This window comes from Micromonospora coerulea, assembly GCF_016598485.1.
Classification (GTDB): Bacteria; Actinomycetota; Actinomycetes; order Mycobacteriales; family Micromonosporaceae; genus Micromonospora; species Micromonospora coerulea.
The window spans coordinates 1-56887 of sequence record NZ_JAEMUW010000026.1; the positions used below are offsets into that span (position 1 = coordinate 1).

Sequence of the window (56887 nt, forward strand, 5' to 3'; positions counted from 1 at the left end):
CTGCCGCAAGCCAAGTCCTGCCTGGCGCTCGCGTCCGTCGTTGTCCACCGACGTCCGGCTGCGTCCGGGCCGATCGTCACTCGGTTAGTCACCCAGCGGTGCTGTATTCAAGATCCAGGCCGGTGACCTCGTTGCCCTGAGGGTCGTAGATGACCAGGCCATGCCGCTCGGCCAATTGACACACAGCCTGCACGGCCTTAGTGCCCCGAGGCGAGTGGCTGATGCTCATGCTCACGTGATCTATGCCGACGGCGAGGGGTGCCGACATCCAGGGCGACTCCCGGTCGTAGGGCGGATGATCCGGGAAGCTCTCTTGCAGCTCCTCGTAGAAGCCAATGATCCGCGGATCAGGCTCGCCGTCCCGGTGCACCAGGCTGGCGCAGTGCACGATCATCCTTCGCATGTCGTCCAGAGAGGTGGCAGGTTCAACCGCGAGGACCACTAGGTCGAAGCTCACGGCGACATCGTCCTCTACCAGGTCGGTTCCGTCGATCCCCTGCGCCTCACCGTCAGTTCGGAAGGTGTGTTGATCGGCACCGATGACCCTTCCGGCAGCGCGGTCAACCAGGGGCAGCTGTAGACCTTCGCCGTCGGGGAGTCCGGCCGATGTTCCGTTGTTGACCCCTGCTGACCGACCCAGCGGGCATGCATCGGGCACGTGGTCGTCTCGCCCAGGCAGGTCTGATGCCCCCCGAACGCGGCTTGACAACCACATAGGCAAACTCCCGGCTCAGCGGTTGTCGCCGCTGCCACCCAGCACGCCACGGCCCTGGCGGCTGGCCAGCTTGGCCAGGTTGGCCGTCGCGATGTCGTTCAGCGAGAGGTCGAGGTAGTCGGCGAGCACCGCCATATACCAGAGCACATCACCGAGTTCCTTGGCGATGTCGGCCCGGTCGATCCGCGACTCCTCGCTGTCGAGGTCTCGGACCCACTTCTTGAACTTCTCGGCGATCTCACCCGACTCGCCGACCAGCCCGAGCACCAGGTGGAGCAGCTCGTTCCTCTTGTCACGTGGAGCGGCAGTACGGAGGGCGCCGCGCTGATACTCGTCCAGGTCCATGGCGGACCAGTATGGTCGTACCCCTCCCCACCGACCAGCCGCGTCTTACTACGACCGCAAGAGGGCGGCCGGCAAGAAGCACAACGCCGCGGTCATCTGCCTGGCCCGACGCCGCGTCGACGTCCTCCACGCCATGCCCCGCAAACCACACATCTACCCTTCCTTCCTGGGGCTCCGGCAACCTCATACGGATCGTTCGGCAACTCTCGGCCTGTGATGGCCTCTGGTCTTCGCGGGCTCTGGACTGTCGACACCGGCTGAGAGAATGTCCGCCTGGCCCTGGTCATCTCCCGGGCTGGTCACGGTCACCTCATGACCCGGGGGTAACGCGCGGGGCGGGGCGTGGGGTTCGGGCCTGCTCACTTTTCGCCCCGGCGCTGTGGCGCCGGGGCGGCGGCTCCGGCGGAGCCGTTTGCCGCGCCGCGGTCCGCGCCGCGCGGAGCGCCTTGATCTCAGTACAGGCCAATTCGGCAACAGATCACAGGATGCGCTCCGTGGCGACCAAGCGGGCACGACCACAACACCACCCCGGCCTTCGCCGTCCAGTAGTGCCTCGGTGACCGCGAGGACCCACCCGAGGCGTGACGGTGGCTGCCTTGTCCGCTCGGTTCGTGGTCGCCTGCCGCCCTTCTCCTTCATCGGCTTGCGGTTCCCTCCCGGCCTGTCCGCTCGGGCTTCCACCTCCCCCTTTCACACCACCTGCCATCGCCGAGTTAGAACGCTTGTACGATGACGACGTGGGCTGGGAGCTGGTGACGCGCTGGTGGAACAGCAGCTGGGGACGGCTGACCCGGCGTGACGTGTGGCTCGCCCGCGAAGTCCGGTGGCAAGTTGTCGCCAGAGCAGGCGACTCCGAGACAGGCAAGGTGCTCCGCTGAGAGTTCGACACTGAAGACGAAGCACGGCAGATGGTGAAGCGCCTCGTGCAAGCTGACGGCGGCCAGTGGCGCGAGATGGACACCGACACGAGGCCAGATTGAGTCTTCGCCATCTTCGAACATGCAGGTCGGAGGCTTTGGCGTGGCGCTCGCTCGGGATACTCATGCTGATCTCGGGCGGGCGTCCGCGAGGGTCGCAGCCAGGTCTCCGTAGTATGTAGTGTGCGGAAGTGACAAGAAGCGAGCGACTCGCGGACCAGCTGGACCGGCACTGGCACAAGAACCTGCGGCCGCGGCTGCACGGTCTTTCCGATGAGGAGTACTTCTGGGAGCCGGTGCGCGGCTGCTGGAGCATCCGCCCACGTGGCACGTCGGCCGCACCGATGTCGGCAGGTTCGGGGGAATGGACGATGGACTCCGCGTCCCCTGGCCCGGTGCCCGCGCCGGTGACCACGATTGCCTGGCGGCTGGCGCACATCATCGTCTCCTGCCTGGGCTATCGGGTCGGATGGCACTTCGGCGGCCAGGACGTCGACTCGCAGACATTCGCCTACGCGGGGACCGCTGACGAGGCGCTAAAACAGCTCGATGAGATGTATGGGAGATGGAACGCGGGGGTCCGCGAGCTCTCGGACGCTGACCTGGAGAATCCGCCCACGGTGGGTCCCGAGCGGTTTCCCATGGAGGGCATCGTCCTGCACGTCAACAGGGAGCTGATCCATCACGGCGCCGAGATTTCCCTGCTGCGCGACCTCTACCGCTGGCAGGACGGAGCCGTACCGCGCCGAATATGACTTTCCGATAACCGGCGATCGAGCTTCGGAAACCTACGTGGACTCGGTGTCCCCGGCATGCTTATTGGTTTTCGTCACCCAATTCCAACAGCCACCGGGGACACCTTGGTTACGCCCTGCCGTCCGTGCGGGCCGGTCACGGGCGGACGGTGATCTTCCCGTCGGGCCGTTGTGCAGCCAGCCGCGGTCGGCCAGCTACACCTCAGACTGCCGCCCACCACCAGCACGAGCACCCCGAACGACCCTCACGCCACCACCCTGATCAGCTACTTCAAGATGGCGCAGCTTCACTGATCGTCGCTGCATCGCCAGTGCCCCCGCGCCTCCCCCTCCCCCACTCCGACGCCCGAGGGTGCGGAACGATAAGGGCATGCTGCGGATGCCTCGCGCGCTCCTGCTGAACTTCGGTGGCGTCCTGGCCGATGCCCCGCGACAACCCCCCGCTCCCCCGGACCTCGTCCGTCGGCTGTCCCAACTGACCGGCGACTCGGTGCCGGCCGAGCGAATCGCTGCCGACCTGACCGAGGGCGCGCGCGCCTATGCGCGCTGGCGCGATGACGTCGGCCAGACCCGTGATCCGGTCGAGCTGACACACGCCCAGGTATGGGCGGACTTCGTCACCCCCACCTGGCCACAACCCGCCCGCGACGCCATCGAGCGCGAGGCAACCCCGCTGGCGTACGCCTGGACCTGGCGCTCGGAGTGGGGGGTCCGCCCCGGCATCCCCGAGGCGCTGCACGCCGCCGCCGACGCAGGCCTGCCGATGGCCGTGGTCAGCAACACCCTCTGCGGCGCCGCCCACCGGGACTTCCTCGCCGCCGCCGGCCTGTCGCACCTGTTCGCCGCCGAGTTCTACAGCGACGAAGCCGGACCCCGCAAACCCAACCCCCGCCTCGCCCAGCTGGCCGCCGACGCCATCGGCGTACCGATCGCAGAGTGCTGGTTCGTCGGAGACAGCCCGCACCGCGACATCGCCTGCGCCCGCCGTGCGGGCGCCGGCGCCGCGATCCTCATGCGCTCACCCCGCACGGACCGGGAACCACCCCACCCGGACCTGCGACCGGACGCCCGCATCGAGGACGGCCACGGGCTACTCGCCCTACTTCATCAGAGCAGGGGCACGGCTGAGGGCTCATCGGCCAGGACGTGACGATGGATTCGCTCGGCTGCGGCACGCGGAGACACGTCAGCGGTGTTCAGACTGAGATCGGCATCGGGTAGCGGCTCGGTGTCATCCCAGGCGCGCATCGGTGTCGCCAGTTCGGCGGGCGATGATCCGCCGCGCCGCCACCTCTCGCGGACACCACAGGTAGGCCACACACCAGCGGGCACCCGGAACAGCCGCGGCGACCGCAGCGACGGCGGGACGCTGGCCCGGGTGCACGACGGGCACGCCGGTCGACAACCGCTGCGTCAGGGACGGCCGGTCCACGACATAGCGGGCGCCGTACCGCTGTTTCTCCCAAACGACATCACCGTTGTGACGTAGCTGGGCAAGAGTGGCTTCATCGGCCATGCGGTAGCCGTTAGTGGGTCCCGCGCTGACCTTGAGACGCGGGTACAGGGCGTACCGGGCATCGAGCCTGTGCAAGGCGGTTGTGATCGTGTCCTTGCCCGACGCTGGCGGGCCGTACAGGATCACGCCCCGCATCACAAACCCTCGTCCGCGAGGATGCCCTTCACCAGCGCGGTGTGCCCGTCAACGACGTCCAGGCCGTGATGGGCCACGAGAAGCCGTCGACCACGTTGAACCTCTACACCCACCGATCGGACGGGCGTGATCAACGCATCCGCGACGCGTTCGCTGACGATCCGCTGACTTCCAACGACAACTAACGATGCAGTCAGCAAAAGGCACCCTCGCCGGAGGGTGCCTTTTGTGTGCTATATCGATGGTGGGCGCTACTGGGATCGAACCAGTGACCTCTTCGGTGTGAAATCTCGGCGAGCGGGTCGGATCGGGCTCGATACGAGGTCAAACGGCCTGCTGAGGCGCTTCTCGGCTCCGTTCGGCTGGTGCGGTTGCTGTACTTCGCTGCTGTACTGCTGGCGTCGACCGCTCGGCCTGCCTGGTCCAGCCGAGGAAGCGGCGGTGCAGCATGCCGGCCGGCGTCCAGGGCATGTCCTCGGTGGCCTGGACCAGGTAGGAGCCGAGGTAGAGGGCGAGCGACACGGGAGCATCGGCATACTCCGCTCGCAGCTCCCGCTTCCGCGTCGGGCACGGCCAAGGCAGGTCGCAGCCTCCGCAGCTCCAGACCGGCACGACCGGCCCGTGGGTGGTCATCGCACACCATCCAGGAAGCGAGCGGTGATCGTCCGGGCCTGCCGGCTGGTCGCCCAATCGATCTGCCAGCACGGGTACGGCGTCAGCCGCGACCACCATGCGCGGCAGCCGGCGCACATGCCATCGAGCCCTCGGACGTGCACCGCGAGGATCATCTGCGCCTGTTCCTCCTTCACTGCTCCCCCTCCCCCGGCCAGTGGCCACGACTAATCGGAATCCGATGCCGGGCGCGGCACGGCAGGTCGGCTCCGCACCGGCACACCTGTCGCCACTGCCGCCAGCACCAGATCGGTCGATGCCGTCTCGCCAGGGTCATCGCGACGGCGAGCAGGTACTCCTCGTACAAGACACGCCGCACCGGATCTCCCCTTCCTGGTGGCGGCACGGCGGTCGGGCCTTTGTTGGTCATCCGACCGCCGCACCTGCAAGCCCACCGTACATACGTAGGACTGTAGATACAATAAACTGTAGAGCTGTTGGACACGTAGCGTCACGTTCGTGATCGACCCCAACGCGGATCGCGCAGTGTTCCGGCAGCTCGCCGACCTACTGCGCGACCGGATCACGTCCGGCGACCTCGCGCCCGGCGCGTCGCTGCCGAGCGAGCTGCGACTGGCTCAGGAGTATGGACTCAGCCGGACCAGCGTCCGGCAGGCCATCTCCCTGCTCCGGTCGGAAGGGCTCGTGATCGTCCAACCCCCGCGCGGCACCTTCGTCCGCAACCTGGAGCCGACCGAGACGGTGACCCTGCGCAAGGGCGACACCGCCTCCGCTCGGATGCCAACCCCCGCCGAGCGCAAGGAGCTGGACATCGGCGAAGGCGTCCCCGTCCTGGTCGTCTTCCGCGCCGACGGCTCCCGCGAGCTGTACCCAGCCGATCAGATCCGCGTCGGCCGCTGACCTGCGCATTGCGAGTCAGTCCCGGGGCGCTGGTCAGCCATTTGGTCGTCCTGCTCGACGTGGTGTCCGCGTCCGCGCTCGTTCACTACTGCTCGCCGGTTTGGCTGCTCCCTTGGCTGCTCGATGGATGTAACGTCCCATGAACCAGCCAGCCCCTATAGAAGGCCATCTAGGTTCGTGAAGGAAAGGTGGGTCACCCGGTGCCTACGGTCATCCTGGTGAGAGGATTTGACTTCCTGGGCTCAGGCCGGAAGTTCAAGTTCTACCTTGACGGTTCCCTCGCGGCTAAGGTGGGACGATTCGATCGGATTCGGGTCGAGGTGCCGCCGGGAACACACGAGATTCAGGCCCGCCTGGACTGGCTCAGAAGCTCACCGCTTGAGCTTCAGCTCCAGTCCGGGGACGTCGTAACGGTTGAGGCCACGGCAGGGGCGAGAGCGGCCGGCTTCACCGCATTTTTCCTCAAGCCGCGGAGTGCCATCGACCTCCTCGTCACAGAGAGGCAATAGACAGCGGACCAAGGTGACGTCTCGCTTACAAGCTCTGTGCGGATCGTCCGGCGTCGTCTGTCCGCGTTCGCGACCTCGGACGACTGTCCGCACGCTTCCGCCGACGGGCCGCCTCGTCCAGGCCGGTTGCTGTCGCCGTTGCTGTCGACGGCTGGCTAGTCACCCGATCCAAGCTGTTGTTCCAACTCCATGATCCGTTGGTGCGCCCTGAAAGCGCTCGCCCGCTGCTGCTTGTCGCTGGCGGTGATCAAGACGAGAAGAGCGTCGAGCCCTTGGTCTTCTACGTGGCACCGGGGATGGAGGAGGCCCGGTGCGCTTGTACGGAGGTCCTCCACGAACGGCTGCCACATGTAGCTCCATGCGCTGTCCCGCCGGAATCGGAGCACCGCCGGCCCATGTGGATCGACGTCGCTGGAGCAGAGTGGGCATGTCAGCACAGATCGATCATCGCCTGCTGTGCTGCCTCGCACCAGAGCAAGTGACGACCCCGTCGGACCGTCGAGATGAGCGAGGTGGTCGCCGAGGTGCAGGTCAACGCCGTGAACTGCCCCGATTCGTGCATTTCCGCTGGACAGTAAGAGCCCCGGCTTCCCGGCCTCCCACGCTGTCATCGGCATGGCTGCTGACCTGCCGAAATGCCTTCCGTCGGCTTCCGGCATCTTCCGCCGTTACTCGCGCTCGGTTGTGCCGGATCTGTGCCGGGCCCAGGTTGTCGTATCCGGCTCTTAGAGTCGCTCCATGAACAACAGTCAAGCCCTGGTCGTCGGCCAGCCGTGTCCGGAAGCCGAGTGCGGCATCCAGGTTGAGAACGTCAGCCGCGAGGACTTTACGAGAAAGGGTCCGCACGGCCCGGCCTCCGACATCGACGGCTACAAGCTGACGGCGAGCCCCTGCGGCCATACCCGCGAGTACATCTACACCTGACGGAGGAAGCCAGGCGCCCTCTCCGCGCGCCCCGCAGAATCCGGCGTACAGGTCGACTCGTCCGTCGCCCACCAGGTCAGCCGCCCTTATCTGGTGGCTGACCTGCCGTTTCTTCGGGTGCTGCTGGTCGTCCTCGGTCATCGTTGGTCGGCGCTTGACGGCCCGGATACGGCCCAGAGAACCGTCAGTTTAGAAGGCACGTTGAGCTTTGATAGATCGCTCCTCGCCGTCGGTGACAGGGAGGCTGGCCCGCTGCTCAGGGCTGGTGGTGCCGCTGTATTCCACTCCTTGGTGCCCCTGGTGACGGGTCAGGCGGGCACGTAACGGGCACGGCCTGGATCTCTACATTCCTCCGAAGGTCTGGCAGACTCCGCGATATGCGAACTTGGGCCATCGCGGTTACGGCCGTCGGGGCCACCCTTGTGGCGATACCAGTGACGACCGCGCTCGCCATGGGGTACTACCCCCGCCCGGACTGCTTCGACCGTGCCACCTTCGACCAGGTGGTGACGAAGCTACCGCCGCCCCCGACCCTAGACGCGTTCGATTCGGTCGATGCACCTGACAAGATCGGCTCGTGTGACATTGGGTCGTCATACGGGGTGAAGGGCGGCTACATCTTCTACGCTGTCGACAGCCCTGGCCTCGACGATTCTGGATGGGGTTACTTCCCAAGCGGGCCGGACAGTGACCTTGGAAACGGTGAATGGGAGTGGCCACAGTTCGAACAGATCGAGGGTCCCTGGTACCACTGGACGGCAAGCTGGTAGGCGGCATTTCCGAGCTGCCGTAACGGTCCGCCATCGTCCGTAGCGTCAGCTCGAACTCAACCACGAACGACTGAAGGTCTTCCTGCCATCCCGATGCTCCTAGGGATGGCAAGCCGGCGACTCCTTGACCCCCAGGCAACGATTCCGCTTCGTTAAGCTGGCGTTGCCGAGCCTCTGACCTGCGCGAACGGTGCGCCGACGTCCGTGGTTGTCCGGTCGTATTCGCACCCGTAGTCACTCAGTTAGACACTCACCTTGACGCCGCTAGCCTGGCTGCATCGCAATGCTCTGGGAGGTCAACCGAGTCGAAGGCAGCGACTCGCCGTCGACATCTGCCTTGTTGGCCGGGATTGACTGCTCGCAAATCCAGAAAGAAACATGCGGGCCGATACTAGGATGACGCCGCAAATGATTCGTAGCGTTCGATGAGCTGCCTCTGCTTGCGATCGAGTCTTCGAGAGAAATGCGTAAGGAATATGAGGTAGCGACGAACGTCATCTCGCGTCGGCCGCCGGTCCATGTCGCCGTGAGCGATGTCATTGCGGCATTTCACGATGTCCTTCAGTCGAGTACGAATGTCGTCTGACTGCTCGATCTCAAGCTCATCGTCCCAGACGTCGATCTCACCGTTACAGACCTGCTCCGTCAGCCCGAACATCTGAAATAGCTTGTCGATGCATTCACTGTCTGCGTTATGAATGGTTCGGGAAATTACGCTGGTGCGCAATGTGCCTTTGGATGGCTTGGCGGAATCGTTCCAGAGGCTTGATATGCTGCCTAGTTTTGCGAGAAGCGCAAACCGTTGCGTAATGTCATTACAAGCCACGACCTCGGCGAGACGAGGCATTACATGCACCTCTCGAACACCCCGCGGGATACTCCTCGTTTCAATGGTTCCGTCGCTTAGCGCATCAAGGAGTTCTTCTCCGACAGCTTTCAGGAATCCTTCAAAGTGGCTAACGAGGAGTACAACGGCAGCGCGGCGAACGCTCGCCCCAACGCTGGCGACCGAGTCAGATGGATCCAAGTCCTCTTGGTGAGACGGATCGAGTTCGAGAAGGCGCTTCACCTCGTCGACGCCTGCACCAAAGCGATCGATGCTCGCCACAGCCGTCAGCCTTTGATCTCAGGCAGGCTAACAGCAATTCCTCTCTCTGTCAGTCCTTTGGCGAATCTTTGAATCCGATACTTCATGCGCGAGCGGTCGGCAGTGGCTGAGCCAATGCTCGCAAGAAACTCCTCCTCGTCGAGGACCTCCTCTCTCAGTTCTTGCACCTGTAACGCAGAAGCCACCAACTGCGATTTGTCACAGAAAGCCGCCGACACCATGATTGCATCGAAGAAAGCCTTGTTAACGTTCCGGTGCACCTTCCCGTCGCGGGCTTTAGCTCTAAAAGCACCCCCTCCTAATGCTTGGAACACGGCATGGCAGGTTTCATCAAATAGGGTAACCGTGGAGGCATCGGGGGCGGATGATCGGTTTTCCCGCATAAACGCGTTTAAGAATTGCCGAAGCGGCGGCTTATATGAGGCTACCCCGTTAGTCAGCGCAAGGAATCTCAGTACGAGTTCTTCGTGATCCATTCTCGGATTCCCATGAGTTCCCATCAGGCCTAGGAAATCAGGGTTGTGGGCCATCGACTTCAGGGAATCATTAAAGGCGCCTCGGTAGATGCAGTTACGCAACTCTTGAGCGGTTAAGCTCGCGGCACCGGTATTAAGTCGTTCGAAGACATCAAACTTGATGTCTGGATGACTGTCGTCAGTAATAACGATACAGCGGATTGTGCGGTTCTCCAGGCGTCGCTGATCGCGCGGGGCAAGATCCGCGAACGCCCTACCCTCCAATTCCCTAAGAACAGAAATACCCGTTAGCGGAAACTCGCCTTCTAGATAGCGCTTAATCGTCGTAAGTCGCTGAAGCCCATCGATAACTTCGTAATTGCCCTTTTCGTCTTCCGCGAAGTAACAGACGGGGATCGGGACGTTCAGCAAGAGCGATTCAATGAGTCGACTGGCTTTCGCTTGATCCCATACGTACTTGCGCTGGTATTCGATGGACAATTGCAGACGACCACGTTCGATGTCATCGTTGATACCTTTAACGCCCAGATCATATGGCTGGGTTACAAGTTTCCGCTCCTCCGAGCTTAGATCGAGTGGCTCCGCCTGCTCTCTAGCCGAATCAAGATCGTCTTCAAACTCAGCCTCGACGCTTTCTCCGTCGAACTGAGAAGCTTCGTTGTCCACCCACACTCCCCGAGAACAGTCTTTACTCCGGCTCAGCCACCCTACCGGAGCGCGCGGCGAGTTGACGTAGTAACAGTAGCCGATATGTCCAAGATGGACGCTATGCTCATCTGTCCCGAGGCGCTGCCTCTTGCGGCTGCACCCGACGACCCTCGCTTGTAAATTCTGGGCGCTTCGTCCGGTGGGGTCCGGCGGCATCCGCCACCTCGGGCGACCGTCCGCGCACGGCGGCCGGCAGCTTTCCCCGTCCCGGCCCGTTGCTCACCGTTGCTGTCGACAGCAACCCGTTGAAACAGCAAGCTATGCAGAGAGCATGACCAAGCGCGAAGCAGCACGACAGCTACGCAGCCCGGACTGCCATCGAGGTCGGAACCGTTGGCGTTGGTCTCGCCGTCGTTGGCCCGGCGGGCGCGCTAGGCGCCGCCCTCATCAAGCCGGCCCTTGAGCTTGTCGCCGTTCGCGACCGCCGGGGACTCCGCAACGTCGAACTGCTTGTAGAAGCCATCACAGAGTCCACCGGCCTATCCGCAGAGGAATTCGAGGCTTGGGCCAAGAGCAAGGATGTACCACCAGAAGGTCATGGCACTCCGCTGCCGTGCTGACCGAGAACCTCCAGGACGACGCACGTCTAGATCTGGGGATCCTCATCATCAACGCTCTCGCCGATCTCGAAGCTGCTCACGTCCGAGTCCTCGACGCCATCGCCGGCGGCTCGCTTCCTCGTCGCCCAGACAGAGCAGAGCGACTCCCCGGGGTCGCACTTCAGTCTCAGCTTGAAGAGCAGTTCCCCAACCTGGCCGCAGGAATCGTGCCGCTGATGCCTGCCCTCGTGCGGCACGGCCTGGCGGAAGACCGACTCGCCCACGCCGACGATAATGCTGCATGGGCAGTGACACTCTTCGGCCGCGGCTGCCTGCGGTACCTCCAGGACAGCACGTCGGAGAGTTGAAGCGGAACTACAGGCCACGATCGGCCCGCCAGTAGAATCAATGCTCGACGGCTGCTCAGACCGCTCTGGCGGTTGCCACGGCTGCTTGCTGGTTGACGATGTTTGACGGTGTCTTGTGCCCCCTGCGTGCCCCAAGCGACTCGGCGCGCAGCTCAGGTCGCCACCCAAGTAGGAGCCCCCGAGCCTCGGGCGTCTGGGCTCACCTCACCGGGCGGGGAGTGATGGCGTGCGGCGGTGGCAGATCTCGGACGGGCTCACCGATGGAGTAGACCTCTAGGCACGACAGAAATCCGCCGTCAACAAGTAGGACGACACCGGCGTAGGTGTCGCCGTCGCTGATGTCCGCTGAAACGGGTGCCGGTGAGATGACCGGAGCAGGGGTCGCCGACGATTGGTCAACGGACAGGTTGATCGTCGCGCAACCGCAGCCGCATCCACCTTCGACGGCGGCATGCCTCAGTTGGGCCAGCAGCTCGGTACTACCGGGAAACGTCGAACCCAGCAGACGTTCAATCACCGCTCGTTCAGGCTCGGTGAGCGGCCGTCGGGTCTGACTCGGGAGAGCTCCGTCTGTCGGCACTAGCCCATGATCCCGCACGGCTCCTGCGCATTGCGACATCAGCTCGACCCCTTGACCCCCAGGCAACGATTCCGCTTCGTTGAGCTGGCGTTGCTGAGCCTCTGATCTGCGTGATCGGTGCGCCGACGTCCGTCGTTGTGCGGCCGTGTTCGCACCCGTAGTCACTCAGTTAGACACTCACCTGACTGCCAGCCTGGCTGCCATCGCGAGAGTCGCGACCCCTCGTTTGTAAGTTCTGGGCAATTCGTCCGGCCGCGTCCAGCCGCGTCGCCCACCTCAAACGACCGTCCGGCCAAGTGTGCTGCTGGCTGGTGGCGCCCCGGCTCTTTGCCACCGTTGCTGTCGGCAGCCTCCCCCGCCCGGTTCGTCGCGGCAGCGGCGGTCAACCGTCTGCCCGGCGTGGCGAACTGATCTACGACTCAGTCGATGGCACGATCATCGCGCTCGCCGACACCCCGTCGCACGATCGGCTGAACCGTTGGACATCTGGGCACCAGTCCAGGGCGCTACGGCCGTCGCCGCCGCTGCCATCGCGGCCATCGCCGCTTGGCAAGCGAGGACGACCGCCGTCCGAATGACCGCCATCGAGAGCGAGCGCCGCAAGAGCGAGCTCTCCCCTCGGCTACGTGTGACTTGCGAGCCCTTCAACCCAGGTTCCGAAGGCATCCGTCTGCGGGTGGCGTTGATTGGCCCGCCGGGGCTCGACCGCCTCGATCGGTTGACCGTAGCCGTCAGGAATGACCACCACCGCCGAGGCGAAAGTGGGTTCCAGCAGTACATGGACGGACCGACCCGCGAAGAGGTCAAGCAGCACGTCTGGGGGCCTTACCGCTTCACGCCTCACACTGGGCCGGACGATGCGCAGGCCGATGGCATGGGGCGTCAAGTCGTGTATGACAAGAGTCTTCCGGTCGGTGAAGAGCTGCCGTACCAGCTGGAGCACACCCACCCCGGGCACTGGATGAGGAGTTACACGCAGGAGTCCTGGCTGCGCGAACGGGGTCCGGTTATCCGTCTGGCATTCACTGCTGAGCACCAGGATCATGGGAGTTGGTACCTACCCTGTGAGATCGACACGGGAACCATGCCAGTGACAGTCCAGGTGCCGCAGCAATGACTCTCGTCGCCACCCTGCCACCCGCAGCGGCGATGCCATAGTCTCCGGCGTACAGGTCGACTCGTCCGTCGCCCACCAGGTCAGCCGCTAACACATCGCGGCTGGCCTGCTGTTTTTCGGGTGCTGCCGGTCGTCGTCGGTCATCCTTGGTCGGCGTTAGACGGCCCGCCGGCGGCCCAGACGGCCCGGAGACGGCCCACCAGACCCCTCGCTTGTAAGGCGGCTCTGGCATGAGCGGCAGCGCCCCCCCGACGGCTACCACGTCCTGGTCGGGCGCGCCGCGAGTCCTCATCTGTCCGCCGACGTCTGCAACGGTTGATGTCAGCGGTAGATGTCGGCTTGACGGTGCCTCTTATGCTGCTGAAACGCTGCAGGAAGGAAGTGGCAGGTGCCAAACAAGGGTGGCCCGACCAAGAGCACCGCTGAGCTTGTGCGCGAGCAGATCGTCGCGTATGAACGGCGGGGGCCATTCTGGGGCCGGCTGACCCAGTTCCTGACGGCACTCGCACTGCTTTCGGGGGTGGTCCTTTCGACCGGGCTGGCCAGCACCGTCACAAGTTTCTATTCCGGAACTGGGGTCATAAAGTCCTCCCCCAAGGAACAGTCCGCGGTAGCGATGGTGAAGAAGTGTCAGCGGGTGGGCCCGGTGAGCGTGTACGGGTTCGGTTACTGGTGGCGCTGCGGCGTGACGGTGCGGATGAGCGACGGTCGGACTGTTTCGACTACAGTGGGCCACTCGGTTGTCACGCCGGACGACCGCGGACGGCCGGTGGAGTTCCGTGAGGCTTGCTTTGGCAAGAACAACACCGAGTGCAACTACGGCCGGCCAACTTCCCTCTTCTGGGGACTCGCCGTAGCGGTGGTGGTCATGGTCAGTCGCTGCCTATCGCTTCTCTTGATAATTGGTGCCGGCTTCTATCTGGTACGCGCAGTGGTTGGAGTCCCCAGGTACTTCGCCTGGTTAAACCGGCGCAGGCGCCGTCGCTCCCCGGCTTCTGTCCCGCGATGAACTGCCTGCCCGATCATTGGGACTTGACCGGCTCATCGTTCACCGCGTGGGCTGCCGCGCGGCATTGTCGACCCCTCGTCAGGACCTGCGTGTCGCTCACCCGCCCATCCTGCCCGCACGACGTCCGCAGTGGGCTGTCCTGCTGTGAACTGTCACCGGCCTTGCATTTCGGCAAAGGGTGGGCATTCGAGCTCTGGCCTGTGCGAAGGCTTGACACCGGCGGTTGCTGGTGGTCACCGCTGGCCCGCCTTTGACGGCCTGGCCGCAGCCTGGACCTGGTCCTCGTCGACCCCTTGACCCCCAGGCAACAATCAGCCCGCGACGACCTGCCCTGATTCCCGCACTGCGCTGGTACGGGCATCCGTCGTTGTACGTGGACGTCCGTCCGTGGTCGCCCCGGTCGTCACTCAGCTTGTCACTCAGACGGCCCTACATCACTGAGCGAACCAACACGAGCGACCAGCCGACGATGACGCGCGAGTACACCATGAGGGTCGCGAGCATCAGCAGGCCGGCAACCGCCAACGCCACCATCACCGCGAAGACACTGCCGTTCGTCGCCACGTATCGCCAGCCTTGGCGAGACGACGGCTCGTCAGGGCTGGCATCATCCTCATCAAAGAAGATCACGGAGCAAGGCTCCGGGGTGTCCGTGATTAATGCCCCTTGCTCCAGCCATGGCTCGACTCACAACGGCGTTGGACCTGTCCGCATCGACGGTACGGTCGCCGCTCCCTTCGACCCCTCGTTTGTAAGTTCTGGGCGCTCCGTTCGGGCCGGTCCGCGCACGTCACTGACGTCGGGCGTTGATCCGCGCTTGGCCACTGGCGGCTGTCCTCGTCCGGGGTCGTTGCTGTCGGCGGCCACCTCTCGCCGCGACCCCGTCACGGGCGTCACCTGGTCACGCCCACTTTGGGCTCAGGTACCAGTGGACCCGGCGACGCCGGAGCGTTGTGCGGCGGTCCACAGGTGATGAGCTGGCCTGGGTCACACCCGGTCTGCGCCCGTCCGCAATACTCCACGCATGTCTCTTCTGGAGTTGCGCATCGCTCTCTACATCCTCGCAATGCTGATCACCAACGGTATAGCGATCGCGCTCCTTTTCCACGCAGGCGGCTGGGGTGTGGCGCTCCTGCCAGTGCTGGGTACATTCTTCGCGATTCAGTACGGACGTACCCTGCCTCGAAGAGGTGGGACGCCGTGAGATATCACGAAGGAAGCGGCTACCGCCGGCCCACCCTGCGGCAGTTGGGGATGCGTGACGGAATGGGGTGCGACTCGGTCCCGTTCGTCGCTGGCCGCCGGCGTTTCAAGCTGTCTTGTGCCCCATGTACGCCCCGACGACCCCTTGGCCCCAGGCAACCAGCACCGTCACGTGAGCTGCTGCCCTGTGGCCCTTGACCTGGAAACGCGGTCCGCCATCGTCCGTGCTCGTCCGCTCGCGTCCGCACCGATCGTCACTCAGTTAGTCACCAACTCAGCAGCCCCTGCGGACTTAGAGGTCCTAACAAAGTCGTACGACGTGTCGGTACGTGATGATGCAGGTGGCCAGGGCGAGGAAGGCTTCGTGGATGTCGTCGCGGCGTTCCCACCGGATGCGTAGCCGTTTCATGCCGTGGTACCAGGCGATCGTGCGCTCGATGACCCATCGGACCACTCCCAGACCGGAGCCGTGCGGTTGACCGCGGCGGGCGATGCGCGGGCGGATGCCCTTGGCCCGTACCGCCCGGCGGTACTTGTCGTGGTCGTAGGCGCGGTCGCCGAAGATCTGGTCGGGGCGCCGCCGCGGTCGGCCACGGCGGCTTCGTACCGGCGGGATCTTGTCGATCAGCGGGAGCAGTTCGGTGACGTCGTGGCGGTTGCCGCCGGTCAGCGATACGGCCAGGGGGATACCGGCGCCCTCGGTCAGGACGTGGTGCTTCGAGCCCGGGCGGGCGCGGTCGACCGGGCTCGGGCCGCTTTTGGGCCACGTCGAGCGGCCCGCACGTGCGAGGAGTCGATCACGGCGCGAGACCAGTCGAGCTTGCCGGGTGCCTGGAGTTCGGCCAGCAGCAGCTCGTGCAGCCGCTGCCACACCCCGGCCCGGTTCCACTCCTCCAACCGCCGCCAGCAGGTCATTCCGGACCCGAACCCCAGTTGTTGGGGCAGGAACTCCCACTGAATGCCGGTGTGCAGCACGAACAAGATCCCGCACAGCACCTGCCGGTCCGGGATCCGCTTGCGTCCCGGGTTCGTGGGTTGCGCTCAGGTTTGGGCAGCAGCGGCTCGATGCGCTGCCACAGCCCGTCCGGCACGATCCACGGCGGCTGCTCGCCACGCCTCACGGCACGACATCGTAGATCACCCGCTACAAGGGATGGAAACCCCAGAGATCATTTTGTTAGGACCTCTTAGAGGTAGATCCAAGACAATGACCTCATGGATGAGGCTCGACGGCGGTGGCACCAGCAGCACTCGGCGTCCTGGCTCCAACTCGCCGCCACCCTTCGACGTGAGGGCTGGGAAGCGCAGGTGACGTGTGAGGCAGCTCCAGTGCAGGTAGAAGGGACTCTGCCAAGCGGCGAGCGGTTCTATTTTCGCGCCCGGCATAGTGATGTGTCGTTGGGCATTGGTGGCGACGATCCGGCAGACATCCCCGAGTGGGAAGCCAGCGAGTCACATCAAGAGGCCAGCTACCTGCCCGCCACCGTCGGCGAGGCCATGATCAGACGACTTGCTCGCCGCTACCTCGGGGAGCGTTAGCCAACTGGGCAAGCACCCTCAGTCTGGAAGGTGCCTTGATCCCCAGGTAGATCCTCCTGGACCTGCTGGTGATGAGGCTCGTCGTCTGCGGACGAGGGGACGTGCCCCGGGTAGGGAGACCCACTGCTAACCCTTGTTGACCCGACTGTCGGGCACAGAGCGCGCACGAGTGGCGGCAGTGTCGTACCGTAGTGGCCCTCGCGAGACGAAACCTATTCGCCGGGTACCCGGTCGCGAAAGTGAAGGCCACCCATGTATGCCCCAGGCTTCCTGCCCGGTCGAAGTCTCGGCGACACCTCGTCATGATCCGGACGATGTTCGGTGCTGACCTCATGGGCCCTGACATCTATGGCCGCGAGATGCGACTCTGGCAGTCGCTGGGGCCGGCAAAGTATCGCCTGCGATCCGCCTGCCTTGCCGTCCTGCTGGCCCTGGCCAGCGTGGTGGCCTTCCTAGGTTCCATGACGCTCGCCAGCCTTTTCGGAGGTGTGCACTACGGGCACCCGGCGCGGGTGGTGGTGGACGATTGCCAGCAGGTTGGCCCGATTAGCCGGCGGGGCTTTGGTTACTGGTGGGAATGTGATGCGGTGGTGACCGCACCCGACGGCACGGTCCGGAAGGCCCGGATACATGCGTCGGACGTCGTGCCGGAAGACCGGGGTCGGTCGGTCGAACTGCGCGAGTCTTGCCATGTCAAGGGGGATGTCACCGATTGCTCGTACGGTAGACCAATCGGGTACCTGCTCAATGTCGGCTTACTGCTCATCGTCAAGCTGGGTTGGGTGGCGTTGGTCGTCGGCGGCTTCGGGGTCGTGATGTTCCTGACCAGGGCGTTCCTCGGCGCGCCCCGGTACCTGCGCTTTCGTGGTCGCCGACCTTCAACCGCAGATTGAGCCGCTGGCGAGCCGGTCGTCGGGTGATTAGATGCCTAGGGTGGCCGGAGTCAAGCGAGGCTTGACGCTGCGCGTTGCGACGAGGCCGTGGTGGGGATGCGGCGCGTGCTATCCGGGCAGGCCCCCGCCTGCCGGCAACGCCGGCCCGAGGGGTCGCAGAGGCTCCGGGGTCAAGGGCGGCCCGTAGGGCCGTCGCGCAGCGATGCGAAGCACCCTTGAGGTCGGAGGGGCGGCCCCGCATCCTCCGCGCCGCATCCCCACCACGGCCGGCGGTTACTCGCCCCTACGGCGCGGCGGTGCGACGGCCGCCGCGCCCGGCCGGCTGCCGGCCCACGAACCTCAACCACTCTCGTCGCTGCCGTCTGCGGCGGCCCCCGGGCTTCCCGCTGTCCGCGCCAGCCGACGGGCGTCTTGCGTGGCCGGCGTGGAGCGACAGCGGAGCGTCGGACGCGCGCCCAGGCGGCGGCGCGTGCGGCCCGTTGCGGGCCGCCTTGAAGACGTACAGAAAGTCCTCCCACGCAGGTCCTGAGACCCGACAAGGTCCTGAGACCCGACAAGGCCGGCGGGCGGCTGTCCTGCACCGCTCGATACGTCGCATGTGAGCGCGTAGAAAGCCGGTGGTTCGGCAACGGGCAATCGGGCTACGGTTCGCGGATGAGCATCCTGCCCGGCGCGACGAGGCAGTCGTTCGTGGGTCGCGATCTTCGGCATCGCACCCTGGATAAGCACTACTTCAAGTTTTGTGATTTCCGTGGCGCCGACCTCCGGGGTGCGTCGCTCCGGGGTGCCAGCTTTGCTGGCTGCGATCTGCGGGGTGCCGACCTGCGCGACGCGGATCTGTCCTACGCGCGTTTCAGCTACGTTAGGACTCACGATCCGGAGTACGGACGCACAGACGTTACCGGGGCCCGGTGGGACGGGGCCAACCTTCGAGGTGTCACCGCCGAGCGCGTAATTGGGTGGCCGGACGGCCTCTCAGACTCCGGCATTACTTCGGGTTGACGTGTCGGCACCCGGTGCTACTCTGGCGCTCGTCGAGCACGCCAGCGCGGCCTTCCTGCCGAATCGCTGAACTCGATCTCGAGGATGCCGAGCGGCCTTCCTGCCGCTGATGCGGGTCACCCCCCGCCGGTTCTCGATCGCACCGGCCGCTGTGCCGGTCCCCCGAATCCGTTGAGCGGCCCAGCACGGCCTTGCCTGCCGTCCACGATGGCCCGGATTCGCACATGTCCACGGGTGGGGCAGCCTGCGGCAGCCCGCCGGATGCCGACATCCCAGGCTCCCCGCCCGTGCCGGCCCAATCACCGAGCCCACGAGCGCGAAAGGACATGACCCATCGGCGGGAAGTGGCACGACCACGACTCCGCCCTCCGGCGTCTGCCGCCCTGTCGGCGGTGCCAGGAGACACGACGAAGACCACCAGCGGACAGCCGTCCACGGCTGGTGGTGCTTCGTCTCCCGTCCCTGCCACCCCCTGAAGAGGAGACAGTCGTGTCCACCCCGCTCACCCTGTGCCGGCCCGGCCTCGCCGTCGGCCGGGACCTCCAAGCGCTGCACCGCGCCGCCTCGCCGGAGTTCTCCGGCTGGCTGGAGCACACCCGCCCCGCCGGCGGTTGCTCGCGCCCGATCCGCCTCTCCGGCACCATTGCCGCCGTCGACCGAAACACCGGCCGCATCACCAGCCGACTGCACACCGATGAGCTGCCCGACCGGGCGCTTTACAAGGCGTGCGGCAACCGCCGCGAATCGCAGTGCTCCGACTGCGCCTGGGTCTACCAGGGCGACGCCTACCAGGTCGTCCGGTGCGGCCTGACCGGCGGCAAGGGCGTCCCTGCCTCGGTCGGCCGGCATCCGGTCGTGTTCGCCACCTTCACCGCCCCGTCGTTCGGCGCGGTCCACCACCGGCACATCCCCCGTCACACCTGCCGCAGCCGGCAGCGCTGCGACTGCCGACCGGCCCCCTGCCACGCCCGGAGCACCCCCGGCACCTGCCCGCACGGGCAGCCCGCGGTGTGCTTCGCCCGCCACGACGTCGACGATCCGCGGCTCGGGCAGCCCTTGTGCCTCGACTGCTACGACCACGACCACCAGGTCGTCTGGAACCACTTCTCAGGGGAGCTGTGGCGGCGCACCAAACAGGCCATCGAACGCAACCTCGCCGCCCTCTGCCGCCGACGTGGCATCCCCTTCGTTCGGGTCCTCACCGCCTCAGGCAAGCTCCGCTGGGTGCCGCCCGTGCGGGTGTCGCACGGCAAGGTCGCCGAGATGCAACGCCGGGCCGCCGTGCACTTCCACGTCCTGCTGCGCCTCGACGGCGTCGACCCTGACGACCCGGACGCCCTCGTGCCGCCGCCGGCCGGCATCACCGTCGGCGACCTGGACGCTGCTGTCCACGCCGCCGCCTCCCGGATCACCGTCACCACACCCCCACACTCCGACCAGCCCGAAGGCTGGGTGGTCGCCTGGGGCGAGCAGGTCGACGTTCGGCACGTCAATAGCGCCAGCGGTGAGCTGACCGACGGCAAGGTCGCCGCCTACCTCGCCAAGTACGCCACCAAGGCGACCGAAGCCACCGGCCACTGCTCCACCCGGCTCACCCCCGCCACCATCGACGACTACGCCGACCCCGAAGGCGACCACCTCGCCCGCCTCATCGACGCCTGCTGGCACCTCGGCAGGCCCACTTACAGCGACACGACCAGCGGCGCCGCAACCGCCAGCAACCGTCAAGACAGCCTTGACACCAAACCCCACGCCTACGCCGGGATGCGGCGGTGGGCGCACATGCTCGGCTTCGGCGGCCACTTCCTCACCAAGGCCCGCCGCTACTCCGTCACCTTCGGCCTGCTGCGCGACACCCGCGCCACCTACCGCCGCACAGAAGACGACGAGTCCACCGACAGCACCACCGTCGCCACCCTCACTTACATCGGAGCCGGCTGGCTCAGCGACGGTGACGCTCTCCTCGCCAACACCGCCGCCAGACAGCGACGCGAAAGCAGACGCATCGGCCGAGAAGAACTCGCCCACGAAGCCTGGCTCATCGGGGCGGCTGCATGAGCAGAGACCTCACCCCGCGCTGGTACTCCCCCGCCGAGGTCGCCGTCCTACTCGGCTTCGGCATCTCCAAGGTCAAGATGAAGATCGCCACCGGCGAGCTGCGCTCCATCAAGGACGGTAAGTACCGCCGCATCCTCCCTGAATGGGTCGACGACTACATCCGCCAGCAGGTCGAACGCCAGGAGGCAGCCTGATGCCCGCCCGCGCACGAGCCAACGGCGAAGGCTCGATCTTCCCGTACCGCAACGGCTTCGCCGCTTACGTCTGGGTCACCAAGCCCGACGGCAAGCGCACCCGCAAGTACGTCTACGGCAAGAGCCGCGAGGCCGTCCACGACAAGTGGATCAAGCTGCATCAGCAGGCGAAGCAGGGGCCGGTGGCGACCAGCGTCCCGACGGTCGGCAGCTTCCTGACGCGGTGGCTGTCGGAGATCATCGAGCCGAACCGGGCACCGTTGACCTACGCCACCTACGAGACGATCGTCCGCCGCTACATCACTCCGGGCCTCGGTGCCAAGCGGCTCGACCGGCTCCAGTCGCGGGACGTGCAAACCTGGATCAACCAGGTGGCCCGCACCTGCCAGTGCTGCGCCCAGGGCAAGGACGCCACCCGGCCCAAGGACAAGCGGCGCTGCTGCGCGGTCGGCCGCTGCTGCCAGGCCGTCCCGTCGACGCGCACGATCAGCGACATCCGGGCCGCGCTGCGGGCCGCCCTCACCCACGCCCAGGCCGAAGACCTCATCACCAAGAACCCAGCCGTGCCGGTAACCCTCGCCACGGTCCGCCGCCGCCGAGGCAGGTCGTGGTCGAGCGACGAGGCCCGCAAGTTCCTCGAATCCGCCCGCCACGACGAGGACCCGCTCTACGCCGCCTACGCCCTGGTACTCGTCACCGGACTACGCAAGGGTGAGGCCCTCGGACTGACATGGGAGGACGTCGACCTCGACGCCGGAGAGCTGACCATCGGCCGCCAACTGCAACGCGTCCGCGGCCAGCTCCTGCACCGCGACACCAAGACCCAGGCATCCGACGCCACTCTCCCGCTGCCCGACATCTGCGGCACGGCACTAGGAATCAGGAAGGTACAACGGGACGAGGCACGAGCAGCGGCCGGCAACGCGTGGCATGAAACCGACCTCGCATTCACCACCCGCTATGGCACGCCCATCGAGCCGCGCAACTTCCAGCGCTCCTGGCAAACCCGCTGCGAGAAGGCCAAAGTCAGGCCGATCACCGTCCACGACGCCAGGCGCACCTGTGCCACGCTCCTGGCCGACCTCGACGTCCATCCGAGAGTCGTCATGCAGATCCTCCGGCATGCCCGCTTCTCGATAACCATGGAGATCTACACGCAGGTCTCGTCGAAGGCGACCCGCGACGCCCTCAAGCGGCTCGGCGATTCCCTCGCGAGATGACCGTTGCTGTACTTCGCTGCTGTACGGGCAGCAAAAAGGCCACCCCCACGAATGGGAAGTGGCCTTTGAGCTGCGTGGGCGATACTGGGATCGAACCAGTGACCTCTTCGGTGTGAACGAAGCGCTCTCCCGCTGAGCTAATCGCCCTCAGCGCCGATGACTCTACCCGATCGAGAACCGAGACCAAAAACCCGGGTCTTCAGTGCGTCGCGAGGTAGCGCATCACCCGGGCCACCAGGTCGATGCCGAGGCTGTACTTGAGCGACAGCCACACCACCACCAACACGAAGACCAGCCCGACGGCGCCGAGCGCCAACCGGACCGGCAGCGATCGGCTGGTCACCCAGCGGGTCCAGGCGTGCACGTGTCGGCGGGTGAAGCCGAGCAGCCGCCGCGCCCAGTGGAACTCGACCGCCCAGATGCCGAGCCCGGCGATCACCAGCAGCCAGCCGGGTCCGGGCAGCGGGATCAGCGCGACACCGACGGTGACGACGATGGCGCCGGCGATGCCGATGAAGATCTTGAGGGCGACCCGGCCGGTGGGGTTGGCCCGGATGAGGTCGAGGGTGGTGTGTAGCCGCCCCCGCCAGCCGCTGTGGGGCTTCCGGGCGACGGCGACCCCGGAGGCGGAGGAAGGGCCGCGGGAGGGGCCCTCGGAAGGCTCCGTCGACACCACGTACCCCCGCCTTTCGGCTGCTCGGGCCACTCCTTTCGGTGGGCCGGCCATGGTCGTCGGATCCATCGCGGAACCCCGCCTGACCATTTCCACCCCCAGTGTGGCCCGGGACCGTCACCCCCGCAGAGGACTGGACGTTACCGGAGTAAGTCGACGACTGAACCACCCGCTGCCGGGCGGCACCACGGTTCGGGCGGAACCGGAAATCCTACAAGAATTTTCACATTCTCGCGGCCTTTCCGACCCCCTTCCCACCACTGGGTGAAGTCAGCGTATGGCGGAGCGTAGCCAGGAGTAGCACCTGAGTATGGGAAAAGCGGGACACGCGCGTTCCGCAGCGGTGCCGGGGGGAGAACGTCCATGAGTGTCATCCGACCGACGACCGTAGAGGTCGAGACGTCGCTAAGGCTCGTCGCGCCTGACGCCACCGCATTGCCGGTGCGTGCCAGTCTGCGTTACGACCCTGCTGACCCGTATGCGGTCCATGTCCTGTTCCACGCCGAATCCGCCGGCGGCGAGGCGGTGAGCTGGTCGTTCGCGCGCGAACTGCTGGTCACCGGGCTCGATGAGCCGGCCGGCATCGGCGACGTCCGGGTGTGGCCGTGGGCCACGCCGCGCGGCGACTTCGTCGCACTCGCGCTGTCGTCCCCGGACGGCAACGCCCTCTTCGAGGTCCCGCGCAGCGTGCTCGTGCGCTTCCTGCGCCGGACCTACGTCGTCGTCCCGCGCGGCCGCGAGGCCGAGCACCTGGACGTCGACACGGCGGTGAACCGGCTGCTCGCCGGCCGCTGACAACGCAACCCCGGGGCCGCGCGGATCTGCCGAGTCCGCGCGGCTCCGGCCACCACCGATCCGGTACGCCGTGGGCGTGCCGGCCTCAGCCGTGCGTGGTGATCCCGCCGTCGACCGGGATCACCGCGCCGGTCAGGTACGACCCGGCGCGGGACGACAGGTAGATCGCGGTGCCCGCCATGTCCTCGGGACGCCCGATCCGCCGCAGCGGCACCTGCTGCTCGATCGCCGACCGGGACGCCGGGTCGTCCAGCGCGAAGGCCATCATCTTGCTCTCGAACGGCCCCGGCGCGATCGCGTTGACCGTGATCTGCTCGCCAGCGAGCTGATGCGCGAGGCTGCGGGTCAGCATGTGCACGGCCGCCTTGGTCGCCGAGTAGGCGTACACCTCCATGAACGGGACCCGGAGGCCGTCGATCGACCCGATGTTGATCACGCGGGCCGGGTCGTCGGCGCTGGCTGCCGCGCGTAGCGCCGGCAGCAGCGCGGTGGTGAGCCGGAAGACGGCCTTGACGTTGACCGCCCAGAGCTTGTCGAACGCGGCCTCCGGATAGTCCTCCAACGGCGCGCCCCAGGTCGCGCCGGCGTTGTTGACCAGCACCTCGAGCCGGTCGGTGCGCTCCCGGACGGCGGCGGCCAGCCGCTGCGCGCCCTCGTCCTGGCTGAGGTCGGCGGGGATCGCCGTGCACTGCCCCTCGGCGGAGAGCTCCTTGGCCACCCGCTCGCAGACATCGGCCTTACGCGAGGAGATGATGACCGTCGCGCCGGCCTGCACGAAACCCCGGGCGATCATCAGCCCGATACCCCGCGAACCGCCGGTGACCAGGACCGTCTTGCCTCCGACCGAGAACAGATCCGTCATGTCCATCCCATCGCGAGTCGGCGGGGCCGCGGCGTGGTCCGCCGGCCCAGGCGCTACCGATCGGTAACCTAGTCGGCGCGTGACGGCGGGGACAAGCCCGTACCTGCCGTCCACCGCCGAGATGCAAGCTGCGCAGGGGGCGGCTAACGTCGAACCGATGGTCACTCCCGGTCAGCTCCCCCCGGCCACCCGTACCGACCTGTCCACCGTCGCGGTGGACCCCGACGACATCGCCACCGGGGCGCTCGGCGATCTCACGCCAGAGCTCGGCTGGCGTCGCCCCGTGCTGCTCGACGCCGACCTGCTGATCCTGGTCACCGGCGGACACGGCAGCGCCGAGCTGGACTTCCGGGCGCTGCCCTGCCGGCCGGGCACCATCGTGCGGGCCCGCCCGGGCCAGGTGCTGCGCTGCCTCGGCGCCCACCTCGACGCGACGGTGGTGCGCTGGGGCGCCGGGACCTTGCGCGGGCTGGACGTCGACCCGGACGCGGTGCCGGCGTACCGGCAGCTCGCCGGCGAGGACGAGGACGCGGTGATCGGCGAGGTCACCCAGCTGGTGGTGGACGCGGAGCGGCACCGGGAGCAGCCCGCGGCCCGGGCGCTGCTGCGGCACCAGCTCGCCGTGCTGCTGCTACGGCTGACCCTGCTCGGCGACACCGGCAAGCGGCCGGCCCCGCGCCCTGAGTCGGAGACCTTCCACCGGCTCTGCCGGGAGGTCGAGCGGGGCTACCAGCACACCCGCCGGGTCGAGGACTACGCCGCGCAGCTCGGCTGCTCGGTGCGTACCCTCACCCGGGCCTGCCTGGCGGTGACCGGCCGCAGCGCCAAGCAGGTGATCGACGAGCGGGTGGCGTTGCAGGCCAGCCGGCTGCTCGCCGCCACCGACGAGCCGATCGCCCGGATCGGCCGGCGGCTCGGTTTCCCCGAGCCGACAAACTTCGGCCGCTTCTTCACCCGTGAGGTCGGCGTCAGCCCCGGGGCCTTCCGGGCCGCCCGGGAACACCCCCTACCGGTCCGGATGGTGCGCCCCCGCCCGCCCGCCGACCCAACGCCCGCCCTGGCGAGGCATGATGGCAGGGCCTCCAACTGATTGTTGCGTGTATTCGTGGTGATGATCTGGTGAGGTTGCAACAGTGGGCGGAGCGCGAAGCCGTGCGTCGCGCCGCGATGTGCAGGTGGTTTCGGGAAGGGATATGCCGGTGGCGGCTCGCCGGGTGGTCGAATCATCGGCGTCGATGGATGTGTCCGGTTCGGCCATGGGTACCCTGACGTCGCCGTCAGCGACGCAGGGTCGCAGGCTGCTGGTGGGACCGGCAGAGCTTGACGGGGTCCGTGTGCGGGACATGATGGAGCTCCTGACGTCGTTGTGCGGGCGTCGCTCGTCGATGATCCGCAACAGCCGCGTTGTGGATGGCGCCACGGGAGACGGCCCAGGGTGAAGACGATTCAGGCGTACCGGTTTGCGCTGGACCTGACTACGGCGCACGAGCGGGCGGTGCGGGCGCATGCGGGCGCGGCACGCGTAGCGCACAATTGGGCGTTGGCCATGGTGAAGGCGGTGATGGATCAGCGGGCCGCCGAACGCTCTTACGGAATCGCCGTTGCAGACCTTACCCCTGCCGTGGGCTGGTCGCTTCCTGCCCTGCGCAAGGCGTGGAATCAGGCCAAGTCGGAGGTGGCGCCGTGGTGGGCGGAGTGTTCAAAGGAGGCCTTCAACACCGGCCTGGACGCCTTGGCGCGGGCTTTGAAGAACTGGTCCGATTCGCGGTCTGGTCAACGTGCCGGGCGGCCGGTCGGCTTTCCCCGGTTCAAGTCGCGTCGCCGGTCGACACCAACGGTGCGGTTCACCACCGGCACGATTCGCATCGAGCCGGACCGCAAGCATGTCGTGCTGCCTCGGCTGGACCGGCTCAAGACCCACGAGTCGACCCGTAAGCTCGCCCGCCGCCTCGAGGCCGGGACCGCCCGGATCTTGTCTGCAACGATCCGCTTCCAGGGCGGCCGGTGGCACGTCGCGTTCTGCGTCCAGGTCGACCGTCGAGACCGCAGTCCGGCGCGACCGGACGCGACGGTCGGGTTGGACGTGGGTGTGAGGCATCTCGCCGTGCTGTCCACGGGCGAGTTGGTGCCGAATCCCCGTCACCTCGATGGCGCGGCCCGGCGGATGCGCAGGCTTGCTCGTCGGATGTCCCGCCGGGTCGGCCCCGATCGGCGGACCGGCCTTCGCGCGTCAAAGCGGTGGGAGGCTGCCCGTAGACAGGTAGCCCGGGCGCACGCCCGGGTGGCGAATCTGCGTCGTAATGGGCTGCACCAGCTCACCACCCGGCTGGTTCGCGAGTACGGCACGATCGTGGTTGAGGATCTGAACGTGGCCGGGATGCTGCGTAACCGGCGGCTGGCCCGGCACATCGCCGACGCAGCGTTCGCCGGACTGCGCCGGCAACTGGCCTACAAGACCGGGTGGTACGGCAGTCGGCTGGTCGTGGCCGACCGCTGGTATCCGTCCTCGAAGACCTGCTCGGGCTGCGGCGCGGTGAAAACCAAGCTGGCCCTGTCCGAGCGCACCTACACCTGTACCATCTGCGGCCTGACCCTCGACCGGGACATTAACGCCGCACGCAACCTCGCCGCACTCGCGCATGAGGTCACCACCGCCGGGAGTGGCCCGGTGGCCGGACGTGGAGCCGACCATAAGACCCGCCCCAGCGGGCCGGTGGCCGTGAAGCGTCAACCCGGCACCGCTGCGGCGGGCAAGACCGGGACCGTTCCGCCGCAAGGCGGGACTTCCAACCACGGACTTACCACAGTCCACTGAGAGGAAACGGTGCAGATCTCCGCGCGCGGCGACTATGCGGTCCGGGCGGCCCTGAGCCTGGCCACCGCGTACCCCGCCCTGCTGTCCACCCAGGCCATCGCCGCCGAACAGGACATGCCCCGGAAGTTCCTCGAGGCCGTCCTGGCCGACCTGCGCCGGGCCGGGATCGTCCGGGCCCAGCGTGGTGCGGAGGGCGGCTACACCCTGGCCCGCCCGCCCCGCGACATCACCATCGGGCAGATCCTCCGCGCCGTCGACGGCCCGCTGGCCGGCGTCCGCGGGCTGCGCCCCGAGGAGACGCATTACGCGGGCGCGGCCGAAAACCTGCCCCGGCTCTGGGTGGCCGTCCGCGCCGCCGTCCGCCAGGTCGTCGACGAGGTGAGCCTCGCCGAGATGGCCAGCGGCAAGCTGCCCGGGCACGTCCGCAAGCTGATCGCCCGCCCCGACGCCTGGGAGCCCCGCTGACCCTGACCGGTCCCGACCGCGGCACGCCGTCGCGGGCGGCTGCGCCGGCGTGGCTCAGCGACACGCCGCCGCGGGTCGCTGCGCCGGCCCGGGTCGCTGCGCCACTGCGGGTCGCTGCGCCGGCCCGGGTCGCTGCGCCGACGGGGCTGGCTGCCGGCCCGTCCCGCGCCGATTCGTTTGCGACATCAGCTCCATAGCGAGCCGACCCCACTCCCCCGCCCGCCCCATCGGCACCGCGGATTCGGACGGGCGTGCCCACCGGCCGGCGTCGAGGCGGCCGCCGGGCGGCGTCACAGCGTGCGGAACACCTCGGCGTAGTCCAGCCGGGGCAGCCACTCCCGCCAGGCGTCCGCCGCGGGCCACGCACGCCGACCAGGAAGTAGCCGATCTGCAGCGCCGCGCTGAGCCGGGCCTGCGCCTCCCGGCCGGCCGGCTCGTCGGCGAACCAGTCCCGGGCGCCGGGTCGGTGCGGGAACACCTCCGGCAGCCGCTCGTGCCAGTCGATGTCCGCGGCGAGCACCGCGACCAGCGGCGCCGTCGCCGTCTTGTCCCGGTTGCCCGCGCTGACGTACGGCAGCAGCCGGGCCCGCGCCTCGGGCGAGCGCAGCAGCAGCACCCGCAGCGGCTGGGCGTTCAGCGCGGTCGGGCCGTACCGGACCAGGTCGTGGATCGCCCGGACCTGCGCGTCGTCGACCGGCTCGTCGGTGAAGGCGTTGGCCGTCCGGGCCGCCCGGAACAGCAGGTCCTGGGCGGTCCGGTCGAGGGCGAGCAGGTCCTCCGCCGCCGCGGCGGTCACCACGGCGACGGCCACGGGCCGAACGTGGTGGTGTAGCCGCCACGGTGATGCACGAGCGGGTCGCCGTCCTCTCCCGTGCCCAGCGCGAGGGGCTCGCCGAGCACGATGGTGTGGTCGCCGGCCTCGATCCGGCGGACCACCCGGCAGAGCAGCACGGCCAGGGCGTCGTCGATCAGCGGCACCCCGAACGGTCCCAGGGTCCAGCCCGGGTGGGCGGCGAACCGGTCGATGCCGCTCGTGGCGAAGGTCCGGGCCACCTCCTGCTGGCCGGAGGCGAGCAGGTGCACCGCCAGGTGCTCGGCCCGCTCGACGGTGGGCCAGCTCGACGACTCCCGGCCGAGGCAGAACGACACCAGCGGCGGATCCAACGACACCGAGGTGAACGAGGTGGCGGTGAACCCGGCCGGCGGCAGCGCCGGCAGGTGCCGGTTCGCGGCCAGCCCGGGCGCGGTGACCACGGTGACCGTGGACGCCTGCCGGCGCAGCAGGGCGCGGAGCAGGTCCGGGTCGACCGGGCGCAGCTCGACGGCGCCGGCCCCCGGCCGGTCCACCGTGGTCACGCCGTCACCAGCTCTCGGCCGGCGTATGTGCTGGCCGGGCGGGGCAGCCCGTAGTGCTCGCGCAGCGTACGACCGGTGTACTCGGGCCGGAACAGGCCGCGCTCGCGCAGCAGCGGCACGACGTGGTCCACGAAGGCCTCCAGTCCATGGGGCAGCAGTGGTGGCATGACGTTGAAGCCGTCGGCGGCGCCCTGGGTGAACCACAGCTCGATCTGGTCGGCGATCTGTTCCGGGGTGCCGGCGACCACCCGGTGCCCGCGGCCGCCGCCGAGCCGGCCGATGAGCTGCCGGATGGTCAGGTTCTCCCGGCGGGCCAGCTCGACGACGAGCTGGTAGCGGCTCTGGTGGGACTGCACCGCGGTCGGCACCGCCGCCGGCAGGATGATCTTCTGGAACAGCCGCAGGTGGTTCAGCCCCATCGAGCGGGCCGAGCGGATCAGCAGCGGGTCGACGCCCTTCACTCCGGCGATGGTGTTCAGCAGGATCGGCCAGGAGCAGGCGTAGAGCACCAGGGCGATCTTGGAGGTCTCCCCCAGTCCGAGGATGAGCACGAAGACCGGCAGCAGCGCCAGGGCGGCGGTGTTGCGGAACACCTCCAGCAGCGGGCTGAGCAGGTCCGCCAGGGGCCGGTACCAGCCGATCAGCAGCCCCAGCGGGATGGCGGTGAGCACCGCCAGGGCCAGCCCGGTCAGCGACCGGGTGAGGCTGGCCCCGACGTGGTCGGCGAGCTGTCCGCCGCGCAGCAGCGCCCACCAGGCGGTGAGGACCTCCGACAGCGGCGGCAGGAAGACCCGGTCGACCAGCCCGGCCCGGGGCACGGCCTCCCAGCCGGCGGCGAGGGCGAGTAGCGCGGCGCTGCGGTGCAGCGCCCGGCCGCCGAGCCCGAGCAGCCGGGCGGGCCGGGTGGGTCCGGGGCCGGCGGGTGCCGGCGGGGGCACGGCGGCCGGGGCCGCCAGCCGGGCGGGACGTTCGGCGATGTCAACCACGGCGGGCCTCCTGGAGTACGGCGGGGCGTTCGGCGGACCGGGCGGCGCGGACCTCGTCGCGCAGCAGGGTCCAGATCTGGTGCCGGTGGTGCCGGAAGGCATCGGAGGAGCGGACGTCCTCGACCGCGTCCCGGTCCCCCAGCTCGATGTCGATGACCTGCTTGATCCGCCCCGAGCGGGAGGTCATCACGGCGACCCGCTGGCCGAGGTGGACGGCCTCGTCGATGCCGTGGGTGATGAACACGATGGTCTTGCCGGTGCGTTGCCAGATCCGGACCAGCTCGTCCTGGAGGGAGTCGCGGGTCTGCGCATCGAGCGCGGCGAACGGCTCGTCCATCAGCAGCACGTCCGGGTCGTACGCGAGGCTGCGGGCGATGGCGACGCGCTGCTTCATGCCGCCGGACAGCTCATGCGGGTAACGGTCGGCGAACCCGGTCAGCCCGACCAGGTCGAGGTGCGCGGCGATCAGCTCGGCCCGCTCGGCGCGGGGCACCCCCTTGGCCTCCAGCCCGAACCCGACGTTGCCGGCGGCGGTGCGCCACGGCAGCAGCGCGTACTGCTGGAAGACGATGCCTCGGTCGAGGCCGGGCCCGGTGACCGGCTGCCCGTCGACCAGGATCCGGCCGCTGGTCGGCGTGGGCAGGCCGCCGAGCAGGTCGAGCAGGGTGGACTTGCCGCAGCCGCTGGGGCCGACGACGACCAGGAACTCGCCGGGGCGTACCGCGAGGGTGAGCTCGTCGAGGGCGGTGACCGCGCCGGCGCCCGTGCGCCGGCCACCGCGGACGTCGAAGGTCCTGGTCACCCGGTCGAAGAGGATCTTGTCGGTGCTCACGCCCCACCTCCGCCGCTCGGGAGGCCGTTGAACCGGTTGGTGTAGAGGTCCGACGGCTTTGGCTTGGCGCCCTTCAGCTCCCCCGCGTCGGCGAGCCAGTCGATCCAGGTGGCGAACTCCCGGTCGGCGATCACGCCGCCCTGGCCGGCCACGCCGCTGGACTTCCAGTAGCGGACCAGCGACGGGTCCTCGTTGCGGCCGCGCTTGGCGATGATGGACTCGAAACGGGCCACCACGGTCTGCCGCGGCTGGGTCCGCGCCCACTCGATCGCCCGGCCCACCCCGGTGACGAACGCCTTGACTGTTTCCGGGTTGCGCTTGATGAAGTCGTCGCGGAACACGTAGCTGCCGGCGCTGAACGCGCCGAGCAGTTCGTAATCGGTGAAGACCGGGCGGATGCCGCCGTTGGCGATCGCCTTGTCGCGGATCACCCCGCCGAGCACGGCGACGTCGATCTGCCGCGGCCGCAGCGACTGCTCGGTGTTGACCGGCGGCAGCGCCACCAGCTCGGCCTTGGCGATCTCCTCGGCCGTCAGTCCGCCCTTGACCAGCCAGGTCTTCAGCACCGCCTCGGCGTGCGCGCCGAGGGTGTTCATGCCGACCTTCCTGCCGATCAGGTCGCGCGGGCCGCGGATCGGGCTTCCGTCGAGCACGTAGTAGCCCTGGAAGGTCTGCGCGTCGGAGCCGTAGTAGCTGACGACGGCGGTGATCGGGGCGTTCGCGGCGGCGAGCTTGACGATGGCGCCGTTGAACGCGCCGCCGAAATCGCTCTGCCCGGTGGCGGTGGCCTGGATGTCGGCGGGACCGCCGGTGACGTTGCCGATCCAGTTGAGCCTGACGTCGCCGAGGTAGCCGAGGTCGGCGGCGAGTTCGGGGAGGGTCACCTGACCGACCGAGCCCCGGTAGCGCAGTTCGGTGGCCTGGCTGCCGCCGGCGGCGAGGGTGAGCAGGGCGACGGCGGCGGCGAGGGTACGGCGCAGCGGTTGACGGGGTGCGGCCATGGAGGGGTCTCCTGATCTGTCCACGATGCGGTGGAGGAAGCCCACGAGGGGCGCGACGGCACGCCGCGCCGGGCCGGGCGACGGTGCGCCGGCGACGGGAGCGGACGGGCGGAGGAGGTGAGTCGGCGGGGAGCCGGGCCGGTGGAACCGGTCAGCTCAACAGAGCGCGCTCGCATGCCGGACCAGGTCGACGTGCACGCGAGCGGTGAGGAGAAGCTCGTCCCGCTGCGACATGCCCTCATGCTGCCGGCCGTTCTCCAGCCCGGTCAACGCCCTTCCACAGAGTGAGATGCGCGTCCCCTGCTTTGTTACCACCCGCCTCCGCCAGCACTTACCACTCCTTAACACCTACCCGTTGAGTAGAGATTCTGGCGGGCGCCCAGGGCACCGTCCAGTACGGACCGACCGGGTTTCGCGAAACGGGGTTTCGGGCATGTTCGATGCGCAGGGGCAAGGGAGATGACGAGAGGAACCCGTGATGGGCATTCAGTTCCGCAAGCGTCAGAAGTACGGCCCGCTGGTGCTGAACTTCACCGAGAACGGCTACTCCTCCTGGAGCATCAAGATCGGCAGGTGGTCCTGGAACTCGAAGTCCCGCGCCCACCGCGTGGACCTGCCGGGGCCGCTCTCGTGGAAGCAGGACAAGACCCGGGCGTGACGTCCCGAGGTCGAGCGGGATGCCGGTGGCTCACCGGCATCCCGCTCGGCGTACGGTGCCGGGTTGGGCGTTCCGGCCGACCGGACCTGGTGTCCTACTGGGTCCGGGTCAGTGTGTCCCGCCTGGTCAGCAGCAACAACAGCAGCAGCAGCTACCCGGCGTTCGTGTCCGAGGCGGCGCTGATCAGCACCTCGCCGCCGAGCCGGCCGTGCTCCGGGTCCCGGGTCGCCGCGCCGGAGGCGAGCAGGGAGGTCAGCGCCCGGTTCGCGTCGGCGGCCCGGTAGACCGTCGAGGTGAGGGTGAAGCGGCGCAGCTCGGTCACCGTACGCGGGCCGGAGCGGGCCAGCTCGGCGAGCAGCTCCCGGCGCAGCGGCCCGGGTTCCGGGTCGAGGGTGATGTCCAGCAGCCGTCCCGCCGGGTCGGCCGGGTCGCGGTAGCGGACCCCGGCGTACTCGTCGACTGCCCAGAGCGCCTCCTTGACCGCCTCCAGGCTGCGATCCGAGCCGGTGGCGAAGGCCAGCAGCCGGGCCGGGGAGCCGTCGGTGGGCACCAGCTCGACCTCGGTCAGCAGCGGGAAGCCGGCGGCCGTCAGGGCCGGCCGCGGCGACTGGCCGGCGGCGGTGACCAGCAGCAGCTCGGCCGGCTTGCCGCTGGCGGCGGCGGCCAGCAGGGCCGGGGTGGGCGCGCCGCCGTCGACGACGGTCAGCAGCGGCGCGCCGGCCGCGCCGGCGGCCTTGAGCACCACCGGCAGCCGGTCCGGGTGGCCGGGCACCACGTGCACCGCGACGTCCGCGGACAGGCCGGCCTCCACCGGACCGAGCCGGGCCGGCAGGTCGGCGGCCTCGGCGAGGACCAGCACGGTCAGCCGCCGGCCGCGCAACCGGTCGGCGAACTCGGCCACCACCCGCAGCGCCGCCTCCGCGCCGCCGGCGTCACCACCGGCGTACGCGAGGGCGAGGGTGGCCCGCCGGGAGCGGTGCAGCGCTCCCGGGAGCCAGTGGTCGAGCTGCCGGACGAGCAGCTCGCGCAGGACGGCGTCGGTGGACATCCTGCCGTTCTACCGCACGGCCGGTCAGGCCGGTACGGAGATCCCCACCCCGCCGCGGGTCTGGCCGCCGTAACGCCGCCGCTCCTTGTCGATGTCGAGCCGGCCGATCCGCTTGCGGGCGGCGAGGGCCTCGTCGTCGAGCAGGTCGGCCGGGATGATCCAGACGATCTCGAATTCGAGCCCGTCCGGGTCCTGCCCGTAGAGGCTCTTCGTGGTGCCATGGTCGGAGGTGCCGACCAGGGCGCCGGCCGCGGCGAGCCGCTCGGCGGTGGCGGCGAGCTCGTCCAGGGTGTCCAGCTCCCAGGCCAGGTGGTAGAGGCCGACGGTGGCCCGGCCGGCCTGCGAGCGGCCGGCGGCCGCACCGATCTCGAACAGGCCGAGGTCGTGGTCGTTGGTGGAGTCGGGGGCCTGGAGGAAGGCCGCGCCGCGGAACCCGTCCGGGGTCATCGCCACCGGACGGAAGCCCAGCACGTCGCGGTAGAAGGCGACGCTGCGCTCAAGGTTGCTGACGTACAGGACCGCGTGGTTGAGCCGGTGGATTCCCATGACCACCACGGTAGCGCGGTTTAGTTGAGCGTTCAACCAGTACGGCTATGATGGGTGTCATGACCCGGTGGCTGAACCCCGACGAGCAGCGGACCTGGCGGGCGTTCCTGACCGCCTCCCGGGCGCTGATGGACACCCTCGACCGCGAGCTGCAACGCGACGCCGGGATGCCGCACGCCTACTACGAGATCCTGGTCCGGCTCTCCGAGACCCCCGAGCGACGGCTGCGGATGAGCGACCTGGCCGAGGCGACCGGCTCGTCCCGCAGCCGGCTCTCGCACGCCGCCGCACGGCTGGAGGCGGCCGGCTGGATCCACCGCGAGGAGTGCCCCACCGACCGGCGCGGGCAGCTCGCCGTCCTCACCGACGCCGGCTTCGCCGCCCTGGCCGCCGCCGCGCCCGGCCACGTCGAGGGCGTCCGCCGGCACCTGTTCGACGCGCTCAGCCCGGCCCAGGTCGACCAGCTTCGGCGGATCAGCGAGACCCTGGCCGACCACCTGACCGGTTCCTGACCGATCAAGGCCGGCCCAGGGGTTGTACTTACCGTCGCCGGCCGGCCACGATGGGGCGTGCCCTCCGGCTTCGGCGAACTGACTGTCCAGGCGCACCACCTGGTGTCCGCCGGCGACCTCGCCGGCGCGCAGCGACTGCTCGCCGACGCGCTCACCGACGCCGATCCCCGCCCGGCCAACGCCTCCCCCGAGCTGGCCGACGCCGCGGGGCTCCAGGCGCGGGTGCTGGTCGCGCTCGGCGAGCCGCACTCCGCCCGCGGCTGGGCCGCCTTCGCGTACGCGGCGGCCACCCGGCTCTACGGCCGCTCCGACGATCGGACGGTCGCCGCCGCCGCCACCCTGGCCGCCGTGCTGCACCGGGTCGGCAGCGACGCCCGCGCCGCGCGGCTCTACTCCGACGTCATCATCGAGCTGACCGCCCGCGACGGCCCGGAGTCGATGCGGGTGCTGGCCGCCCACGCCGACCTGGCCACAGTGGAGTACGCCCGGGGCCAGTGCGAGGTGGCCCGGGACCGCCTCCAGGACGCCTGGGAGCTGCTCCGCGAGGTGTACGGCGACGACCACCCGAGCGGGATCAAGATGCTCGCCAAGCTCGGCGCGATGGAACGCGACTGCGGCCGGTACACCGACTCGCACGAGCACCTGGCCCTCGCCGAGGAGCTCTGCCGGCTGCACCTCGCCGCCGACGACCCGCTCGCCGCGCAGGTGGCCGCCCTGTCCCGGGCGGCGGCCGACCCGGACCACGTCTGCGCCGACCCGGAACCGCCCGCCCCGCCGGCGCCCGTCGTACCGGCCGCCCGGGTGCCACCGGCCGCCGAGGGTCCCCCCGAGGCACCGCCGTACCCGCCCGCCGAGCCGCCGCCGTACCAGCCGCCCGAGCCGCCGCTCTACCACCCGCCGGACCGGGCGGCGGCCAACTCGCATCCGAACGTGCCCACCCAGCGGCTGCCACCCGAGTCCGACGAGCCGTTCGACGACCTGGCCGGGGATGACTGGTGGCCGCCGGAGGAGCAGCTCGACGACGTGTACCGGGCCGGGGATAGTGCGCTGCCCCCGACGGTGGTCGGCCTCACCGGCGACGAGCCGGACGGCGTCCGCCGGGTACCCCGAGCCGCCGAGCCGGAGCCGTCGTCGCGGTACCTGCCGGTGCACGTGCCCCGCCCGCCCGAGCCCGAGCCGCGCGCCAACCGTTGGCTGCCGCTGGCCGCGGCCGGGGTGGTCGTGGTGCTCCTCGGCACGGGCGCGGTGATCGCCGGGGTGTCCCGGGTGGACGGTGGACGCAACGCCCCGCCGTCCCCGCCGGCCACCACCGGCGTCCCGACCGGCGTGCCGACCAGCGTCCCGCCGGCCACCGGTACGCCCCGCGCCGCGCCGCCCGCCTCCCCCGGCACCCCACCCGGGGCGGTACGGCTGACCGACCGGCGGGACAGCATCGCGCTGCGCTGGACGTACCCAGCCGGCGCGGAGGGGCCGGTGGTGATCGCCGGGGGGCGGGCCGGCGAGGGGCAGCGCACCTTCGAGGAGCTGCCGGCCGGCACCGACAGCTACATCGCGTACGGCCTCAGCCGCACCACCGACTACTGCTTCACCGTCGCGCTGGTCTGGTCGACCGACACGGTGGCCCGCGCGGCGCCGGTCTGCACCCGCCGCCGCTGAGCGCTCAGCCGGCGTCCGGCTCGTCCAGGGCGGGCAGCCACACCCGCACCCGCAACCCCGGGCCGGACGGCGCCGCGACGGCCGGCGGGGCGGCCAGCTCCGCCACCGCGCCGTCCCCGCCGCCCGGCGCGCCCGTCGGGACGACCGGCGGCGCCGTCGTCGGCACGGCCGCCCCGCCCGCGGCGGCGTCGGCATCGCCCAGCTCGACGGTGCCGCCGGCGCGGCGGACCAGCTCGCGGACGATGGCCAGCCCCAGGCCGGCACCGCCGTCATCGCGGGTCCGCGCGTCGTCGAGGCGGGTGAACCGGTCGAAGACCCGCTCCCGGTCCGCCGCCGGGATGCCCGGCCCGTCGTCGGTCACCGTCACCAGCTGGTACGCCCGGCCGCCCACCGGACCGGGCGACTCGGCCGCCGGGCGCTGCCCGGGCGCGGCCCGGCGCGGACCGGCGGACGGCTCCGGCCCCGCGGGCGGGGCGGGGTGCGGGCCGCCGCCCGGGCCGGTGACGGTCAGGGTGACCCGGGACCGGGCGTGCCGGACGGCGTTGTCGACCAGGTTGGTGACGATCCGGCGCAGCTCGTCCGGGTCCCCCTCCGTCCACGCCGGTGCCGCCGGCGGCAGCAGCCGCACCGGCGGGGAGGACTGGCGGCCGGCCACCCCCCGCAGCAGCTCGCCCAGCTCCACCGGCCCCACCGTCCGCCGCGGCGACCCGTTGCCCGCGCCGGCCGCCTCGTCCAGCCGGGCCAGCAGCAGCAGGTCGTCGACGAGCCGGGCCAGCCGCTCGGTGTCGGCGAGCAGGCTGTCGGCCACCGCTGGCCAGTCCGTACGGTCCGCGAGCCGCCGGGCCACCTCCAGCTCGGTACGCATGGTGGTCAGCGGGCTGCGCAGCTCGTGCGCGGCGTCGGCGACGAACGCCCGCTGCCGGTCCCGGGCCGACTCCAGCCGGTCCAGCATGTCGTTGAGGGTGACCGCCAGGCGGTGGATCTCGTCGCGTGCCGCGGGCACGGGCAGCCGGCCGGCACCGGCCCGTCCGGTGATCTCGGCCGCGCCGCTGCGCAGCGCCTCCACCGGGCGCAGGGTCGCGCCGATCACCCGCCAGGCGACCACGGCCAGGCCGGCGACCAGCAGCGGGAAGCAGACCAGCAGCAGGGTGCGGACGATATCCAGGCTGTGTCGCACGTCCGCCATCGACTTGCCGACCAGCACGGTCAGCGGCTCCCCTGGCGGGCCGGCCGGCACGGTCACCACCCGGACCGGGCCGTCGAGGCCGAGCCGCTGCCCGCCGACGACGAGCCGCTGCCGGGTCCCCGGTTCGAGCTGGTCCGGGCGGAGCATCGGGGTGAGCCGGTCGGCGTCGATCGAGGCGGCGCGGATCCGCCCCTGCGCGTCGATCACCTGCACCCGCAGCTGGCCGCCGGCCACGGGCAGCGGGTCGGGCAGGACGTCCTGCGTGGCGAGCAGCGCGACCGCGTCCGCCGTTCGCAACGCCTCGGCGTCCACCGTGCGCTGGAGGGTCCAGCCGAGCGCGCCGAGCAGGAGCGCCCCGCCCAGCGCCAGCCCCACGGCCAGTCCGAGCACGCCGATGGCCATCAGCCGCGCCCGCAGGCCGAGGTGGCGCCGCAGCCGGCGCGGCCGGCTCACGTGGCCAACCGGTAGCCGGCGCCGCGGACCGTCTCCAGGCGCTCCCGGCCGATCTTGCGGCGCAGGTAGCCGACGTAAACCTCGACGGCGTTCGGCGCGGTCTCCAGGCTGGCGTCCCAGACGTGGTCCAGCAGCTCGGTCTTGGAGACCACCTGGCCGGGATGGCGCATCAGGTAGTCGAGCAGGGCGTACTCGCGGGTGGTCAGGGCGACCTCGACGTCGGAGCGGGTCACCCGCCGCCGCGCCGGGTCGAGCTGCAGGTCACCCACGGCAAGCACGGCGGGGCGTTCCGGCGCGCCGCGGCGCAGCAGCGCCCGCAGCCGGGCCAGCAGGACCACGTACGAGAACGGCTTGGTGAGGTAGTCGTCGGCGCCGCAGTCCAGCCCGTCGGCCTGGTCGTACTCGCCGTCCTTGGCCGACAGCATCAACACCGGCAGCCACCGCTCCTCGGCCCGGAGCCGCCGCACCACCTCGTACCCGGAGAGGCCGGGCAGCATCACGTCGAGGATCATCGCGTCGTAGCCGCCGTGCCGGGCGGCCTCCAGGCCGGCCGGGCCGGTGGCCGCCACGTCCACCGCGAAGCCCTCGGCCTGCAGCCCGCGCTGCACCGCGGCCGCCAGCCGCGCCTCGTCCTCCACCACCAGCACCCGCACGCCTCAAGGGTGCCACTCGGGCGACACCCCGTAGGGGATCTCCTCAGCGCCCTCACAGCCACCGGGGTGCAGCATGGTGGTCAGGAGGTGTCCACATGTCCGTACTGAAGAACCGCACGGTGCTGCGCTGGCTGGTCCCGGTGACCGCGGGGGTCGCCGTGATCGGTGGCGGGGCCGCCGTCGGCACGTTCGCCGCCGACGCCGACCCGGCGCTGCCCCCGCGCACCGCCGCGCAGCTCCTGGTCGATTTGCAGACGTCCCGCCTCGAGGGGCTCTCCGGCACCGTGGTGCAGCGGGCCGACCTGGGGCTGCCGGCGCTGGCCAACCTCGCCGGCCTGGCCGGCGGCAACGAACTGACCACCCTGCTGACCGGCACCCACACCCTGCGCGTCTGGTATTCCGGCGAGGAACGGCAGCGGGTCGCGCTGCTCGACACCCTCGGCGAGCGGGACCTGATCCGCGACGGCCGCGACCTGTGGGCCTGGGATAGCCGGACCAACACCGCCACGCACCGCACCCTGCCGGCGGGCCAGGACGGGCCGCCGTCGCTGCCGGCCACGCCGGCCGACGCCGCCGACCAGGCGCTCGCGGCGATCGACCCGACCACCGCGGTCACCGTCGGCCGGTCCGCCCGGGTCGCCGGACGGGACGCCTACGAGCTGGTGCTCACCCCGCGCGACGCCGACTCCCTGGTACACCAGGTGCGGATCGCCCTCGACGCCAAGGAGCACGTGCCGCTGCGGTTCGAGGTGCTCGCCGACGGCGCGGACAAGCCGGCCTTCGAGGTGGCCTTCACCCAGGTCGACTTCGGCCGGCCCGCGGCGGACCAGTTCCGGTTCAACCCGCCGCCGGGCGTGAAGGTGACCGAGGAGTCCGCTGGGCGGGCCTGGCGCGATGGGAAGACCGGCGCGGACAAGGCCCGGCCGGACGGCACGGACGTGCGTACCGTCGGCACGGGCTGGACCACGGTGCTGGTGGCGCGGCTCGACGCGACCGGCCGCACCGGCGGCGCCGCCAAGGCGGACGCCGGCACGGCCGGCGACCGGGCGGCCGCGGATCAGGCGGCCGGGCTGCTCGGCGCGCTGCCGAAGGTCAGCGGCGACTGGGGCAGCGGCCGGCTGCTGAGCGGGAAGCTGTTCAGCGTGCTGCTCACCGACGACGGCCGGGTGCTCGCCGGACTGGTCACCCCGGAACGGCTCTACCAGGCGGCGCGGGGCTGATCCGGCGCGACACGTGGCCCGGGGCCGGGACGGCGGACGCCGTTCCGGCCCCGGGCCGCGTCGGCTTCGCCCACGAACCGCCGGGCGAGGCCTTACGTCCTCGAATTGCCTTCCGCGGGGTTTGTCCCGTCGAGGCAGGGGGGCTCCGGATGGTCCGGGGCACCATGCGGTTCCGGGTCGACTGCCGACCCCGGTTCAACTACGGGCGCGACCCACACGAGCTCGACGTCCACCCGGGCGGCAGCGTCTTCCGGACTCCCGCCCTCTCCCTCACCCTCAGTCCCGCCCGCTACGCCGAGAGCCTGCGCGACCAAAGGGAGGTGCAGCGGACCACCGAGGGCATCTCGGTGGTCGCCACGCTCCGCGAGGGCGAGGCCGGCGGGGTGGTCCTGGAGACCGCGCAGTCCCCCGATCCACCCCGGCCCTTCACCCCCGACGAGGCACGGGAGATGCTCGACCAGACCCGCGACTTCTGGCGGCGCTGGCTCGACCGCTCCCGGTACGCCGGCCGGTGGCGCGAGATGGTCGAGCGGTCCGCGATGACGCCCAAGCTCATGACGTACGCGCCGACCGGCGCGCTCATCGCCGCCCCCACCGCCGGGCTGCCGGAGCAGATCGGCGGGGAACGCAACTGGGACTACCGCTACACGTGGATCCGGGACGCGTCGTTCTCCGTGCACGCGCTGCTCGGCCTGGGCTTCACCGAAGAAGCCCGGCAGTACATGCACTGGGTGGACGACCGGATCCGGGACGCCGACGAGGGCGGCGTACCCCTGCAGATCATGTACCGCGTCGACGGCTCACCCGATCTGGCCGAGGAGGTGCTGGATCACCTCGAGGGCTACCGGGGATCGGCTCCCGTGCGGGTGGGCAACGGCGCGGCGCAACAACTGCAACTCGACATCTACGGCGAGGCGCTCAACTCCCTGTACGTCGCCGACAATCATGGCCTGCAGAGCACGCACCGGGGTTGGATGAACACGGTGCGCCTGATCGACTGGCTCTGCGAGCACTGGGACCAGCCCGAGGACGGGATCTGGGAGACCCGGGGCGGCCGCCGGGACTTCACCTACGGGCGGCTGATGTCCTGGGTGGCCCTCGACAGAGCCGTCCGCCTCGTGGACCGGCGGGGAAGGCCCGGCGACACCAGCCGCTGGGCGAGCACCCGCAACCAGATCTACGAACAGATCATGGCGCGGGGCTTCAGCCCGCGACGTGGCGCCTTCGTGCAGCACTACGCGAACGACGTGCTGGATGCGGCGCTGCTCGCCATGCCCGCGGTCGGGTTCCTGCCGCCCACCGACCCGATGTGACAGTCGACCCTGCGGGCGATGGACGCGGAACTGGTCTCCGACAGCCTGGTTTACCGGTACGACCCGAACGCCTCACCCGACGGCCTCCCCGGCAACGAGAGCACCTTCACCATGTGCACGTTCTGGTACGTCCAGGCCCTCGCCCAGTCCGGCCGGCTCGACGACGCCCGGCTGACCTTCGAGAAGATGCTCACCTACAGCACCCACCTCGGGCTCTACTCGGAGGAGATCGCACCCACCGGCGAGCAGATCGGCAACTTCCCGCAGGCGTTCAGCCACCTCTCACTGATCAGCGCCGCCGTGCGCCTCGACCAGTTGCTCGACGCCCGTCCGTGACCCGCCGGGTCGCGCCGGTCAGGGGCGGTGGCGGGGGGATGTGACGTGGGCGCGGGTGGCCGGGCAGGCTTGGTCCGCCGGCCAGCCGCGCGGTATCTTTCTCAGTTCAAACACAAAAAGGAACGACCCCTGCGGGCCATTCCTTTGACCACCTTAGCTTATGAGGAGCCGGCTTGTCAACGCACTCCACCGGAGAGCTGCACCAGGACGACGAGATCGGTCGCGAGCAGGAATACGTCTCGATGCTCTACGACCGGCTGGACGGCATGCGCGACCAGGCCGCCGACCGGCTCGCCGCCGAGCTGCGTACCACCGGCGGCACGCTGCAGGCCCGCTCCCAGCGGGACTCGGCCGTCCAGATGTACGCCGACCAGGTCGAGCAGTACTCGGCGGTGGAGAACGGCCTCTGCTTCGGCCGCCTCGACGGCGGCGACGGCTCCGCGCGCTACATCGGCCGGATCGGCATCTTCGACATTAGCGGCGACTACGACCCGCTGCTGATGGACTGGCGGGCGCCGGCCGCCCGGGCGTTCTACCTCGCCACCGCCGCCAACCCACAGGGCGTACGCCGGCGGCGGCACCTGCGCACCCGGCAGCGGAAGGTGACCGGGCTCAACGACGAGGTGCTGGACCTCGCCACCGCCTCCCCCACCGCCCACGAGGAGGTGACCGGCGAGGCGTCCCTGCTCGCCGCGCTCAACGCCGGACGGACCGGCCGGATGCGCGACATCGTCGAGACCATCCAGGCCGAGCAGGACCGGATCATCCGGGCCGACCTGCCCGGAGTGCTGGTCGTCCAGGGTGGCCCCGGCACCGGCAAGACCGCGGTGGCGCTGCACCGGGCCGCGTACCTGCTCTACACCCACCGGCAGCAGCTCTCCAGCCGGGGCGTGCTGCTGGTCGGGCCGAACGCCACCTTCCTGCGCTACATCTCCCAGGTGCTGCCCACACTGGCCGAGACGGGCGTGCTGCTGCGTACCCCGGCGGACCTCTTTCCCGGGGTGAGCGCCCGGCGGAGCGAGCCGGCGGAGACGGCGGCGCTCAAGGGCCGGGCGGTGATGACCGAGGTGCTCGCCGCCGCGGTACGCGACCGGCAGTGGGTGCCGGACGAGCCGCTGGAGATCGAGCTGCCGCAGCGGGAGCTGCTCACCCTCGATCCGGCGACCGTCCGGGAGGCCCGGGAGCGGGTCCGCCGCTCGGGCCGCCCGCACAACCTGGCCCGGGCGCTGTTCGACATCGAGATCGTGCACGCGCTCGCCGCCCAGGTCGCCGAGCGCATCGGCGCCGACCCGCTCGGCGGGGAGAACCTGCTCTCCGAGGCTGACCTGGCCGAGATCCGCCGGGAGCTGCGCGAGGAGCCGGAGGTGCGGGCCGTGCTGGACGAGCTCTGGCCGGTGCTCACCCCGCAGCGGCTGCTCGCCGACCTGTACGCCGCGCCGGACCGGATCGCCACCGCCGCCCCGATGCTCACCGAGGCGGAGCGGGCGTCGCTGCACCGGGAGCCGGGCGGCTGGACGCCGGCCGACGTGCCGCTGCTCGACGAGGCCGCCGAGCTGCTGGGCGAGGACGAGCGCGCCGCGACGGCCCGCCGGGAGCGGATCCGCGCCTTCGAGCGGGAGTACGCCGAGGGCGTGCTGGAGATCTGGCGGGGTTCCCGCTCCATCGACGTCGAGGACGAGGCGGACGGCGGCGAGATCCTCGGCGTCACCGACCTGATCGACGCCGACCGGCTGTCGGAGCGGCAGGAGGAGTCCGAACGGCTGACCACGGCCCAGCGGGCCGCCGCCGACCGGAGCTGGGCCTTCGGGCACGTCATCGTCGACGAGGCGCAGGAGCTGTCGCCGATGGCCTGGCGGCTGCTGATGCGCCGCTGCCCGAGCCGCTCGATGACGATCGTCGGCGACGTGGCGCAGACCGGCGCGCTCGTCGGCACCCCCTCCTGGCAGGAGGCGCTGGAGCCGTACGTGGCCCGGCGCTGGCGGCTGGAGGAGCTGACCGTCAGCTACCGGACCCCCGCCGAGATCATGGCGGTCGCCGCCGAGGTGCTCGCCGAGATCGACCCCGCGCTCCGGCCGCCCCGGTCGGTCCGCGCCAGCGGCCTGCCGCCGTGGGACCGTACCGTCGAACCGGACCGGCTCGCCGTCGAACTGGTCGAGGCGACCACGCGGGAGGCGTCCGGTCTCGACGACGGGCGGCTCGGCGTGATCGTGCCCGCCGGCCGGGTGGCCGAGCTGGGCGCCGCGGTCACCGCCGCCCTGCCCGAGGCCGCGGTCGGCGAGCAGCCGGAACTGGAGAACCGGGTGGTGGTGCTCACCGTCGGGCAGGCCAAGGGGCTGGAGTTCGACTCGGTGCTGGTGGTGGATCCGGAGCGGATCGTGGCCGAGTCCCCGCGCGGGCACAGCGACCTCTACGTCGCCCTCACCCGGGCCACCCAGCGCCTCGGCATCCTCCGCCCCGCCTGACCGGCCCAGGTGGTGGCCTCCGGGGCGGAGGCCACCACGTCCTGGTGGACCGTGCGGTCGGCCGGCTCAGCCGGGGTTGGCTTGGTCGTTGGTGAAGTTGCCGACCTGGCTGCCGTTCGACGACGCGTCGCTGGTCGAGCCGCCGGCCGGGGTGCTCAGCCCGCCGGTGGTGGCGTCCCCGGTGGTGGTCGGGGCGACCTTGCCCGGGTGCCGCTCCGGCTGCCGGGCGACCCGGCGCGCGCTGGCCGGGCCGGCGGTGCCGCCGGTCGTGGTGACCGCACCCTGACCCCGGGTCGGTCCGCCGTCCCGGAGGACCTGCGGATCGATCCGGACATGCGCCGGGTCGTCCGGGTCCAGTTCCTGGCGCACTCGCTCCACGTCGGTCTGCGGCACCGTGACCTCGTCGAGCGCGCCCTTGCCGTACACGCCGCCGGCGATCCGGTCCTCGGCCCGGCGGGCGGCGTCCTGCCGGATGTCGTCCTCACGCACGTCAACCACCTCGCAGCTCTCTCGGATCTTTCTGCGTGCCCGACGACCCGCCGGCCAAACCCCCGGATCCGGTCGTCCCCCGGGGTTCACCGGGACGACTCCCGCCGCTCGCCCGCCCGCCGTTCCGGTTGCCCATGCTGACCGGCGGGTTGGCGGGAACTGCCCGCCCCCGAAGGGACAACGCGTGCGAGCCGTACGCCGTACCGCCATCGCCGCCCTGGTGGCGGCGACCGTGACCATCGGGCTCCCGGCCCCCGCCGAGGCGACCCCGCAGCCAGACCGGGGCTTCGACCTGCAGGCCCACCGCGGTGGCCTCGGGCTGCGGGTGGAGAGCACCCTCGCCTCGTTCGGCAACGCCCTCCAGCTCGGGGTGAGCACCCTCGAATTGGACGTTCAGCTCACCTCCGACGGGCAGGCCGTGGTCACCCACGACCGGAAGGTCAGCGGCGCCAAGTGCGTCGACACCGCACCGGTGACCCCGGGTGACCCGAAGTTCCCGTACGTCGGCAAGTACGTCAACACGCTCACCCTGGCCCAGGTGCGCACCCTGGACTGCGGATCGAAGACCCTGCCCGACAAGCCCGGCCAGCTCGCCGTGCCCGGTGCCCGGATGCCGCTGCTGCGGGAGGTCTTCGCGCTGGTCAAGCGCTACCACGCGGACGACGTGACGCTCAACGTGGAGACCAAGGTGGAGGCCGGCGCGCCGTCCGAGACCGCGCCGCGTGAGCAGTTCGTGCAGGTCACCGCGCGGGAGATCCGCGACGCCGGGATGCTCCGGCAGGTGAGCATCCAGAGCTTCGACTGGGGCTCGCTGATCCGGATGCGCCAGGTCGAGCCCCGGCTGCCCCTGGTGGCGCTGACCAACTACGACTTCCTCCAGGTCGGGCAGCCCGGCGCCTCGCCGTGGCTCGGTGGGCTGGACATCGACGACTTCGGCGGGGACCCGATCACCGCGATCCGCAGCTTCGGTGCGTCCGCGTTCTCCCCGGTGCACGGCTTCCCGCAGGACGGCCGGGTGACCGACCCCGGCTACCGGCCGTACGTGACGAAGGAACTGGTGGCGCACGCGCACCGAAACGGGATCAGGGTGATCCCGTGGACGGTGGACGACGTGCCCACCATGGCGAAGCTGATCGACGACGGCGTGGACGGCATCATCACCGACTACCCCGACCGGCTGCGCGGGCTACTTGCCGTACGCGGCTACCGGCTCCCCCGGGCGTACGCGTCGCCGTTCGACATCCAGGCCCACCGGGGCGGACGGTCCACCCGGCCGGAGAACACGCTGCCGGCGTTCGCGCACGCGCTGGAGAACCGGGCCATCTCGACCCTGGAGCTCGACACCGGTGTCACCGCCGACGGGCACCTGGTGGTGCTGCACGACCGGGCGATCAACGGCTCGCACTGCGTCGACACGGCTGCGGTGCGGCCCGACGACCCGGCGTACCCGTATGTCGGGAAGCTGGTGCACGAGCTGACCCTGGCCCAGGTCAAGACGATCGACTGCGGGTCGAAGACGCTGGCCGAGTTCCCCGACCAGGTGGCGGTGCCGGATGCCCGGATCCCCACCCTCGACGAGGTCTTCGCGCTGGTGAAGGCGAGCGGCCGCAACGACGTCCGGATGAACATCGAGACGAAGATCAGCCCGTTGGTGGCGGACACCGAGGCGTACCCGAGCTTCACCCGCAAGCTGGTCGGCGCGATCGAGCGGGCCGGCTTCACCCGGCGGGCCACCATCCAGTCCTTCGACTGGCGCACCATCCGGTACGCCCACCGGCTGAACCCGCACCTCGACACCGTGGCCCTGGTCTGGCAGTACGGCCCGGCCGAGTGCGCCAGCCTCGCCGACGAGTGCTCGCTGCGCGCGGTGTACGACGACCCGACGGTCAAGAGCCCCTGGACCGCCGGCCTGGACTGGTGGCGGCACGAGGACCTGGGCGCGCTGGTCCGGGAGTCGGGCGCGACCACGGTGTCGGCGAACTGGCAGGTGCACGACCCGGCCCAGGGGACGGTGGCCGCGACCGACTGGTACCTGCGGGAGAACCCGGCATACTTCCACGGACCGGACGTCCGCACCCTCCAGGGCCGGTACGGGCTGACCGTGGTGCCGTACACCGTCGACGACGCGGCGGTGATGCAGCGGGTCATCGACCTCGGCGTCGACGGCATCATCACCGACGACCCGGAGTTGCTGATCCCGGTTGCCATCCGCAACGGTCTGCGCTGAACCGAGCGTCGCGGCTCCGGTGGAGGCGACATCCGACCGGCCGGCGGGTGTTACCTCTGCCGGGGCCACGGGTAGACCGGGGTTGCCCGCGCCATGAACGCCAACCGTGCCGTGGCCGAAACGCGGTAGCGGGGCGAGGGACAGCAGGGAACGACTCATCGCATCCTGAGGAGGACCAGATGAGCACGCAGGCTGCATCCACCAGGCCCATGAACCGGCCGATGCAGGACGCGCCCAACCGGGCGGCAATGCAGGAAGCTCCGACCCGTCCGATGCCGATGATGCACGACGGGCAACGGGAGCAGGCAATCAGCGCACCGGGCACCGAGACCAAGCCGTCGTTCGCGACGACCGAATTCTGGGTCTACATCGCGTCGATCGCCGGTGTGCTGCTGGCGTCCTACCTGGTCGGCAAGAACGCGGCCGGAGTGGACATCTTCCGGGCCCCGCAGGCGTGGTTCTTCATCACCCTGCTGACTCTCGGCTACCTGGGTAGCCGCGGTCTGGCCAAGGCCGGCAGCAACTTCCGCAGCGGCGACGAGCGCAAGCCCCGCCACTGAGTGAGCAGGACCGGAGAACGACGGTGGCCCCGGGAGCTGTCCCAGGGCCACCGTCGTCGGTCGCGTTACTCGAAGTCGCCGCCGAAGTCACCGAAGTCACCCTCGAAGGCGTCGGAGATCAGCTCGCCGGCGACCAGGCCGCCGGCCACGCCGAGCGCGGTGCCCGCCACCAGGCCACCCATCCCGGGACCCCGGCCGTGGCCGTGCGGGGCGCCGAAGCCGCCGGCGCGCAGGTTGCCGTAGCGGGAGGTCGTCTCGCGCAGCCAGCCGTCGACCACCTGGACCCAGTCGGTCCGGCCGGCGTCGGTGTGCGGAACGGCGTACCGGCCGACGACGTCGTGCCCGGCGCTGAGGAAACCGCCCCGCTTGTCGCACTCCAGGATCACCTCGACGCCCCGCTGGCTGGTCACGAAGGTCAGCTCGACCTCGGTGACCGTCCGGGCGTACTGCGGCGCGGCGAAGAACTCGATCTCCTGGTAGAACGGGAGCGTCTGCTGCACGCCACGGATGTGACCGCGTTCCAGGTCGGCGTGCTTGAACCGGAACCCGAGCGCCTGGAAGGCGTCGAGGATCCGCTCGTGGATCGGCAGCGGGTGCACCGCGACGTGGTCCAGGTCGCTCTTGTCCACCGCGCGGGCCACCGCCAGCTCGGTCCGCAGCCCCATCGTCATGCCGTGCAGACGCTGGCCGTACACGTCGGTCACCGGGGTCTCCCACGGCACCGGGAGCTGGAACGGGATGGCGAGCTGCTGCTTCGGGGCCAGCTCCAGCGGCCCGCTCACCGCCATCCGGTGGAACTCCATGACGCCGGCGTACTCGGAGTCGCCGCCCTCGATCTCGACCCGGGTGACCAGGCCGAGGGTGATCTGCTCGATGCTTGCCGGCACGTCACCGCCGACGAGGTTGACGTGCCCGTCGAGGGTGAGCCCGGGTCGGGTGTTCGGGTTGGTCAGCACGGTGTCGACGCTGGGACCGCCCACGCCGAACGCGCTCAACATCTTCTTGAAGACCATCGGTCACTCCCCGCCGGACGGCGCTCCACCATGGAACGTCGGACGCTTGCTCAGCCGACCCTAACCCGGGCCGCTGTGAAGTGCCTGTGAGCAGCGCCGGGTCGGGGCCGGAAACCAGATCAGTCCGCCTCGACCACGATCAGCTCACCGACCTGCTCACCGATCTGGCGGCGGCCCTCCGCCGGCAGCCGCCCGTCGGTGATCAGCACGTCGGCGTCCTCGAGCGGGGCGATGGTGGCGATGCCGATCGTCTCCCACTTGGTGTGGTCGGCCAGCACGACGAGGCGACGGGCGGAGCTGATCAGCCGCCGGTTGACCGCCGCCTCCAGCAGGTTCGGCGTGGTGAACCCGGTGCGCGGGCTCATCCCGTGCACACCGAGGAAGAGCAGGTCGACGTTGAGGGCCGCGATCGCCGCCTCGGCCACCGGCCCGGTCAGCGCGTCCGACGGGGTACGGATGCCCCCGGTGAGCACCACGGTCTGGTCGGCGCGCGGGTTCTGGTAGAGGGCGTCGGCGACCGGGATCGAGTTGGTCACCACGGTGAGCCCGCGGACGTCGGCCAGCCGCGCCGCGAGGGCGGCGGTGGTGGTCCCCGCCGAGAGCGCGATGGCCATCCCCGGCTCGACCATCGTCGCGGCCCGCTCGGCGATGGCCCGCTTCTCCGTCTGCTGGCGGATCGACTTGGCGGCGAAGCCGGGCTCCTCGGCGGAACCCGGGCCGGCCAGGGTCGCTCCGCCGTGGACCTTGTCGACCAGGCCCCGCTCGGCGAGCACCTCCAGGTCCCGCCGGATGGTCATGTCCGACACCCCGAAGCGGCTGACCAGGTGGCTCACCCGGACGCCGCCGCGCTGCCGGATCAGCTCCAGGATGGCGCTCTGCCGTTGCTGGGCGAGCATCGGACCTCCTTCGACCGCACGGGTTGACGGGGCGGGGATCAGGCGACGGCTTCCTCGCGGACCACGGCCACCTCACCGGCCGGTACCACCAGTTCGCCCGCGCAGCGGACGCCGCCGAGCAGCTCGGCGCCGGTCACCGCGAGCCGGGCGTCGGCGTCGGTGTGGTTGATGACGAAGAGCCAGCTCCGGTCGGTGTCGCGGCGGCGGACCACCTCGACGCCGGGCGGCGCGGCCGCCGGCGGGCGCGCGCCGGACTCGGCGAGCAGCCGGGCCACGAGGCGGTCGGTGGCCGCCTCGTCGAGCCGGGTGCCGACGTACCAGGCGGCGCCGGCGCCGACCGCGTGCCGGGTCAGCGCGGCCACCCCGGGCAACGGCCCGTCGGCGTACGAGGCGAGCACCTCCGCCCCGTCGGCGTGCAGCCACTCGGTCCACACGTCGGCGGTGGAGCCGTCGTCGAGGCGGACCCGCTCCCCCTCCCGCAGCGGGAAGAACTCCTCGGTCCGGACGCCGAGCAGCTCCCGGAACGCGCCCGGGTAGCCGCCGAGGCGGATGTGGTCGTGCTCGTCGACGATCCCGCTGAAGTAGCTGACCAGCGCGGTCCCGCCGCCCTCGACGTACCGGCGCAGGGCGTCGGCGTCGGCGTCCCGGACCAGGTAGAGGGTGGGTGCCAGCACCAGCTTGTAGCCGGAGAGGTCGGCCGACGGGTGCACCACGTCGGCGGTCACGCCGGCCCGCCAGAGCGCGCCGTGCAGGGCGGCGAGCCGATCGGCGTACGTGACGTCGACGCTGGGGTGGGAGTCGAGTTCCGCGCCCCACCAGGCCTCGTAGTCGAACAGGATCGCCACGTCGGCGTCCACCCGGCTGCCGCGGATCTCGGCCAGCGCCTTCAGGTCGGCGCCGAGCCGGCAGACCTCGCGGAACACCTTGGTGTCGGGGCCGGCGTGCGGGACCAGCGCGGAGTGGAACTTCTCGGCGCCGGCGCGGGAGGCCCGCCACTGGAAGAAGAGCACGCCGTCGGCGCCGCGCGCCACGTGCGCCAGGCTGTTGCGGCGCAACTGGCCGGGCGTCTTGGCGACGTTGCGCGGCTGCCAGTTGACCGCGCTGGTGGAGTGCTCCATCAGCAGCCACGGGTCGCCGCCGGCGACGCCCCGGGTGTGGTCGGCGGAGAGCGCCAGGTTGACCTGCGGCTGCGGGTCGGCGGCGGTGAGGTAGTGGTCGTTGGCGACCAGGTCCACATCGGACGCCCAGGAGTGGTAGTCCAGGTACTTGATGCCGGTGCCGATCATGAAGTTCGTGGTGACCGGCTGGCGGACCAGTCGGTGCAGCAACTCCCGCTCGGCGCGGAGCTGGGCCCGCTGCTCGTCGGAGGAGAACCGCAGGAAGTCCAGCTGCTGGGTCGGGTTGGCGAAGGTGGGCGCGGTCCGCGGCGGGTTGACCTCGGCCCAGTCGTGGTAGCGCTGGCTCCAGAAGGCGGTGCCCCAGGCGTCGTTGAGCGTGGCCAGGTCGCCGTAGCGGTCGCGCAGCCAGCGGCGGAACGCCTCGGCGCTGACGTCGCAGTAGCAGTGCACGTTGTGGCAGCCCAGTTCGTTGGAGACGTGCCACATCACCACGGCCGGGTGCTCGGCGTACCGGCCGGCGACCGCCTCGACGAGGGCCAGCGAGCGCTCCCGGAACACCGGCGAGCTGGGGCAGTACGCCTGCCGGCCACCGGGCCAGAGGACGGCGCCGTCGGCGCGGCGGGGCAGCGTCTCCGGGTGCCGGTGGGCCAGCCACGGGGGCGGGCTGGCGGTGGCGGTGGCCAGGTCGATCCGGATCCCGCCGTCGTGCAGCACGTCGAGGGCCCGGTCCAGCCAGCCGAACTGGAACTCGCCGGGCCGGGGTTCGAGCAGCGCCCAGGAGAAGATGCCGACCGAGACCAGGTTGACCCCGGCCTGGCGCATCAGCGCGACGTCCTCGGCCCAGGTCTGCTCTGGCCACTGCTCAGGGTTGTAGTCGGCCCCGTACCAGATGCCATCGCCGTGCCAGCTCCGCATGAGAGCAGAGCGTGCCCCTCGACGACACCCAAGTCAACACTTTCCAACATCGACTGCCATTCCAACGTTTACCTTGTCCCAGCCGTGTCACGACTGGGTTATCACTGTCTTTCGACCCCCTTGACAGCGCCGTACGGAGGGGTAGCTTGACGAGCCACCGGCTGTTTGTGTTCGGACATGTGGATTCACGGTGGATCTATCCCTGCCCGCGCGAACACCGTTCCCCGCCACCACTCACGGCCCTTGGGCGCAGCGCACCTCTTCCACGCAGGAGGAACAGATGTCCCGTCCCCGCTCGCAAGCCGAGTACCTTGCTCGGCTCGTTCCCCCGTCCGTCGCCGGCCTGAACCGCCGCTCGCTGCTCGCCGGCGCGGCCGGCACCGGCGCGCTGCTGGGTACGGGCCTGCTCGCCGGCTGCGGCGACTCCGGCTCCGGCTCCGGATCGGACTCCAAGACGGTCTCGGTCGGCTCGAACCAGTCGGACCCGAAGCCGAAGGATGTCATCGCCAAGGTGATGGCGGGCTTCCAGACCGCGTCCGGCATCCAGCCGGCGGTCAACACGGTCGACCACAACACGTTCCAGGAGAACATCAACAACTACCTGCAGGGCAAGCCGGACGACGTGTTCATGTGGTTCGCCGGCTACCGGATGCGCTTCTTCGCCGCCAAGGGCCTGGCCGGCGACGTCAGCGACGTGTGGGGCAAGCTCTCCGGCTACTCGGACGCGTTCAAGAAGGCCTCCACCGGCGACGACGGCAAGCAGTACTTCGTGCCCGCGTCGTACTACCCGTGGGCCGTCTTCTACCGCAAGTCGGTCTGGCAGCAGCGCGGTTACCAGGTGCCGAAGACCCTGGACGAGCTCAACATTCTCGGCGCCCAGATGAAGAAGGACGGCCTCAACCCGATCGCCTTCGCCGACAAGGACGGCTGGCCGGCGATGGGCACCTTTGACATCCTCAACCTGCGGATCAACGGCTACCAGTTCCACATCGACCTGATGGCCGGCAAGGAGGCGTGGACCTCCGACAAGGTGAAGAAGGTCTTCGACGCCTGGGCCGGGCTGCTGCCGCTGCACCAGCCGGACGCGCTGGGCCGCACCTGGCAGGAGGCCGCCCAGTCGTTGCAGCAGAAGAAGAGCGGCATGTACCTGCTCGGCCTCTTCGTCGCCCAGCAGTTCAACAACGACGAGCAGGACGACCTGGACTTCTTCACCTTCCCGGAGATCGACTCCACGATCGGGGCGAAGGCCCTGGACGCGCCGATCGACGGCTACATGATGGCCCGCAAGCCGAAGTCCGAGGCGAACGCGAAGAAGCTGCTGGAGTACGTCGGCTCGAAGGACGCCGCGAACATCACGGTGAAGAACGACCCGAGCACCCTGGTCGCCAACACCGGTGCGGACACCAGCGGCTACACCGCCCTGCAGAAGAAGGCCGCCGACCTGGTCGGCTCCGCCACGGAGATCGCCCAGTTCCTCGACCGGGACACCCGGCCGGACTTCGCCTCGACCGTGATCATTCCGGCGTTGCAGCAGTTCATCAAGAACCCGAAGGACATTGGCGGGCTGCTGACCAGCATCGAGAACCAGAAGAAGTCGATCTTCACCGACTGACGACGGCGAGAGGGGAAGGACACGTGTCCGACCTGCCCCTGATCCAAGCGGATCGCGCCGTGCCGCCGCCGGCCGCGACCACCTCCACGGGTGGTCGTGGCCGCCGGCTACGGCTGCTGTCCCGCACCGACCGCGTGGTCGTCACGCTGATGGTGCTCGTACCCCTGCTGCTGGTGGTCGGCCTGGTCTGGCTGCCGTCGGTGGCCACCGTGCTGCTCTCCGGCACCAACTGGGACGGCATCGGCCCGCTCAGCGAGATCGACTGGGTCGGGCTGAAGAACTACGACGACGTGGTGAACAACTATCCGCCGTTCGTGCCGGCAGTGCAGAACAACCTGCTCTGGCTCGGCGCGCTCTTCGTGGTGGCCACCCCGTTCGGCATGTTCCTCGCCGTACTGCTGGACAAGGAGATGCGGGGCAGCCGGTTCTACCAGACAGCGCTCTACCTGCCGGTGGTGCTCTCGTTGGCGCTGATCGGCTTCGTCTGGCAGCTCATCTACAGCCGCGACCAGGGCCTGCTCAACGCCGCGCTCGGCACCCAGACCGACTGGTACGGCGACGCGGACGTCAACATCTGGGCGGTGCTCTTCGCCGCCGGCTGGCGGCACGTCGGCTACATCATGCTGCTCTACCTGGCCGGGCTGAAGGGCGTCGACCCGTCGCTGCGCGAGGCGGCGGCGGTGGACGGCTCCTCGGAGGTCAACACCTTCTTCCGGGTGGTCTTCCCGGTGATGCGGCCGATCAACATCATCGTGCTGGTGGTGACCGTGATCGAGTCGCTGCGGGCGTTCGACCTGGTCTGGGTGATCAACAAGGGCCGCAACGGCCTGGAGCTGATCTCCGCGCTGGTCACCACCAACGTGGTGGGCGAGGCCAGCCGGATCGGCTTCGGCTCCGCGCTGGCGACGATCATGCTGGTCATCTCCCTGGTCTTCATCACCCTCTACCTGACCACCGTGATGCGGGAGGACCGGCGATGAGCACCGCGACGCTGACCCGTGAACCCGCGGCCGCCGCGCCGGCCGGGCGCCGCAAGCCGGTGCGGCCCGCCCGGGTGGCACTACACCTCTTCCTCGGGGCGGTGGCCGTCGGCTGGCTCTTCCCGATCCTCTGGGCGGTGCTGACCTCATTGCGGTCGTACCAGTACACCGCCGCCAACGGCTACGTCTCGCTCGGCGGCTGGACGTTCGACAACTACGTCACCGCGTGGCGAACCGCCGAGTTCGGCAAGCACTTCCTCAACTCGGTCTACATCACCGTGCCGGCGGTGCTGCTCACGCTCTTCCTCGCCTCCTGCGTGGCGTTCGTGATCGCCCGGTTCAGCTGGAAACTCAACATCGTCCTGCTCGGACTCTTCACGGCGGCGAACCTGCTGCCGCAGCAGGCCCTGCTGATCCCGCTGTTCCGGCTCTTCACCCAGGTGCCGCTGCCGGAGTTCATGAGCGACTCGGAGGTGCTCTACGACAGCTACTGGGGGCTGATCCTGGTCAACGTCGCCTTCCAGTGCGGCTTCTGCGTCTTCGTGCTGAGCAACTACATGAAGGCCCTGCCGCACGAGCTGTACGAGGCGGCAATGGTCGACGGGGCGAGCGTCTGGCGGCAGTACTGGCAGGTCACCATGCCGCTCTGCCGGCCGGCGCTGGCGGCGCTGGCCACGCTGGAGGTGACCTGGATCTACAACGAGTTCTTCTGGGCCACCGTGCTGATGCGCACCGGCGACAAGTTCCCGGTGACCAGCTCGCTGAACAACCTGCGCGGCGAGTTCTTCACCGACAACAACCTGGTCTCGGCCGGCTCGGTGCTGGTCGCGATCCCCACCCTGGTGATCTTCTTCCTGTTGCAGAAGCAGTTCGTCCGGGGCCTGACGCTGGGCGCCTCGAAGGGCTGAGGCCCGGCCCACGGATGTCCGGAGGAGCGATATACCTGTCAGGCATAAATATGCCTGACAGGTATATCGCTCATCGTGGTCTGGCCGCCCGGTCCCCTCACCCAGAGTGAGGGAAGGGCGCGCCCGTACCGAGAGACGAGCGAGCATGACGAATTCCACCGTCGTCCACCTGCGCCGGGGCCGGATCAGCCTGGTGCTCGACGCACGCGGCCCGGGGCTGCCCCGGATCGTGCACTGGGGCGCCGACCTGGGCCTGCTGCCCGCCGACGACCTGCCGGCCCTGGTCGACGCCACCATCCCGCCCGTGGTGCCGAGCAGCTTCGACGCGCCGACCGTGCTGTCCCTGCTGCCCGAGGCGAGCGCCGGCTGGAGCGGCCGTCCCGGCCTGGCCGGCCACCGCAACGGACGGGACTGGTCTACCGCCTTCCGCCTCGACCGGCTCGACGTCGCCGACGGCGGCCCGGACCCGAGCCGCGTGGCCGTCGGCGGCGAGGCGGTGGGCGTACCCGAGGAGGACGGTGCGCACGGCGGGCCCGGCGCGGCGCGGGTGACCGTGCGGGCGGCGGACCCGGACGCCGCCCTGTCGCTGACCATCGAGATCACGCTGGACGCGCAGGGACTGCTGACGGTCCGGCACCGGCTGCGCAACGACGGCGACGCGCCCTACGAGGTGCGGGAGCTGACCCCGGTGCTGCCGGTGCCCGCGGTCGCCACCGAACTGCTCGACCTGACCGGCCGGTGGTGCCGGGAACGCGCCCCGCAGCGGCACCCGTGGCCGATGGGCGCCTGGGTGCGGGAGGGCCGGCACGGGCGGACCGGGCATGACGCCACCCTGCTGCTGGTCGCCGGGACGCCCGGCTTCGGCTTCGGCCACGGCGAGGTCTGGGCGGTGCACACCGCGTGGAGCGGCGACCACGTCACCGTCGCCGAGCGCCGTCCCACCGGCGAGGCCACCCTGGGCGGCGGCGAACTGCTCGCCCCCGGCGAGATCCTGCTCGCCCCCGGCGAGGAGTACGCCACTCCCCTGCTGTACGCCGTCCACTCCACCGCGGGGCTGGACGGACTCAGCGACGTGCTGCACACCCACCTGCGCGCCCGCCCCGGGCACCCGCGCACCCCGCGGCCGGTCACCCTCAACGTGTGGGAGGCGGTCTACTTCGATCACGACCTGGACCGGCTGACGCTGCTCGCCGACCGGGCCGCCGAGGTGGGGGTGGAACGCTTCGTGCTCGACGACGGGTGGTTCCGTGGCCGTCGGCACGACCGCGCCGGCCTGGGCGACTGGTGGGTCGACGGCGACGTGTGGCCGGACGGCCTGCAACCGCTCATCGACCACGTCCGCCGGCACGGGATGCAGTTCGGGCTCTGGGTCGAGCCGGAGATGGTCAACCCCGACTCCGACCTGTTCCGCGCCCACCCGGACTGGGTGCTCCAGGCCCCCGGCCGGCTGCCACCCGAGTGGCGGCACCAGCAGGTGCTCGACCTCGCCCACCCCGACGCGTACGCCCACCTGCTCGGGCGGCTGGACGCGCTGCTGCGCGAGCACGACGGCATCGCGTACCTGAAGTGGGACCACAACCGGGACCTCACCGAGGCCGGGCACCACGGCCGGCCCGGGGTGCACGCGCAGACCGTGGCGGTCTACCGGCTGCTCGACGAGCTGCGTGCCCGTTACCCCGGCGTGGAGGTCGAGAGCTGCTCCTCCGGCGGCGCCCGGGTGGACCTGGAGATCCTGCGCCGCACCGATCGGGTCTGGGCCAGCGACTGCAACGACGCCCTGGAACGGCTGGCCATCCAGCGCTGGACCGGGCTGCTCCTCCCGCCCGAGCTGGTCGGGACCCACATCGGACCGTCCCGGTCGCACACCACCCACCGGGTACACGACCTGGGCTTCCGGGCCACCACCGCGCTCTTCGGCCACCACGGCATCGAGTGGGACATCAGCGCGATCAGCGCGTCCGACCGGGCCGAGTTGGCCGCCTGGGTGGCGCTGCACAAGCGGCTCCGCCCGCTGCTGCACGCCGGCCGGGTGGTCCGGGTCGACCACCCGGACCCGGCCGTCCAGGCGCACGGCGTGGTCGCCCACGACGGCTCCCACGCGGTGTACGCGGTCTCCCGGCTGACCACCTCGGCGGCCCAGATCCCCGGTCCGGTCCGCCTGCCCGGGCTCGACCCGCACCGGCGGTACGCGGTCCGGCTCCCGGCCGG

The 56887-nt window shown here is 70.0% G+C and carries 54 protein-coding genes, 1 tRNA gene and 4 pseudogenes (1 of these 59 cut by a window edge); 32 read left to right on the plus strand and 27 right to left on the minus strand.

Going from position 1 to position 56887, the window contains the following annotated elements; genetic code table 11:
• Positions 1-88: 88 nt before the first annotated feature.
• Positions 89-457 carry a hypothetical protein gene (locus I8N68_RS26375; RefSeq protein ID WP_307812985.1) on the minus strand — a complete coding sequence of 123 codons (369 nt, stop codon included), beginning with the start codon at positions 455-457 and terminating at the stop codon, positions 89-91.
• 273 nt (positions 458-730) lie between these two features.
• Positions 731-1060, minus strand: coding sequence for a nucleoside triphosphate pyrophosphohydrolase family protein (locus tag I8N68_RS26380; RefSeq protein WP_200215198.1), 330 nt, complete (start codon positions 1058-1060; stop codon positions 731-733).
• 1108 nt (positions 1061-2168) lie between these two features.
• Here I8N68_RS26380 and I8N68_RS26385 point away from each other — a divergent pair.
• Together I8N68_RS26385 and I8N68_RS26390 are read left to right on the plus strand one after the other, a co-directional pair.
• Complete coding sequence (locus I8N68_RS26385) at positions 2169-2732, plus strand: DinB family protein (protein ID WP_200215199.1); 564 nt, start codon at positions 2169-2171, stop codon at positions 2730-2732.
• Positions 2733-3102: 370 nt separating this feature from the next.
• A complete protein-coding gene (locus I8N68_RS26390) occupies positions 3103-3882 on the plus strand; it encodes an HAD family hydrolase (RefSeq protein WP_200215200.1) in 780 nt (259 codons plus the stop codon).
• Between the two features lie 81 nt (positions 3883-3963).
• On the opposite strand, the gene I8N68_RS26395 is transcribed toward I8N68_RS26390, so the two are convergent.
• A complete protein-coding gene (locus I8N68_RS26395) occupies positions 3964-4374 on the minus strand; it encodes a P-loop nucleotide/nucleoside kinase family protein (protein ID WP_234040636.1) in 411 nt (136 codons plus the stop codon).
• 50 nt (positions 4375-4424) lie between these two features.
• Between I8N68_RS26395 and I8N68_RS26400 the strand changes: the two genes are divergently transcribed.
• Positions 4425-4568: a hypothetical protein gene (locus I8N68_RS26400; protein WP_200215201.1), complete on the plus strand. Its 144-nt coding sequence runs from the start codon at positions 4425-4427 to the stop codon at positions 4566-4568.
• A 139-nt stretch (positions 4569-4707) separates the two neighbouring features.
• Here the strand turns inward: I8N68_RS26400 and I8N68_RS26405 are convergent, their stop codons facing one another.
• The gene (locus tag I8N68_RS26405; protein ID WP_200215202.1) at positions 4708-5016 is read right to left on the minus strand and encodes a hypothetical protein; all 309 of its coding nucleotides are present in this window, start codon (positions 5014-5016) and stop codon (positions 4708-4710) included.
• A complete protein-coding gene (locus tag I8N68_RS26410) occupies positions 5013-5192 on the minus strand; it encodes a hypothetical protein (RefSeq protein ID WP_200215203.1) in 180 nt (59 codons plus the stop codon). Before I8N68_RS26410 ends, I8N68_RS26405 begins: the two co-directional genes overlap by 4 nt.
• Positions 5193-5514: 322 nt before the next feature.
• Here I8N68_RS26410 and I8N68_RS26415 point away from each other — a divergent pair, with 322 nt between their 5' ends.
• The 4 genes from I8N68_RS26415 (at position 5515) to I8N68_RS26430 (ending at position 8119) form a co-directional block, all read left to right on the plus strand.
• Positions 5515-5916: a GntR family transcriptional regulator gene (locus I8N68_RS26415; RefSeq protein ID WP_200215204.1), complete on the plus strand. Its 402-nt coding sequence runs from the start codon at positions 5515-5517 to the stop codon at positions 5914-5916.
• Positions 5917-6116: 200 nt separating this feature from the next.
• Complete coding sequence (locus I8N68_RS26420) at positions 6117-6425, plus strand: hypothetical protein (protein WP_200215205.1); 309 nt, start codon at positions 6117-6119, stop codon at positions 6423-6425.
• Between the two features lie 738 nt (positions 6426-7163).
• Positions 7164-7349: a hypothetical protein gene (locus tag I8N68_RS26425; protein ID WP_200215206.1), complete on the plus strand. Its 186-nt coding sequence runs from the start codon at positions 7164-7166 to the stop codon at positions 7347-7349.
• A 434-nt stretch (positions 7350-7783) separates the two neighbouring features.
• On the plus strand, positions 7784-8119 hold the full coding sequence (locus I8N68_RS26430; RefSeq protein WP_200215207.1) for a hypothetical protein: 336 nt from the start codon (positions 7784-7786) through the stop codon (positions 8117-8119).
• A 391-nt stretch (positions 8120-8510) separates the two neighbouring features.
• Here the strand turns inward: I8N68_RS26430 and I8N68_RS26435 are convergent, their stop codons facing one another.
• Both I8N68_RS26435 and I8N68_RS26440 read right to left on the minus strand, forming a co-directional pair.
• The gene (locus I8N68_RS26435) at positions 8511-9227 is read right to left on the minus strand and encodes an MAE_28990/MAE_18760 family HEPN-like nuclease (RefSeq protein ID WP_200215208.1); all 717 of its coding nucleotides are present in this window, start codon (positions 9225-9227) and stop codon (positions 8511-8513) included.
• Between the two features lie 5 nt (positions 9228-9232).
• Positions 9233-10369 (minus strand): DUF262 domain-containing protein, encoded by a 1137-nt coding sequence (locus I8N68_RS26440; protein ID WP_200215209.1) that lies wholly within the window; start codon positions 10367-10369, stop codon positions 9233-9235.
• Positions 10370-10964: 595 nt separating this feature from the next.
• Between I8N68_RS26440 and I8N68_RS26445 the strand changes: the two genes are divergently transcribed.
• The gene (locus tag I8N68_RS26445) at positions 10965-11318 is read left to right on the plus strand and encodes a hypothetical protein (RefSeq protein WP_200215210.1); all 354 of its coding nucleotides are present in this window, start codon (positions 10965-10967) and stop codon (positions 11316-11318) included.
• A gap of 199 nt (positions 11319-11517) precedes the next feature.
• Here I8N68_RS26445 and I8N68_RS26450 read toward each other — a convergent pair whose 3' ends face one another.
• Positions 11518-11835, minus strand: coding sequence for a hypothetical protein (locus I8N68_RS26450; RefSeq protein ID WP_307812986.1), 318 nt, complete (start codon positions 11833-11835; stop codon positions 11518-11520).
• 637 nt (positions 11836-12472) lie between these two features.
• Between I8N68_RS26450 and I8N68_RS26455 the strand changes: the two genes are divergently transcribed.
• Positions 12473-13015, plus strand: coding sequence for a hypothetical protein (locus tag I8N68_RS26455; protein WP_200215212.1), 543 nt, complete (start codon positions 12473-12475; stop codon positions 13013-13015).
• 388 nt (positions 13016-13403) lie between these two features.
• Positions 13404-14024, plus strand: coding sequence for a DUF6346 domain-containing protein (locus tag I8N68_RS26460; RefSeq protein WP_200215213.1), 621 nt, complete (start codon positions 13404-13406; stop codon positions 14022-14024).
• A 429-nt stretch (positions 14025-14453) separates the two neighbouring features.
• On the opposite strand, the gene I8N68_RS26465 is transcribed toward I8N68_RS26460, so the two are convergent.
• Entirely contained in the window at positions 14454-14654 is a 201-nt protein-coding gene (locus I8N68_RS26465) for a hypothetical protein (protein WP_200215214.1), read from the minus strand.
• 394 nt (positions 14655-15048) lie between these two features.
• On the opposite strand from I8N68_RS26465, the gene I8N68_RS26470 reads away from it, so the two are divergent.
• A complete protein-coding gene (locus I8N68_RS26470; protein WP_200215215.1) occupies positions 15049-15228 on the plus strand; it encodes a hypothetical protein in 180 nt (59 codons plus the stop codon).
• Positions 15229-15528: 300 nt separating this feature from the next.
• Here the strand turns inward: I8N68_RS26470 and I8N68_RS26475 are convergent.
• Positions 15529-16321: pseudogene (locus I8N68_RS26475) on the minus strand (IS5 family transposase).
• A gap of 759 nt (positions 16322-17080) precedes the next feature.
• On the opposite strand from I8N68_RS26475, the gene I8N68_RS26480 reads away from it, so the two are divergent.
• From I8N68_RS26480 to I8N68_RS26500, 5 genes are all read left to right on the plus strand, one after another.
• Positions 17081-17659 (plus strand): DUF6346 domain-containing protein, encoded by a 579-nt coding sequence (locus I8N68_RS26480; RefSeq protein ID WP_200215216.1) that lies wholly within the window; start codon positions 17081-17083, stop codon positions 17657-17659.
• A gap of 654 nt (positions 17660-18313) precedes the next feature.
• Positions 18314-18661: a pentapeptide repeat-containing protein gene (locus I8N68_RS26485; RefSeq protein ID WP_200215217.1), complete on the plus strand. Its 348-nt coding sequence runs from the start codon at positions 18314-18316 to the stop codon at positions 18659-18661.
• Positions 18662-19150: 489 nt separating this feature from the next.
• Positions 19151-20719 (plus strand): replication initiator, encoded by a 1569-nt coding sequence (locus tag I8N68_RS26490; RefSeq protein WP_200215218.1) that lies wholly within the window; start codon positions 19151-19153, stop codon positions 20717-20719.
• On the plus strand, positions 20716-20913 hold the full coding sequence (locus I8N68_RS26495) for an excisionase family DNA-binding protein (RefSeq protein ID WP_091340828.1): 198 nt from the start codon (positions 20716-20718) through the stop codon (positions 20911-20913). The genes I8N68_RS26490 and I8N68_RS26495 overlap by 4 nt, the downstream gene beginning before the upstream one ends.
• Positions 20913-22133, plus strand: a complete 1221-nt coding sequence (locus tag I8N68_RS26500) for a tyrosine-type recombinase/integrase (protein WP_200215219.1) — start codon at positions 20913-20915, stop codon at positions 22131-22133. The genes I8N68_RS26495 and I8N68_RS26500 overlap by 1 nt, the downstream gene beginning before the upstream one ends.
• Positions 22134-22208: 75 nt before the next feature.
• Here I8N68_RS26500 and I8N68_RS26505 read toward each other — a convergent pair.
• Positions 22209-22280 (minus strand) — tRNA-Val (locus I8N68_RS26505).
• Between the two features lie 52 nt (positions 22281-22332).
• Entirely contained in the window at positions 22333-22875 is a 543-nt protein-coding gene (locus I8N68_RS26510; RefSeq protein ID WP_200215220.1) for a TIGR02611 family protein, read from the minus strand.
• 294 nt (positions 22876-23169) lie between these two features.
• On the opposite strand from I8N68_RS26510, the gene I8N68_RS26515 reads away from it, so the two are divergent.
• Positions 23170-23601 (plus strand): SsgA family sporulation/cell division regulator, encoded by a 432-nt coding sequence (locus tag I8N68_RS26515; protein WP_007457244.1) that lies wholly within the window; start codon positions 23170-23172, stop codon positions 23599-23601.
• A gap of 85 nt (positions 23602-23686) precedes the next feature.
• Here I8N68_RS26515 and I8N68_RS26520 read toward each other — a convergent pair whose 3' ends face one another.
• Positions 23687-24463: a glucose 1-dehydrogenase gene (locus I8N68_RS26520; protein ID WP_200215221.1), complete on the minus strand. Its 777-nt coding sequence runs from the start codon at positions 24461-24463 to the stop codon at positions 23687-23689.
• A gap of 157 nt (positions 24464-24620) precedes the next feature.
• Here I8N68_RS26520 and I8N68_RS26525 point away from each other — a divergent pair, with 157 nt between their 5' ends.
• From I8N68_RS26525 to I8N68_RS26535, 3 genes are all read left to right on the plus strand, one after another.
• Positions 24621-25553: a helix-turn-helix transcriptional regulator gene (locus I8N68_RS26525; protein ID WP_200215222.1), complete on the plus strand. Its 933-nt coding sequence runs from the start codon at positions 24621-24623 to the stop codon at positions 25551-25553.
• Positions 25554-25898: 345 nt separating this feature from the next.
• On the plus strand, positions 25899-27278 hold the full coding sequence (gene tnpB, locus I8N68_RS26530) for an IS607 family element RNA-guided endonuclease TnpB (protein WP_200215223.1): 1380 nt from the start codon (positions 25899-25901) through the stop codon (positions 27276-27278).
• Positions 27279-27287: 9 nt separating this feature from the next.
• Entirely contained in the window at positions 27288-27743 is a 456-nt protein-coding gene (locus I8N68_RS26535; protein WP_200215224.1) for an RrF2 family transcriptional regulator, read from the plus strand.
• Positions 27744-28164: 421 nt separating this feature from the next.
• Here the strand turns inward: I8N68_RS26535 and I8N68_RS33200 are convergent.
• The 6 genes and pseudogenes from I8N68_RS33200 to I8N68_RS34340 all read right to left on the minus strand — a co-directional run.
• Positions 28165-28554, minus strand: a pseudogene (locus I8N68_RS33200) (nitroreductase family protein); the annotation flags it as partial.
• On the minus strand, positions 28536-29099 hold the full coding sequence (locus tag I8N68_RS26545) for a flavin reductase family protein (protein WP_200215225.1): 564 nt from the start codon (positions 29097-29099) through the stop codon (positions 28536-28538). The pseudogene I8N68_RS33200 and the gene I8N68_RS26545, both read right to left, overlap by 19 nt.
• Positions 29096-30085 (minus strand): ABC transporter permease subunit, encoded by a 990-nt coding sequence (locus I8N68_RS33205; protein WP_307812987.1) that lies wholly within the window; start codon positions 30083-30085, stop codon positions 29096-29098. Before I8N68_RS33205 ends, I8N68_RS26545 begins: the two co-directional genes overlap by 4 nt.
• A complete protein-coding gene (locus I8N68_RS26560) occupies positions 30078-30917 on the minus strand; it encodes an ABC transporter ATP-binding protein (protein WP_200215226.1) in 840 nt (279 codons plus the stop codon). Before I8N68_RS26560 ends, I8N68_RS33205 begins: the two co-directional genes overlap by 8 nt.
• Positions 30914-31918 (minus strand): ABC transporter substrate-binding protein, encoded by a 1005-nt coding sequence (locus I8N68_RS26565; RefSeq protein ID WP_200215227.1) that lies wholly within the window; start codon positions 31916-31918, stop codon positions 30914-30916. The genes I8N68_RS26560 and I8N68_RS26565 overlap by 4 nt, the downstream gene beginning before the upstream one ends.
• 156 nt (positions 31919-32074) lie before the next feature.
• Complete coding sequence (locus I8N68_RS34340; RefSeq protein ID WP_349881247.1) at positions 32075-32152, minus strand: putative leader peptide; 78 nt, start codon at positions 32150-32152, stop codon at positions 32075-32077.
• A gap of 244 nt (positions 32153-32396) precedes the next feature.
• Between I8N68_RS34340 and I8N68_RS26570 the strand changes: the two genes are divergently transcribed.
• Positions 32397-32576, plus strand: coding sequence for a DUF4236 domain-containing protein (locus I8N68_RS26570; RefSeq protein WP_200215228.1), 180 nt, complete (start codon positions 32397-32399; stop codon positions 32574-32576).
• A 151-nt stretch (positions 32577-32727) separates the two neighbouring features.
• Here the strand turns inward: I8N68_RS26570 and I8N68_RS26575 are convergent, their stop codons facing one another.
• Positions 32728-33624 carry a hypothetical protein gene (locus tag I8N68_RS26575; protein WP_200215229.1) on the minus strand — a complete coding sequence of 299 codons (897 nt, stop codon included), beginning with the start codon at positions 33622-33624 and terminating at the stop codon, positions 32728-32730.
• A gap of 24 nt (positions 33625-33648) precedes the next feature.
• Complete coding sequence (locus I8N68_RS26580; protein WP_200215230.1) at positions 33649-34170, minus strand: VOC family protein; 522 nt, start codon at positions 34168-34170, stop codon at positions 33649-33651.
• A gap of 50 nt (positions 34171-34220) precedes the next feature.
• Here I8N68_RS26580 and I8N68_RS26585 point away from each other — a divergent pair, with 50 nt between their 5' ends.
• Both I8N68_RS26585 and I8N68_RS26590 read left to right on the plus strand, forming a co-directional pair.
• Positions 34221-34682: a MarR family winged helix-turn-helix transcriptional regulator gene (locus I8N68_RS26585; RefSeq protein WP_200215261.1), complete on the plus strand. Its 462-nt coding sequence runs from the start codon at positions 34221-34223 to the stop codon at positions 34680-34682.
• Positions 34683-34739: 57 nt separating this feature from the next.
• Positions 34740-36338 carry a tetratricopeptide repeat protein gene (locus tag I8N68_RS26590; RefSeq protein WP_200215231.1) on the plus strand — a complete coding sequence of 533 codons (1599 nt, stop codon included), beginning with the start codon at positions 34740-34742 and terminating at the stop codon, positions 36336-36338.
• Between the two features lie 166 nt (positions 36339-36504).
• Here I8N68_RS26590 and I8N68_RS26595 read toward each other — a convergent pair.
• A pseudogene (locus tag I8N68_RS26595) lies at positions 36505-37926 on the minus strand (ATP-binding protein); the annotation flags it as partial.
• Positions 37927-37973: 47 nt separating this feature from the next.
• Entirely contained in the window at positions 37974-38630 is a 657-nt protein-coding gene (locus tag I8N68_RS26600; RefSeq protein ID WP_200215232.1) for a response regulator transcription factor, read from the minus strand.
• A 95-nt stretch (positions 38631-38725) separates the two neighbouring features.
• Here I8N68_RS26600 and I8N68_RS26605 point away from each other — a divergent pair, with 95 nt between their 5' ends.
• From I8N68_RS26605 to I8N68_RS26615, 3 genes and pseudogenes are all read left to right on the plus strand, one after another.
• On the plus strand, positions 38726-39850 hold the full coding sequence (locus tag I8N68_RS26605; RefSeq protein WP_200215233.1) for a LolA family protein: 1125 nt from the start codon (positions 38726-38728) through the stop codon (positions 39848-39850).
• A gap of 143 nt (positions 39851-39993) precedes the next feature.
• Positions 39994-41499 (plus strand): annotated as a pseudogene (locus I8N68_RS26610) (glycoside hydrolase family 15 protein); the annotation flags it as partial.
• A gap of 173 nt (positions 41500-41672) precedes the next feature.
• Complete coding sequence (locus tag I8N68_RS26615; protein WP_504739825.1) at positions 41673-43961, plus strand: HelD family protein; 2289 nt, start codon at positions 41673-41675, stop codon at positions 43959-43961.
• Positions 43962-44027: 66 nt separating this feature from the next.
• Here the strand turns inward: I8N68_RS26615 and I8N68_RS26620 are convergent, their stop codons facing one another.
• Positions 44028-44450 (minus strand): hypothetical protein, encoded by a 423-nt coding sequence (locus tag I8N68_RS26620; protein WP_200215234.1) that lies wholly within the window; start codon positions 44448-44450, stop codon positions 44028-44030.
• Between the two features lie 184 nt (positions 44451-44634).
• Between I8N68_RS26620 and I8N68_RS26625 the strand changes: the two genes are divergently transcribed.
• Both I8N68_RS26625 and I8N68_RS26630 read left to right on the plus strand, forming a co-directional pair.
• On the plus strand, positions 44635-46677 hold the full coding sequence (locus I8N68_RS26625; RefSeq protein ID WP_307812988.1) for a glycerophosphodiester phosphodiesterase family protein: 2043 nt from the start codon (positions 44635-44637) through the stop codon (positions 46675-46677).
• Between the two features lie 179 nt (positions 46678-46856).
• The gene (locus I8N68_RS26630) at positions 46857-47237 is read left to right on the plus strand and encodes a hypothetical protein (protein WP_200215236.1); all 381 of its coding nucleotides are present in this window, start codon (positions 46857-46859) and stop codon (positions 47235-47237) included.
• A gap of 65 nt (positions 47238-47302) precedes the next feature.
• Here the strand turns inward: I8N68_RS26630 and I8N68_RS26635 are convergent, their stop codons facing one another.
• The 3 genes from I8N68_RS26635 to I8N68_RS26645 all read right to left on the minus strand — a co-directional run bounded on the left by I8N68_RS26635 (position 47303) and on the right by I8N68_RS26645 (position 51179).
• Positions 47303-48250 carry a sporulation protein gene (locus I8N68_RS26635; protein WP_200215237.1) on the minus strand — a complete coding sequence of 316 codons (948 nt, stop codon included), beginning with the start codon at positions 48248-48250 and terminating at the stop codon, positions 47303-47305.
• 119 nt (positions 48251-48369) lie between these two features.
• Positions 48370-49146: a DeoR/GlpR family DNA-binding transcription regulator gene (locus tag I8N68_RS26640; RefSeq protein ID WP_200215238.1), complete on the minus strand. Its 777-nt coding sequence runs from the start codon at positions 49144-49146 to the stop codon at positions 48370-48372.
• 38 nt (positions 49147-49184) lie between these two features.
• Positions 49185-51179, minus strand: coding sequence for a beta-galactosidase (locus I8N68_RS26645; protein ID WP_200215239.1), 1995 nt, complete (start codon positions 51177-51179; stop codon positions 49185-49187).
• Between the two features lie 280 nt (positions 51180-51459).
• Here I8N68_RS26645 and I8N68_RS26650 point away from each other — a divergent pair, with 280 nt between their 5' ends.
• From I8N68_RS26650 to I8N68_RS26665, 4 genes are all read left to right on the plus strand, one after another.
• Positions 51460-52791 carry an ABC transporter substrate-binding protein gene (locus I8N68_RS26650; RefSeq protein ID WP_200215240.1) on the plus strand — a complete coding sequence of 444 codons (1332 nt, stop codon included), beginning with the start codon at positions 51460-51462 and terminating at the stop codon, positions 52789-52791.
• Positions 52792-52814: 23 nt separating this feature from the next.
• Positions 52815-53771, plus strand: coding sequence for a carbohydrate ABC transporter permease (locus I8N68_RS26655; RefSeq protein WP_200215241.1), 957 nt, complete (start codon positions 52815-52817; stop codon positions 53769-53771).
• The gene (locus tag I8N68_RS26660) at positions 53768-54679 is read left to right on the plus strand and encodes a carbohydrate ABC transporter permease (RefSeq protein WP_200215242.1); all 912 of its coding nucleotides are present in this window, start codon (positions 53768-53770) and stop codon (positions 54677-54679) included. The genes I8N68_RS26655 and I8N68_RS26660 overlap by 4 nt, the downstream gene beginning before the upstream one ends.
• 145 nt (positions 54680-54824) lie before the next feature.
• Positions 54825-56887, plus strand: the 5' portion of a protein-coding gene (locus I8N68_RS26665) for an alpha-galactosidase (protein WP_200215243.1). The gene runs 154 nt beyond the window's last position; the window shows 2063 of its 2217 coding nt (coding positions 1-2063); the start codon lies at positions 54825-54827; the stop codon falls past the right edge of the window.

Coding starts and splice junctions, on each gene's coding strand:
- I8N68_RS26405 (WP_200215202.1), bottom strand. CDS start 5,016: ATGACCACCCACGGGCCGGTCGTGCCGGTCTGGAGCTGCGGAGGCTGC.
- I8N68_RS34340 (WP_349881247.1), bottom strand. CDS start 32,152: ATGTCGCAGCGGGACGAGCTTCTCCTCACCGCTCGCGTGCACGTCGAC.
- I8N68_RS26495 (WP_091340828.1), top strand. CDS start 20,716: ATGAGCAGAGACCTCACCCCGCGCTGGTACTCCCCCGCCGAGGTCGCC.
- I8N68_RS26470 (WP_200215215.1), top strand. CDS start 15,049: ATGTCTCTTCTGGAGTTGCGCATCGCTCTCTACATCCTCGCAATGCTG.
- I8N68_RS26570 (WP_200215228.1), top strand. CDS start 32,397: ATGGGCATTCAGTTCCGCAAGCGTCAGAAGTACGGCCCGCTGGTGCTG.
- I8N68_RS26565 (WP_200215227.1), bottom strand. CDS start 31,918: ATGGCCGCACCCCGTCAACCGCTGCGCCGTACCCTCGCCGCCGCCGTC.
- I8N68_RS26480 (WP_200215216.1), top strand. CDS start 17,081: ATGTTCGGTGCTGACCTCATGGGCCCTGACATCTATGGCCGCGAGATG.
- I8N68_RS26425 (WP_200215206.1), top strand. CDS start 7,164: ATGAACAACAGTCAAGCCCTGGTCGTCGGCCAGCCGTGTCCGGAAGCC.
- I8N68_RS26640 (WP_200215238.1), bottom strand. CDS start 49,146: ATGCTCGCCCAGCAACGGCAGAGCGCCATCCTGGAGCTGATCCGGCAG.
- I8N68_RS26645 (WP_200215239.1), bottom strand. CDS start 51,179: ATGCGGAGCTGGCACGGCGATGGCATCTGGTACGGGGCCGACTACAAC.
- I8N68_RS26485 (WP_200215217.1), top strand. CDS start 18,314: ATGAGCATCCTGCCCGGCGCGACGAGGCAGTCGTTCGTGGGTCGCGAT.
- I8N68_RS26500 (WP_200215219.1), top strand. CDS start 20,913: ATGCCCGCCCGCGCACGAGCCAACGGCGAAGGCTCGATCTTCCCGTAC.
- I8N68_RS26635 (WP_200215237.1), bottom strand. CDS start 48,250: ATGGTCTTCAAGAAGATGTTGAGCGCGTTCGGCGTGGGCGGTCCCAGC.
- I8N68_RS26575 (WP_200215229.1), bottom strand. CDS start 33,624: ATGTCCACCGACGCCGTCCTGCGCGAGCTGCTCGTCCGGCAGCTCGAC.
- I8N68_RS26520 (WP_200215221.1), bottom strand. CDS start 24,463: ATGACGGATCTGTTCTCGGTCGGAGGCAAGACGGTCCTGGTCACCGGC.
- I8N68_RS26455 (WP_200215212.1), top strand. CDS start 12,473: ATGACCGCCATCGAGAGCGAGCGCCGCAAGAGCGAGCTCTCCCCTCGG.
- I8N68_RS26380 (WP_200215198.1), bottom strand. CDS start 1,060: ATGGACCTGGACGAGTATCAGCGCGGCGCCCTCCGTACTGCCGCTCCA.
- I8N68_RS26515 (WP_007457244.1), top strand. CDS start 23,170: ATGAGTGTCATCCGACCGACGACCGTAGAGGTCGAGACGTCGCTAAGG.
- I8N68_RS26585 (WP_200215261.1), top strand. CDS start 34,221: ATGGGTGTCATGACCCGGTGGCTGAACCCCGACGAGCAGCGGACCTGG.
- I8N68_RS26390 (WP_200215200.1), top strand. CDS start 3,103: ATGCTGCGGATGCCTCGCGCGCTCCTGCTGAACTTCGGTGGCGTCCTG.
- I8N68_RS26580 (WP_200215230.1), bottom strand. CDS start 34,170: ATGGGAATCCACCGGCTCAACCACGCGGTCCTGTACGTCAGCAACCTT.
- I8N68_RS26650 (WP_200215240.1), top strand. CDS start 51,460: ATGTCCCGTCCCCGCTCGCAAGCCGAGTACCTTGCTCGGCTCGTTCCC.
- I8N68_RS26605 (WP_200215233.1), top strand. CDS start 38,726: ATGTCCGTACTGAAGAACCGCACGGTGCTGCGCTGGCTGGTCCCGGTG.
- I8N68_RS26510 (WP_200215220.1), bottom strand. CDS start 22,875: ATGGATCCGACGACCATGGCCGGCCCACCGAAAGGAGTGGCCCGAGCA.
- I8N68_RS26630 (WP_200215236.1), top strand. CDS start 46,857: ATGAGCACGCAGGCTGCATCCACCAGGCCCATGAACCGGCCGATGCAG.
- I8N68_RS26525 (WP_200215222.1), top strand. CDS start 24,621: ATGGTCACTCCCGGTCAGCTCCCCCCGGCCACCCGTACCGACCTGTCC.
- I8N68_RS26660 (WP_200215242.1), top strand. CDS start 53,768: ATGAGCACCGCGACGCTGACCCGTGAACCCGCGGCCGCCGCGCCGGCC.